The organism is Streptomyces sp. NPDC051909 (assembly GCF_040681095.1).
In the GTDB taxonomy this organism is placed as follows: domain Bacteria; phylum Actinomycetota; class Actinomycetes; order Streptomycetales; family Streptomycetaceae; genus Streptomyces.
This window is the reverse complement of the sequence record NZ_JBFAYA010000012.1, coordinates 166209-221887: the sequence shown is the minus strand read 5'-3', so window position 1 is coordinate 221887 and position 55679 is coordinate 166209. Positions and strand designations below refer to the sequence as shown.

The following is a 55679-nucleotide window of genomic DNA, read 5'->3' as shown; positions in this document are numbered from 1 at the left end:
TGCGTCGCGCTCCGAGCCGCCCTTATTTTTGCGAGTGCAATTCTGATTACCGGAGATCTCAGATCTACCTCAAATGGCAGACAGGATTTCCCGGTGCACTGTTAGCGTTCGGCGACATTTTCGCTTGGCATCGAGAGGTCAGGTGTGAGAGTGAGACGGATACGTGGTTCCGCTGCTGCTCTGGCAGTTGCGGTCACGATGGGCGTACTGCCTGCGGCGCAAGCCGTGGCGGCGGATCCGGAAGAGATAAATCCTCTTCCGGGACTGCATCAGCCCGAACCTGTTGCGGTGAAGAATTCACCCATCGGCGGCACGAAGAAGAAGGCCGACGCCGCGTCGGCTCATTCCTGGAAGGGCGCCCCCGAGGTCGTCTGGCCGGGCGCCGGCTCCGCCGAGGTGAGCCTGCCCCCGGCACGCCGCGCGACGGCCGCCCGGCAGGCCGCCCCCGAAGCCGTCAAGGCGGGCGGCCTCCCGGTCAGGATCGCGCTGACGGACGCCGGGACGACCGGCCCCGCACCGACCGCCACCAAGGTCGAGGTCAGGGTGTCGGAGCGGCAGGCGGCCCGTCGGGCGGGCGTCGACGGGCTGCTGCTGTCGGTGGGCCGGTCCGACAAGGCGACGAAGCCGGCCCGGACCCGGGTCCAGGTCGACTACAACTCCTTCAAGGGCGCCTACGGCGGTGACTGGGCGGCACGCCTGCGTCTGGTGCAGCTGCCGGCCTGTGCGCTGACCACGCCCGAGAAGGACGCGTGCCGGATCCAGAAGCCGCTGGCCACCACGAACGATGTGCGGGCGGGCACCCTGTCCGCGCCGCTCGCCCTGTCGGGCGCGACGGTGCTGGCGGCGACGGCGGGCTCCGAGAGCTCCTCCGGCGACTACAAGGCCACCAGCCTCCAGTCCTCCGGAACGTGGAGCGCGGGCGAGTCGACCGGGGCCTTCGCCTGGTCCCAGCCGATCGACGTGCCCCAGGTCCCGGGCGGCATACAGCCGGCGATCTCCCTCGACTACAACTCCCAGTCGGTGGACGGCCGGACCGCGGCCTCCAACAACCAGCCGTCGTGGATCGGCGACGGCTGGAACTGGGAGCCCGGCTTCATCGAGCGGCGTTACAAGTCGTGCAACGACGACAAGACCGATGCGACCAACACCACGCGCGTCGGCGACATGTGCTGGTTCAACGACAACGCCACCCTGTCGCTGGGCGGCAAGTCGACCGAGCTCGTCTACGAGGCGGGCAAGGGCTGGCACCCGGCGGTCGACTCCGGCGAGAAGGTCGAGAAGCTGACCGGCGCCACCAATGGCGACGGCGGCACGGACGGTGTCGACGGCAAGGGTGAGCACTGGAAGGTCACCACCACCGACGGTACCCAGTACTACTTCGGTCTGAACCGGCTGCCCGGATGGAGCGACCACGGCACCGCGGCCGACGACCCGGTCACCAACTCCGCCTGGACCATGCCGGTGTTCGGCAACCAGTCCGGCGAGCCCTGCTACAACGCGAGCTTCGCCGCCGGCTGGTGCCAGCAGGCCTGGCGGTGGCAGCTCGACTACGTGGTCGACCCGCACGGCAACGCCATGGCGTACTACTGGAACACGGAGAAGAACAACTACGGCCGCAACGTCTCCGAGACCACCGGTGACTCCACCGCCACCCCGTACGTCCGAGGCGGCTGGCTGGACCACATCGACTACGGTCTGCGCTCCGGTGCGGTGTACACCGGCAAGGCCATGGGGCAGGTGGACTTCGGTGTGACCGATCGCTGCCTGACCACGTGCGGCACCTTCGACGAGACCAACGCCGGGAACTGGCCCGACGTCCCCTTCGACGCCTACTGCAAGGACGGGGTGGAGTGCAAGGACAACTACTCGCCCACCTTCTGGTCCCGCAAGCGGCTGACGTCCATCACCACGAAGGTCCTCACCGGCGGTGTCTTCAAGGACGTCGACACCTGGACCCTCGCGCAGGACTTCCCGGCCTCCGGTGACGGCATCTCCACCCCGATGTGGCTGAAGTCGATCCAGCGCACCGGCAAGGCGGGCGGGAGCGTGGCGCTCCCGCCCGTGACGTTCGCCGGCGAGCAGAAGGCCAATCGCGTCGACAAGACCGGTGACGGCCTCGCGCCGTTCATCCGACTGCGGCTCTACCAGATCACCACCGAGACCGGCGGCACCATCGGCGTCACCTACTCCCAGCCGGACTGCACGGTCACCACGCTCCCGGCCGCGGACGCGACCAACACCACCCGCTGCTACCCGGTGAAGTGGGCGTACGAGGGCTACGACGCCAAGCTCGACTGGTTCAACTCCTATGTGGCCACCCAGGTCGTCGAGGGCGACAACCTCGTCGAGTCCCCGGACAAGGTGACCACCTACTCCTATCCGGGCGGTGCCGCCTGGACCAAGAGCACCGACGAGATCACCGAGGCCGACGACCGCACCTACTCCGTGTCCCGCGGCTACGGGCGGGTCCAGACCCGCACGGGTGCCGGCTCAGACCCGCGGACCCTCACCGAGAGCCGCTACTTCCGCGGTCTCGACGGCAAGAGCGTCACCGACTCGGCCGGCGTCGGGGTCACGGACCGCGAGCAGTTCGCCGGCCTGAAGCGGGAGGCCGTCACGTACGTCGGCGACGACACCTCCAAGCCGGTCACCGCCACCTCCTACACGCCGTGGCGCTCCGCGCTCGTCGCGTCCCGGACCCGCACCGGTCTGCCGGCGCTCGAGTCGTACAGGACGGGCACGGAGAAGGAGCAGACCCGCACCACGGTCACCGGCGGCACCCGCACCACCGAGATCGCCCGCACCTTCGACTCCTACGGCATGGTCGCCACCGAGTCGTCCACCGGCGACACCACGAAGACCGGCGACGAGAAGTGCGTCACCACCAGCTACGTCCGTAACACCACGGCCCACATCCTCGACAAGGTCAGCCGCGTCGAGACCGTCGCCGTGCCCTGCGGCGGCACCGTCTCGCGGCCCGCCGACGTCATCGACGACGTCCGCACCTCCTACGACGGCGGCGCGTTCGGCGCGGCACCGGCCAAGGGCGACGTCACCAAGACCGACCGCATCAACGGCGCCGGCTCCGGCTACGACGTCGTGTCCAGCACCCCGGTCGCGGACTTCGACCTCTACGGTCGCGGTCTGTCGGCGGCGGACGCCTACGGCAAGGTCACCACGACCAGGTACACCCCGGCCACCGGCGAGGTGCCGACGTCCGTTCTCGTCACCAACCCGCGGGGGCACGCGGCGACCACCACGATGGACCCGCTGCGCGGTCTGCCGACCCAGGTGAGCGACGCCAACGGCAAGATCACCACGACCGCGTACGACGCGCTCGGCCGGAAGACCAGGGTCTGGCTGCCGACCCGCTCGGCCGTCACCTACCCCGACTCCCCGAACCTCGTCTTCGAGTACCAGGTGCGCAACGACGGCCCGATCGTCGTCACCACCAAGTCCCTGAGCCACGACTCGAAGTACAAGACCTCCTACTCCTTCTACGACGGCCTGCTGCGGGACCGGCAGACCCAGCAGACCTCGCCCGACCAGTCCGGCCGTCTCGTCACCGAGAACTTCTACGACACCCGCGGCCAGGTCTGGCGGGCCTCCGGCACGTACTACGCCACCGGTGCGGCCGAGCCCGTCCTGGTCACCGGACGGGAGCTGGAGTATCCGGCGTCCACCGACACCGAGTACGACGGCGCCGGCCGCGTCACGGCCGTCGTCGCCCGGCGCTTCGGCGACGAGACCCGGCGCACCACCACCACGTACACCGGCGACACGACCACCGTCGTCCCGCCGAAGGGCGGCATCGCCACCACGGCGGTCGTCGACGCGCTCGGCCGCACCGTCGAACTGCGGCAGTACAAGGACGCCGCACGTACGCAGTACCAGTCGACGCTCTACCGCTTCGACCGGAAGGGGCGCGCCGACCGGCTCACCGACCCGTCCGGTGCCGCGTGGTCGTACGGCTACGACGTCCGCGGCCGTCAGACGCTGATCGACGACCCCGACAAGGGAACGGTCAGGACCGGTTACGACGTGGGCGACCGCCCCGTCGACGTCACCGACGCGCGCCTGATCACCCTGCACACCGACTACGACGAGCTCGGTCGCAAGACCGCCGTGAAGAAGGGCACCACGCTCCTGTCGTCCTGGGAGTACGACACGGTGGCCAAGGGCCAGCTGTCGAAGTCGACCCGCTGGGTGGACGGCCAGGCCTACGAGTCGGCGGTCACCGCCTACAACAGCCTCTACAAGCCCGTGCTCACCCAGCTGACCGTCCCGGCCCGGGAGGGCGCGCTGGCGGGCACGTACAAGTGGACGACCTCCTACAACCTCAACACCGGGCAGGTGATGTGGACCCAGCAGCCGGCCATGGGCGGGCTGCCGGCGGAGAAGGTCGCCAACACGTACACCCCGGTGGCGGGTCTGCTCGCCACGGTGGGTGCCGGGACGGACGCGCTCCTTTCCGCGAGCACGTACGACCACTACGGCCGGGCCGTCCGGCAGGACTTCGGCTCCTTCGGCCAGAAGGTGATGGTCTCCAACGTCTACGACGACCACACCGGGGCACTGACCGAGACGTACACCGACCGGGACGCGGCTCCGCAGCGCGTCGAGGACACCCGCTACGGCTACGACCCGTCCGGCAACGTCACCTCCGTCGCCACCGCGTTCGGCCAGGACGCGGCCCGGACCACGGACACCCAGTGCTTCGCGCTGGACGCCCTGGCCCGGATCACCGAGGCCTGGACCAACACCGGTGCGGCGTGCGCCTCCGCGCCTTCGGCCTCCGTGGTCGGCGGCCAGGACGCGTACTGGACGTCGTACGCGTACGACGCGCTGGGCAACCGCACGGCGGAGACCCGGCACACCACGTCCTCCGGGCCGAGCGCGGACACGCTGCGCACCTACGCGGCGCCGGCGGCGGGCACCCACATGCTGCCGAAGGTCACCCAGACCGGCACCGAACCGCACGAGGAGAACTTCACCTACGACGCCGCGGGCAACACCGAGACCCGCACGATCGGCGGCGCCGCCCAGCAGACCCTGCACTGGGACGAGCAGGGGCACCTCGGCTCCGTGACCGAGGGCACGACGGAGACCGCGTCCTACATCTATGACACCGAGGGCCAGCGGGTCGTCGCGAAGGACACCGGCGGCACCACGCTGTACCTCCCCGGAGGCAACGAACTCCACCTCAGCAAGGCGGGGGTGCTCACCGGAACCCGATACTACGGCGCCGGTGACAGGACCATCGCGGTGCGGACGGGCGGCAAGCTGACGTTCACGCTCTCCGACCACCACGGCACGGGCACGACGCAGATCACCGCGGACGCGGTCCAGACGGTCACCCGTCGCAAGTCCACGATCTTCGGCGCCCCGCGCGGCACCCAGCCGGCCGGCTGGACCGGCGACAAGGGCTTCGTCGGCGGTACGAACGACACCGCGACCGGCCTGGTCCACCTCGGCGCCCGCGAGTACGACGCGGCGCTCGGCCGCTTCGTCTCGGTGGACCCGCTGTTCGTCACGGACGACCCGCGCCAGCACAACGCGTACGTCTACAGCAACAACAACCCGGTGACGCTGTCGGACCCGGCGGGCACGGAGATCGGCTCACCTCCGAACTCGTGCCTGTACGACCTGAAGTACTGCTCGAAGAAGGAGCAGGAAGCGGTCGGCTACAACCCGAAGACCGGGAAGGTGACGCCGTCGAGCGGCGGTGGCGGTGGCGGCGGCGGTGGCGGCAGCAACGCCGCGCCCCACTACTGCGACGGCTGTGTCCCCCTGAAGCCGGCGAAGCCGGTGGAACTCCCCAAGGGGGTCGTGGTGCCGGACGGAGGAGCCGATGTGGTCGAGAGCTACACGGTGCACGGCGGGACGATGAGCTGGACGGACTACTCGACGGGTGCGAACGTCAGGACCGTGAGCACGGGGTACCGGGAGATCTTCACCTATTCCTACGCCGACATGGTGTCGGCCACCCAGGAGTTCTCCGACTCGTGGGACTTCGAGCTCTCCGTGAACGCCGAGACCACGGTCACGGCGGGCTTCCTCGGTACCGGTGCCGAGGCCAAGGTCGGTGTCGGCGCCAAGGTCGCCAAGGGCTTCAAGTGGGGTGACACCGATTCCAAGGCGGGAACCACGACGATCGCCCAGGCGAAGCAGGTGGACTGGAAGGCCGGCCAGCACGTGGGGCTCGTGCCCGCCGGCTATCTGCAGCAGTACACCACCGTGTACTACCACAAGGGAGGCAGGATCAGCACGAAGAACTGGACGGCGTTCGAGGTGCACTCCTACGAACCCCATGTGTTCAAGAGCGACCCGCCGAACATGGTGAACCTCCGGACCTTGGCATGCTCGTCGCCGGCATGTTGAGCACCAGGACCGCCCTGCTGGCGGGGCTCGCGCTCGTGGGTGTGCTGCTCGTGGGCTGCGAGCCGTCCGCCGACTCGCCCCGCGCGACGGTCTCCTCGCCGAGTACCTCGCCGAGTGTCTCGCCGAGCAATTCACCCGGCGTCTCACCCGATGGCGGACCGACGGCGGGACCGGACGATGAGTACGGCTGGCAGTCGTACGTCGGTGGCCTGCCAGGGCCCGAGCACGGGACCGTCACCCGTGCCGGGGTGAGCCTGGCCCGGCAGGCGGCCGGCTACCGCTTCTATCTGTGGGAGACCTCCAAGAACGAGGTCTGCACCGCTCAGGTGGAGGAATCGGTCCGCCAGGCGCGCGAGGTGGTCTGCGGTGATGCCGAAGAGGCGGCCCCCGCGAAGGGCTCGCGGCTCGCGCGGCTCGCGGGGCCGGGCACCGGTTTCGCCGAGTGGTACGTCATGATCGCGGCGGACCCCGGCGCGAAAGTGGCCGGGATCGCGCACGAGGGCAAGGCGTTGTCCTGGAGGTACGTCAGGACGCTGGGGCCCGGTACGACCGGACGGGACGTCTATTACGTCACGCTGCCGGAGGAGACCTACGGATGGCTCGACGTCGCTCTGACGTCGGCCGACGGGCGGCCCGTGAAGGACCGGCTCCGACTCTGACCTGCCGCGCGACGGCGGGGGCGCTCTCTTCACGCCCCCGCCGTTCGCGTTTCAGCCGTTCGTCAGAGGTCAGGGCGGTGTCCCACCAGGCCCTGGCGTCCGCGATGTTGCCGGGTACCGGCCGGGTGGGCGGGGGGCTCGATCACCGGGAGCGGCCGCAGCCGCTGGATGACCCGGCACACCGTCGCGGTGTCACCCCGGTTCTCCTCCGCATCCCCGTCGATGAGAACGGCGCGGCGCCGCCAGAGACAGTCGGCAAGACGACCTAAGCGTCAGGCGGCGTCGGAGTACTGGCCGAACAGACCGCGACAGCCGCTCAGGGCGTCTTGCCCGCAGGCGGGTGAGCCCGCAGAATCCCGAAGTTCTTCCCATGGACCCGAGGGGCCCACTATGTTGAACATGTTCAGTTGAACACGTTCAGATAACAGGGGGGCAGATCATGACAGACCTGGACCAGGGACGCGCCGCACCCGTCGTCCATCGACTGCAACGAGGGCTGGCCGCCGCCGCCGCGGCCATCGCCCTACCCGTCACGGCCTGGGGCGTCCAGATGCCGGGCTCCCGAGGGTTCTTCGTCGTGACGTGCCTCGTCGCGGTGGTTCCGCTGCTGCTTCTGCGTGAGCCGAAAGGCTTCGTCACCGCATGCGTGACCGTGGGGGTCCTGCTCCTCGGATGGGGGGTGCTGGGGGTCTTCTTCGGGATGTTCCTGTTCTGGCCCTCGGCTCTGCTCCTGCTGTTCGCCGCGCTCGCCGACCCGCGCCGACGCCCCGTCACCGCCAAGGTCGTCGGCGGCGTCGGCGCCGCGGTGACGGCAGCGGCTCTCGTGGGCTGCGTCGCCTTCGCCTGGCACTTCTACGTCGGTCCCGCGCTGGCCGAGCCCCACACCTTTCGCGCCGAGACCGATTCCGAATGGTTCAGAAGCAGCGACCTCGGAGACATCAAGGACCGGCTGAAGCCGTTCGGAGCCACAGACGCGACAGGAACGGGGTCCGACGAGGGCTCGTACCTCGACGTCCGCTTCCCCGACCAGCTCTCCGGGCCCGAGCGCGACGCCCTGAAGAAGGAGATCGCCCAGCTCCCCGGCATCGTCAGGGTCGACCTCTGTCCGGTGTCCGAGTGCGGCTGAGGCAGCCCGCGCGGCGCGCTCGCGGCGCCCGGGGAAACGGTGCGCTACGCCCGGGAGGAGCCCAAGGCGATGTCCGCGTCCGCGCCGCCCCAGCCGGCCGCGGTGTGCCAGGTGACGTCGACACGGAAGATGTCGCGAATCGTGTCCACGGACCAGTCCTCGGCGGGCGGTTCGGAGTGGACGAGGTAGAGACGGTCGGCCGGTTCGGACAGGGTGTGGTTGATCTCGATCTGAGGTGGCGCGCGTCCGCCCCGGCTCCGCCCCACCGGCGGCGTTGCGCCCGGCCGGCGGACGACCGGCCGTCTAGTCTCGGCCTGTGGGAGAGCCCGAACAGCGCGCCGAGGGTGTGGGACCGTTCACCACCCGACTCACCTGGCACCCGCCCGGCGGCGGAACCGCCGTCTGGGAATCCCGGCCCGCCCGGCGCCGCGGCCTCATCGCCGTCCACCCGCCCGGCGCGGCCGCCCCTCGTCACGCCACTGCCGACGACACCGGCCTCGCCCGGCTGCGCAGGCTCAACGCGATCGCCGCCACCGCCTTCGTCCTCGGCGGAGCACTCTTCGCGGCCGGCGCCGCCGTCGCCCAGTTCGGCTCCGGCGACGCGACCACCTGCGCCTCGATCTACTTCGCCGGCGGTCTGTTCTTCAACACCGGCGGCTATGTGTCACTGCTCCAGGTCGTCAACGCCCCGCGCCACATGCCCGGAGGCCAAGGCGCCCTGGTCACCCACCCGTGGCGGTGGTGGAGCTACGAGCCGACGCGGGTCGACTGGCTCAGCGCGTTCGTCCTGTTCGCCGGCACCCTGGTGTTCGCCGTCGACCTGCTCGACTCCTTCCTGCAAGGTCTGACCGTCCACCAGATCAACCGGCTGATCTGGGCTCCCGACGTGATCGGCTGCGTGCTCTTCCTGATCTCCGGCCACCTCGCGTTCGCCGAGATCTGCCACGGCCGGCCGTGCGTCCGCCGGCGCGACCTCGGCTGGTGGATCGTCGCCGTGAACCAGCTGGGCTCGGTCCTGTTCATGCTCTCGGCACTCGCCGCCTACACCCGCCCCGACACCGGCAGCCTGGTCAACGCCGACATCGCCGACTGGGGCACTCTCACCGGCGCCCTCTGCTTCTCCGTCGGCGGCGTCCTCCAGTACGCCGAACGCCCCTGAGCCGGCCTGAACCGTCCAGAGATCACAGACAGGTGTCCATGTATTCTGGACACCTGTCTGTCATCGATTCTTGAGGAGTGGAACACCCATGGAGACGACTGCGCACGTGCTGGTCGCACTGGTGGCCGCGCTGCACGCGTACATCCTGGTTCTGGAGATGTTCCTGTGGGAGAAGAAGCCGGGGCGCAGCCTCTCCGGCTTCGACGCGGACATGGCCCGGGCCACCGCCGGGCTCGCCGCGAACCAGGGGCTCTACAACGGGTTCCTGGCTGCCGGACTGGTCTGGGGTCTCATCGCGGAGGATCCGACCGGGTTCCGGGTCCAGGTCTTCTTCCTCGCCTGCGTGCTCGTCGCCGGGCTGTACGGCGGCTTCACCGCCAACCGGCGCATCTTCGTCGCCCAGGCGCTGCCCGGGGCCCTGGCGCTGGCCGCCGTCCTGCTCGCCGGGTGACCGACGTGCCGGCCGATCCCCGTACGGAGCGGACCCGGGCCAAGCTGCGCCAGGCGCTCCTCGACGAATGCTCCCGACGCCCGCTCGCGGAGGTCAGCGTCGCCGCGCTGGTGCGCCGGGCCGGAGTCGGCCGCGCGACGTTCTACCTCCATTACGCGGACCTGGAGGCGCTCGCCGTCGACGCCTGCGCCGACATCGTCCGCGAGGCGGTGGACGCCCTCCACGCGTGGCGCGGCTCGCCCGACCCCACGACCCCGCCGCCGGCCCTGCCGGACTTCTTCGAGCGCCTCGCCCCGCACGCCGGGCTCTACCGGGAGCTGCTCAGCCCGGGCGGCAGCGGCCCCCTCGGCCGCGTGCTGCACCAGGATCTGCGGGCCCGCAGCCGCACCGAGCGCGCCCTGGCCGGAGCACCGGAACCCGACCTGGTCGCCTCCGCCGTGGCCGCGACCTTCGCCGGGGTGCTCGCCGACTGGCTGCACGGTCTGATCGAAGCCACCCCGAGCGAGATCGCCCGGCGAGTCTGGCGCCTGCTCGTCAACCTGCACCGCACCCCCCTGCCCTGACGGACCGTCTGCCGCCGCGGCACGAAGGAACTCGTACGAATCTGACCCTTGATTCGATCTTTCACCAGGTCTACTTCGCCGTAATGTTGCAGATTCTGTCACATGATGTCTCTGATGGAATGTTTGTCCAGTCGACTGGTAAATATTTCCACGCCGGTGTCACACCCCAGACGCCTGTACGAGATTTCTCGTCCCGAGACTGCGACAGGCCTGGAAAGGGTGGGTTCTGCTGGACACGAGCAACTGCCCGCACCGTGCCCGGCACCGACTGCTCTACCTCGCCCTGGCTCAGTGCAGGGCGGCCCGTTCCACCCTCGTCCTGCGGGTTCACGGCCGGCCCGGCGGAGTGTTCCACCTGAGGCAGGGGCATGTGTTCGCGGTCGAGACGCCGGGGGCCCCGAGGGCGGAAGCACTGCTGCTGCGCTCCGGACGGGTCAGCGCGGCGGACTGGGCGACGCTGTCGCCGACCGGGATGCTCGTGCCGACGGCGGAGCTCGTGGCGAGGGGCCACATCGGGGCGGCCGAACTGCAGGTGGTCACGTTGATGGCCCTCCGCGACGCGGTCTTCGCCGTCGTCGCGGGCGAGACCGCCGAGTGCGTCGCCCTCCCCGAGAGCGCGCCGACGGCCCCCGCCGTCGGCGGGGACGACCCGCTCAAGCTCCTGGACGACGCCGCCCGGAAGGTCGACGGACTCGCCGCGCTGCCGCAGGCCGTTCTCCCCGATCGCGAGCGGGTCGTCGCCGGCCCCGGTGTCGTGGGGGCGGCCGAGCACCTGACCCGGCATCGCAGGGAGATCCTCTTCCACGCCAACGGCAGGCGTACCGCACGGGACATCGCCTTCGTGGTGGGCCGCGGCGTCTACCAGGTCACGGTCGAGGTCTCCCGGATGCTCGCCGAGGGGCTGCTGAAGCGGGCCGGCCGGAGCGAGGTGCTCGGCACGGCGAGACCGTCGTCGGTCCCGGCGCTCGAACCACGACGTGCGGCACATGGTCCGGGCAGGGTGGGCGAGGTGGCGAGTCTGCCGTGCCGCGATCCCGGGGCCAGCGGTTTCACGATGAAGTCCCGTCTCGGATGAGTCCGCGGCGGGTTGCAGGGGCTCCGGATGCGGAGCCGTACCCGAGCGGTGAACACGGGGGCCGTCGGCCCATGAGTGCTCGGGGAAGCGACGAACATGTGCGAAGGGAAGCCGAATGGACCATGACGCATTGACCGGGGAGATGAGAGGGCTCCGGGATCAGATCCCCGGAATCACCGACACGGCCCTGGCGGCCGTCGACGGAATCCTCATCGCCTCCGACACGGAAGACGGCATAGAACCCAACGGCCTCGCCGCCCTGGCCGCGGCCAGCCTCGGCCTCGCACGCCGGACCACCGGCGCGACCGGCCGCGGGTCGCTGCGCAGGACCGTGGCGTACGGCACCACCGGCTGCGCGGCGGTCTACGCCGTGGCCGATACGGCGCTGATGGTCGTCCTCGGTGACGAGGGGATGGACCTGGAGCGGCTCCACCTCGAATCGCAGCCGGTCCTGAAGCGTGTCGAGGCCATCCTGTCCGGAAGGAAGTGACGACGTGGTGACGAATCCGGTGCAGCAGGGATTCTCGGACGCGATCCAGGGGCTGGTGAAGGAGCTACGGGCCGAGGCCCCCGACTGCGTGGCGGCCGGGGTGGTCGACATGGGGACGGGCATGCTCCTCTCCTACGAGACCATCGACAGCCACCCCCCGGAGGTCCTGGACCTGCTCGCGGGGGCCACCCTGGACCTGTTCCAGGGGCGCACGGTGGTCCTGATCGAGGACGTGTTCAAAGAGCGTCGTGGTGTCGCCAACGAGCAGCACTACTTCCAGGAGATCCTCGTCAACAGCGCCAATCTGACGCATCTGTTCATCCGCATGACCGAGAGTCAGGACGTCGTCGCGGTCGTCGTCTGCCGCAAGTCGGTGAACGTGGGCATGCTCTTCGCGCAGGCCCGGCGCGTGGTCAAGGCATACGGGCTCTGACCCTCTGCGGGGTCCACCGCCCCGTGCCGTGCGCGCTGTCGGACTCGGCCGGCGGCGCGCACGGCCTGGCGTACGTCCCGCGCCCCGCTTGACGGCCAGGAGTGCGAGAGGCCTGCCGTGGGCCCGAACCCTCGGTTCACGGCGGCGTGGACGGGGTACCGCTTCCCTCGCCCGCGCCACGCACCATACTGGTCGGGACCCGATCACCCACCGAACGGTTCCATGGCCAAGAACAGCACTTCACCGACCGCCGTCCCCGCCACCGCGTGGCTCGGGCGTGGGCGTCACCTCGGGCCCGAGCCCGAGCGGGACGTCCGGCGCAACCTGATCGCCCTCAAGGCAGCCGGGGTGATCGACGACTTCCTGGACCTCGATCCCGTCGAGGCGGCCCGCTCCACGGATCTGTTTCCCCGGGACGAGGCCGCCGACCCCGGCCCGTCCGCCCGCCGCCTGTTCGAGGCGCGCTGGAGGGTGGGCGACGGGGTCACCGTACGCGCGCAACTGACCACGTACGAGCCCGAGTCCCGTCGTACGGACTCCGAGGGAGTCGGCTGGGTCCTCGCCGCCGAGGCGGAGCGGGCGTGGGAGGAGGGCTGGCCCGCACCCTCCACCGTGTTCTGGCCGGACAGCGACCAGGTCGCATGGGATCACCACACGGTGCCGGGTGTGCGTCTGCGGGCGGTGAACCATCTGCCCAAGGACGACGACGAGGTGCGCCGTCTGCTGCGGACCTGTGCCCGGCAGAGCTGGTACATCCATGTCGTCGTGCACGAGGCGATGACGCCGGACGTGCTGGGGCGGCAGCCGGTCACGGCGTTCCTGCCGCCGAGCCTGCGTCACCGGGTGGTCGAGCACCGGGCCGCGCCGGAGCAGGCGCTGATCGCCGACTTCGCGCTGAAGCGGGAGCTGGGTGTGGGGATTCCGCGTGGCGGCGCCGTGGTCCTGCCTCCGGCCGCGCAGGTCGCCGGCTACGACCCCGAGCACTTCACCGTGCGCAACATCTTCCTCGACGGGACGGAACCGACCGAGTTCCTCGACAGGATCAAACGGTTCGCCTCGCTGCCGCAGCCGCTGCCGGCCGACGCCGAACCGGTCCTGACGCGGCTGCGCCAGGGCTGGCACCTGCTCACCCCGGACGAGGAACTGGTCCACGCCCGGGCCATGGTCACCAGGTACGCGAAGGCACTCGAGGCCATGACGGCGTCCTGCGACCTCTACCGGGAGGCCGCCGAATCGGCGCTGGCCGCGCTCGCCGAAGCGACCAAGGGCAACGGCACGCCCCAGACGCCCGCGGCGCCGTCCGCGGCGGCGGCCAAGCAGAACACGTCGCCGCTGAGGGCCCTCACGAAGTCCTTCACCCGTTTCCGCGGTCCGAACGGACAAGGGCCGGACGCGCAGGCGCCGTAGCGTGCGCATGGCCGGCGGCGCTACGCCGGGACGCTCTTCAGCGCTTCGGCCAGCAGGGCGACCAGCTCGTCGATGACCGGAGGGCGGGTGCCGGGTCTGCTCACCGCGAGGACCTCGCGGCGGAGCGGTGCGGACCCGGGTGGCAGGGCGACACGCTGGACCGTGGGCCGGTCTCCCTCTTCGCCGAGGAGGGTGACCGGGATCAGGCCCACGGCCAGTCCGGCTCTGATCATGGCGAGCATGCTGTGCAGGTCCTCGGTCTCCAGGGTGACCTCCGGGGCGATCCCCAGTTCTCCGGCCCAGCGTCGCAGCAGTCGCCGGTCGGGATGGTGCGGCTGGCCCGAGGTCCATCCCCTCTCCAGGCAGTCCGCCAGTGCCAGCGGGCGACCGCCCGGCTGTGGGCCCGCGACGAGGACCAGCGGCTCGTACCCCAGGGAGGTGGTCACCCACTCGGGAGAGGTGACCGGCGGGTCCTCGGGCAGATACCGGTAGGCGATGAGCAGATCGAGATCACCCGAGGTGACCCTGGGCAGGCCTTCCCGGGTCTCCACGATGACCAGGCGGATACGGGCGGCGCCGCGGTCCCCGGCCTGGAGTGCGGACAGGACCCCGGGCAGCAGATGGCTCACCGCGCTGGGGTAGGCGCCGACCCGCAGTTCGGCGATCTCGCGGTTCGCGATGCCGTCGGCGGTGTCCCTGAAGCGAGCGGTCGCCTCGAAGAGCGTCCGTGCCGCCTGCGCGAGGGAGCGGCCGGCGGCGGTCAGGATCAGCCGGCTGCCCGGGCGGCGGACGAGCAGCTCGATGCCCATGTCGCGCTCCAGCGCGGCGATGTGCTGGGACACCGCCGAGGGCACGTAGCCGAGGGCCGTCGCCGCCTCGGCCATGGAGCCGTGGTTCACCACGGCCAGGAACGTGGACAGGAGCTTCAGATCGGGCTGGGACTTCATGAATCGTGAACTCTCGCTTCTTGATCCATCGCTTTATGTGTCGGGGCGCCGGTGCCAGAGTCTAGGGAGCCCGCCCGGGCGAGCGTGCCCCCGCCCGCACGGCCCACGCCGCCCGATCCCCCGCGTCGCCCCGGCGGTGTCCGCAGGAGCCCGCGCTCCCTCCTCGCATCCGAAAGCTGAGGCCATGGCCATCGACCTGCCCGCTCTGCGGGCCCACTTCCCGTCCCTCGACACCGGCCTCGCCTTCTTCGACGGCCCGGGCGGGACCCAGACACCTCGCCCCGTCGCCGACGCCATCGCCGCGACGCTCACCGGCCCGCTGTCCAACCGGGGTGTCCTCAGCCCGTCCGAGCTCAACGCGGAGCGCGCCGTGGCGGACTTCCGCTCCGCCTGTGCCGACCTGCTCGCCGTGCCCGCGAACGGCGTCGTCCACGGGCGCAGCGCCACCCAGCTGACCTACGACTTCTCCCGCCACCTGGCGAAGGACTGGAAGGCCGGCGACGAGATCGTCCTGAGCCGCCTGGATCACGACTGCAACGTCCGTCCCTGGATCCAGGCGGCCGAGCGCGCCGGGGTGACGGTCCGCTGGATCGAGATGGACGGCGCGACGACGGAGCTCGACCTCGATTCCTTCGAGCGGGCGCTGTCGCCCCGGACGCGGCTGGTCGCGGTGACCGCGGCCTCGAACGTCCTGGGCACCAAGCCGCCCGTCCGCCGGATCGCCGATCTGGCGCACGAGGCCGGTGCGCTGGTGTACGTGGACGGAGTGCACTACGCCGCGCACCACCTGGTGGACGTACCCGCCCTCGGCGCCGACCTGTTCGTCTGCTCGCCGTACAAGTTCCTCGGACCGCACTGCGGTGTGCTGGCCGGCCGGCCCGAGCTGCTCGAAACGCTCCGCCCGGACAAGCTCCTGCCGTCTCCCGACACCGTGCCGGAGCGCTTCGAGTTCGGCACGCTGCCCTACGAGATCCTGGCGGGAGCGACCGCGGCCGTCGACTTCCTCGCCGCGCTCGACCCGGGCGCGGCGGTCACGCGCAGAGAGCGGCTGGCGCGTTCACTGGGTTCCCTGCACCGGCACGAGCAGACGCTGCGCGCCAGGCTGGAGGAGGGCCTGCACGCCCTGGGCGACGCTCTCACCCTGCACTCGAAGGCGGCCGACCGCACGCCGACCCTCCTGATGACCCTCGAAGGCCGCGACGCCCGCGACGCCCAGCAGCACCTGGCCGCACACGACGTCCTGGCCCCGGCCGGATCGTTCTACGCGTACGAACCCTTCACCGCGCTGAAACTGGCGGACCCCGCGCTCCGGGTCGGCCTCGCACCGTACAACACCGACGGCGACGTGGACCGGCTCCTCGACGGGCTCTCCTCCTTTCTCCGGCCCGGCCACTAGCCGCCCAGGGAGCCGTGCGCAACTCAGATCCATTACATATCTTATGGATGGAGAGGAGCGAAGGGATGATCCGTGATGGATGCTGGGGTTGTTCCCGGTGCCGCCCCACGAGGCCGGCGCCGTCTCTTCCCTCCACACGACACAAGGCCAGGCACACTCATGTCGAAGATTCTGATGGTCGTCTCCGCCGCCACCACCCTGAAGCTGGCGGACGGATCCACCCACCCCACCGGCTACTGGGCCGAGGAGGTCGCCGCCTCGCACAAGGTCCTCAAGGCCGCCGGCGCCGAGGTGGACATCGCCACACCGGCCGGCGCCCGGCCGACCGTCGACGCGCTCAGCCTCAGTGAGCAGGGGGGCGTCTCCGAGAGCGACGCCGAGGAGTTCCGCGCCTACCTCGCCGGGATCGAGGGGCAGCTCGCCGCGCCGCTCACGCTCTCCGAGGTGCGCGCGAGCGACTACGACGCGATCTACATTCCCGGCGGCCACGCCCCGATGACAGACCTCGCGCACGACGCCGACCTCGGCAGGCTGCTGAACGAGGCCGACGCGCAGGGCAAGGCCGTGGCCGCCCTGTGCCACGGTGTCGCCGGGCTGCTGAGCGCGACCCGGGAGGACGGCGGCTTCACCTTCGCCGGCAGGTCGCTCACGTCCTTCACCGACGAGGAGGAGCGCCAGGGCGGTCTGGGCGAGAACAGCCCGTACTTCGTGGAGAGCCGACTGCGCGACAGGGGTGCCGTCATCCGGACCGGCGCTCCCTGGAGCAACACCGTCGTGGTGGACGGCAATCTGATCACCGGTCAGAACCCGCAGTCCAGCACCGGCACGGCCGAGCGCGTCCTGAAGGCGCTCGCCACCGTCTGAACCCGGCCTGTGCAACCGAGGAAAGGAGGGGCCGCGTGACGAGCCTGGATCTGCTGGCCACGTTCCTGGAGATCTACCGGGCGGGGTCCCTCTCGGGCGCCGCCGAGCGCCTGGGGATCTCCCAGCCCGCCGTCACCGGCCAGCTCGCCCGGCTGGAGGAGCAGATCGGGGAGCCGCTCTTCCTCCGCTCCCGCAAGGGCGTCTCCCCCACGCCCCGGGCCGCCGCCCTCGCGGCCCGGGTGAGCATGCATCTGGACGGGCTCGCCGACGTCCTCGGCTCGGCGCAGGCCGAGCCGACGCTGAGCGGCACGGTACGGATCGGTGGCGCGGCCGAGGCGATGACGGTCCGGGTCCTGCCCGCGCTCGCTCCCCTCACAGGGCGCGGCCTGTCCCTGCACGTCACGCTCGGGCTCGCCGACGACCTGCTCGCCGCTCTTGTGGACAGGCGACTCGACCTGGTCGTGTCGGCCGTCCGGCCGACGCACCGGGAGGTCCTGGCCGTGCCCCTGGTGGACGAGGAGTTCCTCCTCGTGGGTGCGCCGGCCGCCGCGCACACCGTGAGCGCCGAACGGCTCCGTACCAGCCCCGCGGACGCCCTCGCGGCCCTCCCCCTCGTCGCGTACGCGCAGGACCTCCCGATCGTGCGCCGCTACTGGCGCAGCGAGTTCGGGCACCGGCCGGTCAACCCGGTCGCCCTCGTCGTCCCCGACCTCCGGGCCGTCCTCGCCGCCATCGAGGCCGGGGCAGGCATCTCCGTCCTGCCGCGCTATCTCGCCGAACCGGCCCTGAGCGCCGGCCGCGTCGTCCAGCTCCACGAGCCCGAGGTTCCGCCCCTCAACACCCTCTACGCGGCGACGCGCCGCGGCGCCCCCGACAACCCGGCCCTCGTCGTCGTCCGCGACCGCCTGATCGAGGCGGCCGGACGCTGGGGCGGCCTGTGAGCAACGCAGACCCACACCGCACGCGGAAGCTCGCCGCCGTGGCGGGTCAGTCGGCAGGCGTGGCCACGAAGACCCGTTCGAGCAGGGCGTACAGGGTGTCCCGGTCCTGCTCGCCGAGCCTGGCCAGGCCGTCGTGCGTGATGTGCATCTTGGCGCGGATCGCGTCGGTGACCCGCTCGCCCTCGGCGGTGAGGATGACGTTCTTGACGCGCCGGTCGGAGGCGTCCGCCTCGCGGCGCACGAGGCCGCGCTTCTCCAGGCGGTCGATGATCCCGGTCATGTTGGAGGCGTCGCAGGTCATGGTCTCGGCCAGGGCGCGCATCGCGGCGGGTCCCCGGCGCAGCACGGTCAGGGCCTTGCCCTGGCTCGCCGTGAGGTTCTCGCTCGCCGCCGCGACGGTGAAGTCGCCGTAGTAGACGCCGAGCGACACCGAGAGCAGCTCCATGAGCCGGGCCGTGTCGGCGCGGGGCGCTTGCGTGCGAGGAGCTTCTGTCATGGAAGCCAGTCTAGCCGGAGAAACTTGACTACCTCAAATATCGATGTCTACCTTCATCCCGTTGCATGAAGTTCTCAAGCATCAAGGTTGTCAAGCAGTAGCCCTGAGGAGCGTCCCTGTGACCGTCACCGCGTCCCCCGCCTCCCGCGCGGCCGAGATCCTTTCCCGGCCCGTCGCACTGAACGGCCTGACCGTCCCCAACCGCATCGTGATGGCGCCGATGACGCGCATGTTCTCCCCCGGCGGTGTTCCCGGTGAGGACGTGCGGTCGTACTACGCCCGCCGCGCCGCCGCGGGCGTGGGCCTGATCGTCACCGAGGGGACCTACGTCGGCCATGACTCGGCCGGCCAGAGCGACCGGGTGCCGCGGTTCCACGGCGAGGAGCAGCTCGCGGGATGGGCGAAGGTCGCCGCGGCCGTGCACGAGGCGGGCGGCACGATCGTGCCGCAGCTGTGGCACATCGGCATGGTGCGCCGGCAGGGCCAGGCACCGTATGCCGAGGCCCCGGCCGTGGGCCCCTCCGGTATCCGCGTCGACGGCACCGAGGGCACCGGCAAGGCGATGACCCAGAGCGACCTGGACGACGTCATCGGCGCCTTCGCCGACGCCGCCGCGGCCGCCGAGCGCATCGGCTTCGACGGCGTCGAACTGCACGGCGCCCACGGTTACCTCGTCGACCAGTTCCTGTGGGAGCGGACGAACCGCCGTACCGACGCCTACGGCGGCGACGCCGTGGCCCGTACGAAGTTCGGAGCCGAGATCGTGGCGGCGGTCCGCGCGGCCGTCTCGCCCGAATTCCCGGTGATCTTCCGCTACTCGCAGTGGAAGCAGGAGGCCTACGACGCGCGGCTCGCGGAGACCCCGCAGGAGCTGGAGGCCATCCTGGCCCCGCTCGCCGCGGCCGGCGTCGACGCCTTCCACGCCTCCACCCGCCGCTACTGGCTCCCGGAGTTCGACGACTCGGACCTGAACCTGGCCGGCTGGACCAAGAAGCTCACCGGCAGGCCCACCATCACCGTCGGTTCGGTCGGCCTCGACGGCGACTTCATCCGCGCCTTCGCGGGCGAGGGCGCCGCGCTCGGCAGCCTCGACAACCTCCTCGACCGCATGGAGCGCGACGAGTTCGACCTGGTCGCCGTCGGCCGCGCCCTGCTCCAGGACCCGGAGTGGGCGGCCAAGGTCCTGGCGGGCCGGAGCGACGAGCTCAAGCCGTACGACGCGGCCGCCCTGAAGACGCTGAGCTGAACCCCGTGAGCCGGGGCGGGTCCCCGCCCCGGCTCCGTCAGGCGATCAGGCGCTCCGCCAGCAGGAGGGCGCCGATGGCGATCATCATCGCACCGGAGACCCGAGAGACCGTCCGGGCGGCCGAGGGCCGGGTCGCGAGCACGGTGCGTGCCAGAAGGCCGACCCCGAGGTAGACGACGGCGCACACGGTCAGGTGCACGGTGCTCAGCAGCCCGGTCTGCGCGGTGACCGGCCAGCCCGTGGCGGGGTCGATGAACTGCGGGAACAGGGAGAAGTACAGGAGCAGCGCCTTGGGGTTCAGGCCGCTGGTCCCGGCGCCCTTGAGCACGGTCCGCACAACAGAGGCCCCCGCCGCCCCCTGAGCCCCTTCCGGCGAGGCCGACGGCGTGGCGGGCTGCCGGAACACGCCCCAGCCCAGCCACAGCAGGTAGCCGGCGCCGGCCACGGTCAGCGCCGTGAGCACGTTCGGCGAGTTCGCCACGATCACCGCCAGGCCCGCGACCGCCATCAGCGCGTACGCCGTGTGCCCGACGATCAGTCCGGCGACGGCCGGGACGACCGAGCGGTCCCGGAGGCCGGCGGAGATCGCGTAGGCCCAGTCGGCACCCGGGGTGAACACCAGCAGCAGGTCCACTGCCAAAAAGGCCGCCAGTGTCGTCGTGTCCACGATGGTTCCCTCGGTTCCTTCTCATACTTCTTGCTCTGCATGGGAAGGCTAGGGCGGATATGCCCGAAAGTGTTTCCGTTCTTACCCCATGATCGCGTGATTCGGGGGAGAATCTTCTCCATGGATGCCCTTGATCGGAAGATTCTTACCGAGCTGCAGCTCGACGGCCGTCTCACGGTCACCGAACTGGCCGCCCGCGTGCAGCTCAGCGTCTCCCCCTGCCACCGTCGTCTGCGCGACCTCGAACGCGCGGGCGCCATCCGCGGCTACCGCGCCGTCGTGGACCCGAGCGCCGTCGGTCTGAACTTCGAGACGCTCGTCTTCGTGACCCTGCGCTGGGAGGACCCCGACACCGTCACCGCCTTCGAGGAGGCCGTCGCCGCGATCCCCCACGTCCTGCAGGCCCAGCGGCTCTTCGGCGAACCCGACTACCTCCTGCGGGTCGCCACCGCCGACCTCCCCGCCTTCCAGCAGCTGTACGACCGGCAGCTCGCCCGGCTGCCCGGTGTCCAGCGCCTGACGTCCACGCTCGTCATGAAGAACGCCGTCGACGACCGCCCCCTGCCCGACAGCGACCGGGCTGTCGGATCCCACGTCTAGGCTGACCCCGAGAGTCGATCAAGGAGCGGGGCAGTGCGGATAGAGCGTCACCAGGTGGGCGGGGCCGTCGTGTCGGCGGCACGCGAGGACTTCACGAACCGCATCGGGGGCCAGGTGCGGTCCATGTCGCGGGGCGGCCGGATGACCACATACGAATGGCAGTCGATCGCCGACGAGTTCCTCGACTACCTGGGCGCCCTGTCGGTCGAGACGCCCGACCTCGACACGCCGGAGGCCCGGGCCGCCCTCAAGGACGCCTCGGAGGCCGCGGCCGGCGCCGTCGCCTACGCGGCGTACCACCCGCACTGCAGCTTCCAGATCTTCCTGGACTACGTGAACTTCGGCATGAGCTACGACCCGGGTGAGGACGCCCCGGCGGAGAGCGTCACGCCCGGGGAGTGGATCGACGCGCTGTGTCTGTCGGTCCTCAGGGACAAGGCCAAGTGGCACGGCGAGGCGTTCCACTTCGCCCGGGAGAAGTTCGCCGAGCGGGCCCAGGGAACGCCCCTCGGGGAGCTCGCCACCGGGCTGACGGCCGTGGTCATGGACGACACCGGCGACGAGGAGGAGTACCCGCCGAGCGCGCGGGCCAAGCTCGCCGCGGTGGACGCGGCCCTGGACCGTGTCCGTACCCGCGCCGGGGAGACCGGCGAGCCCCTCCTGGACGATCCGCACAGCGCGTCGCTGCGCACGCTGCGCGCCCTGGCCGCCGAGGACCAGGCCGCGTTCGACGCCGCGCTGGCCGACCTCCTGGTCGGGTACAGCGCTCTCCACGGGCCCTCGGCCGCCCCGCGCAGCCTTCTCCCGCTCGTCCCGATCGCCCTCGCCGCGCTCGCGTACCGGACCCTGGGCTGGGTGCCCGCCGTCCGTACCGACTACCTCCCGTACGCGCTGGTCACCGGCTTCGAGTCCCGGGGCCCCCGGGTGGCGGGGTTCGGCAGGGACCGGCGGCCGGACGCGGTCGCCGCGCTCGCCGAGGGCCCGCTGGTGGTGGAGCGGCCGGCCTGCGAGTGGACGGTGGATCCGCAGACCGAGGTCATGTACGAGCAGCACGTCCGGGAGGCGGTCACCGCCGCCGAGGGAAGGCCGCTCGCCGTCCGGCGGCTGAGCGGTGTCATGGGCGATCAGGAGCGCCTGTTCAAGTGGCGTGCGGGGACGCCTGACGGCATCACGGACGTCGATCTCGCGCACCTCCGGCTGGCCTCCCGGATGGCGGCGGCCGTGTTCCGTGTCGCCCTCGCGGAGCCGGGCACCGAGGCGGAGGTGACCATCGACGGCCGGAGGCTGCGCTACCCGGCGAAGCGGGGCGAGGCGGCCGGCGCCGGGAACTGGCACACGGCGACCGCCCTCGCCCTCATCACCGGCGTACGCGAGGACCTCGCCCCGCTGGTCCTCACCGGGCCCGCCTTCGCCCGCCCCGACGGCTCCGCCTTCACCGCGTACCGCGAGGCCCTCCACGCCTATCTGACGGGCCGGGATCCCGAGGCGGCCGCGCAGCGGGCGCTGCAGCAGGCCGAGAAGGCCAAGGACTGGGGCTTCGCGATGCCTCCGGCGGTGCTGCTGTCGCAGCTCGTGGAGGGCGACGAGGAGAGCTTCAACCTGGCCCTGGCCGACGCGCTCGAAGCCCACCGCGACTACTACCGGGTCGCCGACCGCGCCGACGATCCGGATGCGGCCGTCGACCTCGACATCCTCGCCCTGGCCTGCCACGCCCGCCGCCGCGGCTGGGCGATCCGGGTCGAGTCCCCCTACCTGCCGGAGGCCGTCCTGCGGGCCGCCGAACCCTTCTGAGCCGCCGGGCTTCGCGTGTCAGCGGGCCGCCGCCAGTCCCAGGGCGATGTCCAGGATCATGTCCTCCTGGCCGCCGACCAGGCGGCGGCGTCCTGGAGGCGGAAGAGGTCGCAGCCGTGCTCGAAGCCCGACAGGTCGGCGACGGCGACGAAGGCCTCGATGGGGCAGTTGCCCGCGCCCGCGCCCTGGCCGGCGAGGGAGGCGTCGACGCGGCGGACGCCGTTCTCGACCGCGACCACCGAGTCGGCGACGGGGAACGAGAGGCTCTCGTGGGCGTGGATGCCGATCTCGGTCTCCGGGTCGAGGACGTCGCGGTAGGCGCACCCGGGCGGCGGCGTCGTTCATCGTCAGCCGGCCGCCGGAGTCGGTGACGTACACGCACTGGGCGCCGTACGACTCCATCAGCCTCGCCTGCTCGGCGAGCTGCTCGGGCTCGGCCCTGTGGGAGAGCATCAGGAAGCCGGAGACGTCCATGCCGAGCTCGCGGGCGGCGGCGATGTGCTGCGCGGAGACGTCGGTCTCGGTGCAGTGGGTGGCCACCCGCACGGAGCGGACGCCGAGGTCGTAGGCGTGCTTCAGCTCGTGGACGGTGCCCACGCCCGGCAGCAGCAGGGTGGTGAGGCGGGCGCGCTCGAGGCCCGAGGCGGCGGCCTCGTCCAGGGCCACGACGATCCGCTTGACGTCGTCCGGGGGTGATGCGGTGCCGTACGGCGTGCATGCCGTCCCGGAGCGTGACGTCCTGGACGAAGATGGGAATGCTCGGGGTCGGGGTGCTCACTTCAAACCTCCTTCGCGGCGGCGATCTGCTCGGCCATGCGCACCGCGGCCGGGGTCATGATGTCGAGGGTTCCGGCGTACGCCGGGAGGTACATGCCGGCGCCCTCGCCCCTGAGGAAGACCGAGACCTGGTGGGTCGGCCGGGTGGCCGCGCCCTCCGCGAGCAGGGTCTCGACCGGCTGGTCGGCCGGGATCTCGGTGATCTGGACGCCCTGGACCATCCGGTAGCCGGGGACGTACGCCGAGGCCTCGGCGACCATCTTCCGTGCCGACTCGGTGATCTGCGCCTTCGCGGTCTCGCCGTCCGCGCCCTCGGGCAGGGTGGCCAGGGCGAAGACGGTGACGCGCATCATCAGGGGCGGCTCGGCGGGGTTGAGGATGATGATCGCCTTGCCCCGCTCGGCGCCGCCGACCTTCACGATCGCCGAGGACGTCGTCTCGGTGAACTCGTCGATGTTGGCCCGGGTGCCGGGGCAGGCGGACTTGGCGGCGATCGAGGCGACGATCTCGGCGTGCGCGAGGGTCACGAGGTCGTCCACGTCGCCAAGATCGGCGGGCACCGCCAGGCCAGGACGCCGTCCCGCGCGGGCGGGCGGATGCCGTTGCACTGCACGGCCATCGGCAAGGTGCTGCTCGCCCACGCCGGCGAGGACGAGCGGACGGCCGTCCTGACCGGCCCGCTCGAACGGCGTACGCCGCACACCGTGATCGCCCCGGGTCTGTTGCGCCGGCAGCTCGTGAAGGCGGTCGAGACCGGGGTCGCCTACGAGCGCGAGGAGTCGAGACCGGGTCTGCTCTGCGTCGCCGCGCCGGTCCTCGCGCCCGACGGCCGCACGGCGGTCGTCGCCGTCAGCGTGACCTGCCCGGTCGGGCGCTTCCGCCCCGAGTCCCACGCCAACGCCGTGCGCGCCGCGGCCACGGCCCTGGGCTCCACCCTCGCCCGCCGACGGCCCTGAGACGCCCGGTGGCCGGGTGCGGCGCCCATCGCGTCGCACCCGGCACGGCCGGATGGCGGGAGGTCAGGCCACCGGCTCCTCGATGACGGCCGAGGAGAGCGGGATCGGCGTGAACATCTCCGGCTCCTCGTCCGGCGTCAGCGCCGTCGGGCCGTACACCCAGTCGGTGAAGGAGTAGTCGTAGGTGTCGCGTGCCCGCATGATCGCGTTGCGCCGCAGCCGCGGCTCCCCGTCCAGGTGCCACAGCGCGCCCCAGACGCGGCCCGTGGTGAGGATCCGGCGGCAGTGCTCCACCCGGACGGCCTCGTAGGCGGCGAGTGCGCCGTCCCACCCCGGCTCGGCGCCCGCCGGGGCGGCCTCGGCGAGGCGCGCGTAGTGCTCGGCGAGCACCCAGCCGTCCTCGATCGCCATGATCGCGCCCTGCGCCATGTACTGGAGCGGCGGGTGCGCGGCGTCGCCGAGCAGGGCGATCCGGCCGTGCACCCAGGTCTCGATCGGCTCGCGGTCGAACATCCGCCACCAGCGGTCCCGCCACATCAGCGGAATGCCCTGGAGGACGGTGTCGCAGCTGCCTTCGAAGGCCGCGTCCAGCTCGTCGGGGGTGCCCCAGTCCTCCAGGCCGGCGATCGCCTTGGGCGACTCGAACACGGCGACCTGGTTGAACATCTCGCCGCCGCGCAGGGCGTACTGCACGAAGTGGCGCTGCGGGCCGACGTAGACGGTGACGTCGTTCGCCGCGACGCCGTTGTCCTGGACCTGCTCGATCGGGACGGCGGCGCGGTAGGCCACGTAGGAGGAGCTGACCGGCTCGTCGCCGATCAGGTCGCGGCGGGCCACCGAGTGCAGCCCGTCGGCTGCGACGACCAGCGGCGCGGACTCGACGCGCCCGTCCTTGAGGCGGACCTGGGCACCGCCCTCGGTGTTCTCGTAGGCGACGACGGTCTGGTTGTTGAGGAGTTCGACCCCGGCGCGCTCGCAGGCGCGCAGGAAGATGCCGTGCAGGTCGCTGCGGTGGATCACCATGTACGGGAAGCCGTACCGGCGCTCCAGGTCGCGCAGGTCGAGCCGGGTGAGCTCGCGGGAGTCGACCGCGTCGCGCATCACCATGTTCTCCGGGACGACGCCCAGCGACTTGGCCTCGTCGAGCAGGCCGTAGTCGGCGAGGATGCGGGTGCAGTTCGGGGCGATCTGCAGGCCGGCGCCGACCTCGCCGTACTCGGGGGCCTGTTCGAGGACGCGCACCTTCAGGCCCTTGCGGGACAGGGCGAAGGCGGTGCCGAGGCCGCCGATGCCGCCGCCGACCACCAGCACGTCGGGCCGCGTTGCGGAAGTGGGTTCAGGGTTCATGAGCTGTTCCTTGCGGGTACGGGGCGGGCCCGGGTTCAGAGCCAGGCGCCCAACGCGGGGGCGGGCGAGCCGTCGGCCGCGCGCGGGTCGGCGGCCCGTCCGGTGAGGTAGGCCGTGATGTCGTGGAGTTCGCCGGTGACCAGGACGGGGTCGCCCTCGCCCGGCAGCTCCCAGCCGGCGCCGATCGCCCCGGCCCGCAGGGTCACGGCAGGTCCGGGGGCGGCGGCGCGCTTGGCGGTGACGTCGTCGCACAGGGCGATGAGGAAGTCGCCCGGCAGGTCGGCGAAGGAGACGCCGGTCGCCAGGTCGACGGCGTGGACGCACACCTCGCGGGAGCGCATCCAGGGCAGTTCGGTGGCGGGGACGGTACGGCCCTGGGCGGTGACGACCTCGTGGCGCCACTGCTCGTCGGTGAGCTCGTCCATCCGCGCCTCCAGAGCGTCCGCCGAGCCGCGCAGCCAGGCGGTCAGCCGGCCGGCGGGCAGGGCGCGGCCCCGTTCGATGCCGGCGGCGCGCTCCTCGGGCGAGGCGTACATGGGGGTGGGTTCGCCGGTGGCGGCCCAGTGGACCAGGTTGGACAGGGCCTCGGCGTTGGCGGCGACGTGCGCGGCGACATGGGCGCGGGTCCAGCCGGGCAGGGCGCTGGGGGCGGCGTAGCCGGCGTCGTCGAGTCCGGCGACGGCCTCGAAGGTCAGCTCGGCGCCGATCAGGGCCCAGCGGCGGGCGTCGGCGAGGGTACGGATGTCGGCACCCAGGCGGGTGCCGGTGCTGTTCGTCATCCGACGACCTTGTTGACGCAGGCGCCGAGGCCGGTGATCTCGGTGGACACGGTCTGGCCGGGGAGCAGGAAGACCTTGGGGTCGCGGGCGTTGCCGACGCCGGCCGGAGTGCCGGTGGCGATCATGTCGCCCGGCTTGAGGGTGATGACGGTGGAGATGTACTTCACCAGGAAGACCGGGTCGAACAGCAGCGTCGCGGTGTCGTCCTGCTGCATGACCTTGCCGTCGACGACCGTCCTGACCTTCAGCGCGGGGCGGACGCCGCCGACCTCGTCGGGGGTGACGACGTACGGGCCGACCGGGGTGGACGCCTCCCAGATCTTGCCCTGGGTCCACTCGATGGTGCGGAACTGCCAGTCGCGCACCGAGATGTCGTTCATGACGGTGAAGCCGGCGATGGCGTCGGCGGCCCGCTGCTCGTCGGCGCGGCGCACCTGCCTGCCGATGACGACGGCGAGTTCGACCTCCCAGTCGAGGGCGTCGGTCTCGGCCGGCTTGACGATGTCGTCGCCGGCGCCGATCAGGGTCTCGGCGAACTTCGGGAAGAGGGTCGGGTAGCTCGGCAGCTCCCGGCCCATCTCCTTGATGTGGTTGGTGTAGTTGTGCCCGACGCAGACGACCTTGGAGGGGTTCGGGACGACCGGCGCGAAGTCGGCGCCCGCCACCGGGTACGTGGGGCCGGTCGCGGCGGCGGCCTCGGCCTGCCAGTCCGGCTGGGCGAAGAGTTCGCCCAGGTCGGCGTGACCGAGGTCGATGTGGACGTCGCCGTCGAGGCGGACCGCCCGGGTGCCGGCGGCGGTGCGGAGGGTGGCGAGCTTCATGGGTCAGGCGTCCTTCTGGGTGCGGTTGAGCTTGAGCGCCTCGAACACGGGCGCGTCGGAGAAACGGAAGAGGTCGAGGGCGCCGGAGTCGGAGTCGGACCCGCCGGCCTCGGACCGGGCGGAGAACGGCGCCCAGGACGGGACGACGAACAGGTCGCCGCGGCCGACGGTCCAGGACCGCTCCCCGACGGTCACCACGCCGGAGCCGTCGAAGACCTGGTAGACGGAGGATCCGGTCTCGCGCACCGGCGCGGTCTCGGCGCCGCGGGCGAGGCGGTGGAACTCGGCGCGGATGGTCGGCAGGACGTCGCCGCCGTCGTGCGGGTTGGCGTAGCGCACCGCGGCGTGGCCCGGCTCGACGGTGCCGCCGAAGCCCTCCTTCTCCAGGAGCAGCTGGTCGCGCAGCGCGGCGTCGGTGTACTCCCACTTGTAGGAGAGCAGTGGGCTGCCCGGGGCGGTGGGGGCGGCTGACAGCGGGCGCAGGCCGGGGTGGCCCCACAGGCGCTCGGAGCGCGAGCGCTCGGGGGTGATCCGCTCGGCGTCCGTGATCTCGTCGCGGCCGAACTCGAAGAACTGGGTCTCGGTGACGTACTGGAAGGGGATGTCCAGGCCGTCGATCCAGGCCATCGGCTCGGAGGTGGCGTTGTGGTGGGCGTGCCAGTTCCAGCCGGCCTGCGGGAGGAAGTCGCCGCGGTTCATCGGCACGGGGTCGCCGCCGACGACCGTCCACACGCCCGAGCCCTCGACGACGAAGCGGAAGGCGTGCTGGGTGTGGCGGTGCTCGGGGGCGTCCTCGCCGGGCATCAGGTACTGGATGGCCGCCCACAGGGTCGGGGTGGCGAAGGGCCGCCCGCCGAGGGAGGGGTTGGCCAGGGCGATGGCGCGGCGCTCTCCGCCGCGCCCGACCGGGACGAGCTCGCCGGCCCGGTCCGCCAGCTCCCGCAGCCGCTGCCAGCGCCACAGGTGCGGCGTGGCGTGCGAGTGCGGGTGGGCCGGCATCAGGTCGCCGATCTCGGTCCACAGCGGGACGAGCAGCTCGTTCTCGAAGCCCCGGTACAGCTCTTCGAGGGCGGGGGTGACCTCGGGCTGCCCCTCCGCGGCGACGGCCTGCAGCCGCACCGGGGAGTCCGAGGCGATGTCGTGGGCAAGGGGGGAATGTGTCACAGGCCTCAGCGTGCGCTGTTCTTCTGTGAAGAACCGAGAGATTCTGGAGAGCAGAACTGGCACCGCGCCGCGAGGTTCCCGGGAGAACGTCGGAGACGTCATGGACAAGCCTCTGAAGACCCCGCCGCCCTACCCCATCGCCAGCGTGGACCACGCGCTGCGGGCGGCGACCATCCTGCAGCTGGAGGGCAGCGCGAGCGTGTCGCAGATCGCCGAGCGGCTCGGCGTCGCGCGGTCGACCGCCCACCGGATCCTGGCGATGCTGGTCTACCGGGACTTCGCCGTGCAGGGCGAGGACCGCGACTACCGCGCCGGCCCGGTCCTCGAGCTCGCCTCGCACTCCCAGTCCCTGGTCTCCCGGCTGCGGACCGCGGCCCTCCCCCATCTGCAGCGGGTCGTCGACCTCCTCGACGAGACCACGAACCTGATCGTGCGCACCGGGGACACCGTGCGCTTCATCGCCAGCGTCGAGTGCGGGCAGGCCCTGCGGGTCGGCTCCCGGGAGGGCATGGTGTTCCCGGCCCATCGCACCACCGCGGGCCTGCTGCTGCTCGCCGACCTCTCCGATCAGGAGCTGGACGAGGTGTACGCCGCCGAGCGCTACCGGGAGCGCCCGGCCGACCGCCCGGATCCCGACCGGCTGCGGGCGGAGCTGCGGCGGCTGCGGCGCAACGGGTTCGCCGTCAACCGGGGGCGGTCCGAGCGCGGCCTGGTCGCGGTCGGCGTGGCGGTGCGCGACCGGGACGGCTCGGCGCTGGCCGGTCTCTCGGTGTCGCTGCCCAGCGTGCGCTACGACCCGCACCGGCTGCGGTCCCTGGTCGCCACCCTGGAGGCGGCGGCGCACGCCCTGGAGCGGGACCTCGGCGACACGCGCCCCTGACATGGCCGCCTGACACGGGTCCCCGACACGCCCTGCTCTGGATCAGCCGCTCGTCAGTTGTCGACGACGAAGTCGGTGACGAGCCGGTTGAACTCGTCGGCGTGCTCCAGCTGGAAGATCCGCATCGTCCAGTCGTTGACCGTCACGGCCCGGGCCCGGGGGTGGATGTCCCGGTCCCGTTCGAAGGCCACGGCGGAGATGCCGTATCGGGCGAGGGTGAGTGCGGCGATCACACCGGTCGGGCCGTAGCCGACGATGGCGACATCCAGGTCGTGGTGCTGGGTCATGCGCTGGCTCCGTGGGTCAGGCTCGAACGCGTACAGCGAGGGAGAAAGAAGCGCGTGGGGGAGGTCTGATCGAGCCGCCCGCGCCGGAGACACGAACCAACCGCCGCGGCCGCCGGTCACGGCAGGAGATCCTTGACGCGGCGGCCCGCGTGAAGTCCGTACGCGGCTACGCCGGGACGTCGATGTCGGCGCTCCGCAAGGAGACCGGCCTGGCGAAGAGCGCCCTCTACCACCACTTCGACTCCAAGGCCGGACTGCTCTCGGCCGTCATGGAACAGGGCGCGCACGCCTTCTTCGACGCCATGCGCGAAGCCCAGCGCAACCCTCCCGAGGGCGGCACCCCGCACGAACGGCTCCGCTGGTATCTGCGCCGGACCGGCGAAGTCATGGAGAACGGCGAGGAGTTCCTGCGTCTGCTGCTCGTGCTCGTGATGAGCCGCGAGGCGGCGGAGGCGCCCGAGGCCCGGCAGACCGTGATCGCGGTCCGCGAGGTGGGGCGCGCCCACATGGAGCACATGATCCGCTCGTCCTTCGAGGGCGCGGGCGCCGAGACCGCCGAGCGGGTCGCGCAGGCCCTCGCCCCCTTCGGCATGGCCGGCTACGAAGGCGCGTTCGTGGCCCTGCAGTCGGAGGGCGGCGGCAGGCCCGTCTCGGCGTGGATGGACCAGCTCGCGGACTCCCTCGCGGCGCTCGGCGAGGCGATCGTCGCGGCCGGCCGACGAGACGGCGACGGGCGCGGGAGAAGTCCGGCCCTAGGGCCTGTCCGGCGGATCAGGGTCGGACAGGCCCTAGTCCTGCGGGGTCCGCACGGCCTCGCGGGAGCGTCCGAGTCTGTTGCGGAGGGTGAATCTGCGGCGGCGTTCGCGGCTTTCGCGGGTGTGCCGGTCGAGCTCCTCCATCAGCCGGCGGCCCCGGTGTTCGGGGTCGAGTTCGTCGAGGACGCGGTCCACTTCGGCGAGCATCGCTCCGTACAGCTGCCAACGGCCCGGCTCCCGCAGCGCGAGGGCGAGGAGCAGGCCGGCCGCGCGGCCCCGGCAGGCGCGGGCGGCCCGCAGTTCGCCGGCGAGCCGGGACTCGGCCGCCTCGGCCGCCTCGCTGCCGGAGGACGTGACGAGGACGGCGAAGCTGACGAAGGCATCGGCGGTGTGCTGTGCCGTCTCCTGGAGGGCGAGGGCGGCCGGTCCGGGCAGCAGCTCCCGGCCCTCCCGCTCCTTGGCCAGGTCGGTGAGCGTACGGGCGAGGACCCGCAGCACCACGGCGCAGATCTCCAGGGTGTCGAGCCCGGTGCGCAGCACGATCCGGTGGAGCAGCCCCTCCTTGACGCGCGGGTTGAACCGCAGGCTGTCCTCGGCCGTGCGCAGCGCGCCGTCCACGTCGGCCACGTCGTTGTCGAGCCGACGCGCCTCGTGGAGGCGGGCCGCCGCCCGCTCGACCGGGGGCGCGCCGCCGAACTCCTCCGCCACGTCGATCAGCAGCCGGCGCATCCGGCGGGCCAGGTCCTCGATGGAGTCGCCGGCGGTGTCCACCCACACGGGCGGGGCGAGGACCAGGTTGAACAGCAGTCCGACGACCGCGCCGATCAAGGTCTCCAGGACCCGGTCCCAGGCGGTGTCGGCGACCTGGGTGACGCCGAGCACGAGCATCGCGCTGATGGCGACCTCGGGCACGAACTCCTCGACCCGCACCAGCCGCCCCACGACGAGCGAGGCCAGGATGATCAGGGCGAGGCTCCACCAGGAGAGCCCGACGAGCGCGCTGAAGGCGATGGCGATGAGCACGCCGACGACCACGGAGTTCACCCGGCGCAGGCTCGTGGTGAGCGTGGAGTAGACGGTGACCTGCACGACGAGCAGCGCCGTCAGCGGTGCGGTGAGCGGCGCCGGCTCGCTGCTGAGCCAGAGCGCGACGACGTACGACAGGGTCGCGGCCGCCGTGGACCGCACGGTCTGCACCATGAACGGGTCGCGCCGCAGCTGCTCCAGGCGGGCCGCGAGCTCACCGCGCCGGGCGCTCCACCGGCCCTGTCGCGTCACGTCTTCCCTCGTCAAGGGCTCCCTCGTCTCGCTCCCGGTTCCGGGTCCTGGCCGCACGGCCGGCCGCACGACCGCCCGCCCGGCCGGCCGTGCCGTCCTGCCCGACCGTGCCATCCCGTCGGGTCTCGGGCACGCTCGGCACGCCGGGCGCGCGCACGGGATGGCCCGGCGCGTAGCGTGGAGGGTTGGAGGTTCCAGGCGGCCGACCGGGCCGCGGGAGACATCCGGGTGGTCGATGCCCATGCCCCGTTCAGCTCACCCTCGCAAGCTCGTCGCGGTTCTCGCGGCCGGCGTCGCGGTCGTCGTCGCGGCGCTGCTCGCCCTGCTGACGGGCGGCTCCCCGGCCCACACCGAGGCCGCCTCGGACAAGCGGCAGGCCCCGCCCTCCCCGCGCCCGTCCGCGCCACCCTCGCCCACGCGGGCGTCCGCACCCACGACCACCCCCGCGCCCGCACCCACCCCCGCCTCCCACCCGCGGGTCGCCGAGCTGGACATACCGTCGATCGGGGTCGCCGGCCTGCGGGTCGTGCCGTACGAGGGGACGACCGACGACCGGGCCGGCACCCGGATACAGGACCGCGGCATGGCGGCGAGCCCGTACGGGAAGCGGGGCGGCACGGGCCCGGGCGACATCGGCAACTACCTGGTGACGGCGCACCGGCTCTCGGCCGGCGGGCCGCTGGGCGAGCTGCCCTCCGTCGAGAAGGGCGACCGGGTCCTGGTGACGGCGGGCGGCCAGGTCTACGAGTACCGGATCACCGAGACCCGGTCGACCTCCTTCCGCTCCGCCCGCTCCCTCGCGGAGCAGCGGGCCGCCGTGCCGGGCTCGCCCGGCGAGCATCCCACCGAGGCGATGATCACCCTCTCCACGTGCGCGACCCCGGAGGACAACGCGGCGGGCAACTTCTGGCGGGACGCGCAGGGCAACCCGGAGCACCGCATCGACAAGGTCGGCGTCCTCGTCTCGGTCCGGCCGGCGGCGGACGGCCCGTCCTGACCTCCTGACCTCGCCAGTGCCGCCGCCCGCTGCCTTCGTCGGACGTCACTCCGTGCGCAGCGCCCGGGCCGTGTCCGTACGGGCCGCCCAGCCGGCCGGGAGCAGGGCACCGGCCGTCGCGATCAGCACCCCGGCGAGGACCAGGCCGGTGAGCAGCGGCGTGCCGTAGACGTCGAGGTCGACGGGCGGAATGGTGCTGCCGACGGCGCTGCCCATCGCGGGCATGACCGCCCGGTGCAGGGCGACGCCGAGCGGTACGCCCACGGCGCCGGCCAGCAGGCCGACGACGCCGACCGAGGTGAGCACCCGGGCGACGGTCTGCGCCGGCGTCATCCCGAGGGACTTGAGAATGCCCAGGTCACGCACCCGGTCGCGGGTGTCGAGGACCACGGTGTTCAGGACGCCGAGGGCGGCGACGGCGATCAGCATGACCGTGAGCAGGGTGATCAGGGCCTGCATGGCCGTGATCACGCTGGAGTGGGCCTTCTCCGCGGGTGCCGCCTGGGCGCCGAGCGGACGGAGCCGGGCGTCGAGCCGCTCGGCGTAGCTCTGGGCGTCGGCGCCGGCGGGCAGCAGCACATGGAACTCGGAGGGCAGGAAGCGGAGCTGGAGGTCGGCGACGGAGGCGGCCCGGGCGCGGATGGTCAGGCCCTTGCCGCCCAGGTCGAAGACCTCGCCCACCAGGGTCAGACGGGCCGTGCGGCCCTGTTCCGACAGGGTGACGGTCTGCCCGAGGGACAGCCCGGTGGCCTGCAGGAAGCGGGTGGGCACGACCGCCTCGCCCGGTGCGGAGAACCAGCGGCCGGAGACCATGGTGTGCCCTCCCTCCGAGGAGTCCCCGTCGTAGCCCACGAACAGCGCGCCGCCCTTGAGCCCGGCGACGCCGACGTGGGCGGGGGCCGTCCGGTAGAAGGCGGCGCTGCTCGGGAAGGAGCGGATCGCCTCGGTGACCGCGGCCGGGTCCGCGGGCTCGGCGTTCGTCGGCATGGGCTCCGTACCGCTCCGGCCGAGGCTGAGGACGGTCACGTCGGCCGCCGAGTCCGGGTCGCCGTCCGTCTTGACCGCGACGAGCGTCGAGCCGAGTCCCACGGCGAAGGTCACGGCGAGCGCGCCGAGGGCGACGGCCGCGCCCGTCGCCGCGGAGCGGCCGGGGCGGGCGGCGATCCCCGCCAGGCCGAGGACCACGGCGCGCGGGAGCGGAAGCCTGCCGAGCCGTCGGCCGATCCGTCGCCCGGCCCGGCGGGCCAGTCCGTCCCCGCCGCCGGGCAGGCCGGGCCCGCCCGCGCGGAGGGCGTCGGCCGTCCGCAGCCGCGCGGCTCGGAGGGCGGGTCCGTACGCGGCGACGGCGACGACCAGCAGGACACCGGCGAGTCCGGCGAGGTCGACCCAGGCGGGGATCAGGACCTGCGCCGTCCCGTACGTCGTCGCCAGCTCGGCCATCACGGGCACGGCCGCCGCGTTGGCCACCGCGACGCCGAGCACGGCGCCGGCCGCCGCCGGGACCAGGGCCTGGGCGACGTAGGCCCGGCCGATCTGGAGCGGGGTGAAGCCGACCGCCTTGAGGACGCCGATCCGCCGGGTCGCGGCGCCCACCACGCCGCTGACGACGATGCCGATGACCAGGACGGACAGGGCGAGGCCGAGCACGGCGAAGGCGGTGACGAAGGGGATGAACGCGGCCGTGTTCTCCTGTGCCGTCTGGCGCACGTCGAGATACGACTGGCTGCCGGCCACGCCCGCCGGACCTGCCGTGCCGCGCCGGCCGAGGGCGGCGACGACGGCGGTCCGGCCGGCCTCGATGTCCGCGGCCGTCGCCGACCGGTCGAGTCGGTAGAGCATCTGCAGGTCCGGCCGGCCGGCGCGGTCCCCGGTGAGGGCGGCGACCTGGGCGGGCGCCACCCAGGCGTCGGCGCTCTCGCCGACGGACTCGGCGATGCCGACCACGGTGAGGGGGATGCCGGCGGAGTCGACGGCGTCAGGGCCGGGGTGCGCGGGACGGCCCGCCGTCAGGACCGCTCCCGGGCGCATGTACGGCAGTCGGGAGCCCTGCTCCACGACGATCTCGCCCGGCGCCGTGGCCCAGCGGCCCTCGACGAGGCTCACCCGGTCCACCGGGGCATCGGCCGTGGACCGGCCGGCCACGGTGAGCGGCGGCGGCTCGAAGCCGGGCGGCGCGCCCTCCCCGTGCAGCCGTACGGCGGCGACGGCGAAGGGGCCGGCGGCCCGCGTGACGCCCGCCGCGCGCGCCGTGGCCGCGGCCTCCTCGGCCGTGACGGCCGTGCCGTCGAACTGCACGGTGAGGTGGGCTCCGTCCTGGCGGGCGAAGGCGCGGTCGAAGGGCTGCTGCGAGACGACCAGGAGGCCGGCCGCGAGGACCGCGGCCGCCACCGAGAGCAGGGTGGTGAGCACCGTCACCGTCGTCTGCACCCGTCGCCGCGCGACCCCGGCGCGCACCACCCGCCCCAGGGCCGTCGCCCCCCGCCCGCCGGTGTCACGGCTCATCGGGCCACCGCCGATTCGTCGCGGGCGATCCGCCCGTCCATCAGCTCGACGGTGCGGGTGGCGCAGGCCTCGGCGAGGGCCAGGTCGTGGGTGACCAGGACGACGGTCTGTCCGTCGGCGTTCAGCTCGCGCAGCAGTGCGCGCACGTCCGCGCCGGAGGCGGAGTCCAGGGCGCCGGTCGGCTCGTCGGCGAGGAGCAGCGGCGGCCGGTTCATCAGCGCCCGGGCGACGGCGACGCGCTGCCGTTCGCCGCCGGAGAGGGTGCCCGGGTGGGCCGAGGCGTGCCGGGCGACGCCCAGGTAGCGGAGGAGTTCGGTGGCGCGGTCGGCGGCCTCGGCGCGGGGTACGCCGGCCAGTTGGGCGGGCAGCAGCACGTTGTCGCGGACGGTGAGGTCGTCGAGGAGGTGGAAGAACTGGTGCACCATCCCGATGCGGGAGCGCCGGTAGCGGGCGGAGGCGGTCTCGCTCATGGTGTCCACGCGCAGGCCGTCGACGGTCACGGTGCCCGTGCTGGGCCGGTCGAGCCCGGCGATCAGGTTGAGCAGGGTCGACTTGCCGCTGCCCGAGGGGCCGAGGACGGCGAGCGCGTCGCCGGTCGCGACCTGGAGCGTGAGCTCGCTCAGGACGGCGCGGTCGGCGTCGTAGGTCCTGCTCACGTCGCGCATGTCGACGAGAGGTGGTGCGGGCGGCCCGGGCATCGCCGGGCTGTCGGTCAGGTCGGTCATGTGTCGTCCTCCGGGAGGTCGGGGTGGGGTCGTGCCGGGTCCCGGAGGCGCGTCGGCATCCTCTCGCCGCCGTCTCCGGACGGTCCGGAACGCTAGGCGCGGGCCCGTCGCGGGCGCGTCGGCCGTGGTGACGAAGATCCGTACCGTGCCGGGCGGACGCGGGCGGACGTCATCCCCGGGATGTACGCGCGGGGATGACGGCGCTGCGCCTCGGGGCCGATCTCCGGCGCCGGTCCGGTTGGCAGACTGGGCGGATGCGTTGGAGAGAGGCAGTCACGGGTCGGTCCCGCTGGTCGTGGGCGGCGGACGCGCTGCTCGCCGTGGGCCTGGCCGTCGGCACGGTGGCCGGGGACCTGAACCGCTCGTACGTGGATCTCCGCCCCGACGGGGGCGACGGCGACGCGGCCCTGGTTCCGGTGCCGGTCCCTCCCCCGCTGCCGGAGGTGCCGACTCCGCCGCCGGCCGGGCACGTGCCCCTGCCGCGTCCGGTGCCCGCCGTCGAGCACGTGCTGCCGCCCGCCGAGCCGTGGGAGCTGGCGGTGGCGGTGCTGACCGCGCTGCCGCTGCTGCTGCGACGTCGCTTCCCGCTCGCGGTGTACTGGGCGGTGACGGCGGCGACCGTGGTGCTGCACGCGTGGGGGGACGCGGCGCCTGACGCGACCTCGTTCGCCTTCGCGTCGAGTCTCGTCGCGGCGTACAGCGCGGTCGTGCACAGTCCGCACCGGAAGGCGGCGGCCCTGTCCGTGCTCGCCGGCGCGGTGCTCTATCCGACGCTGCACATGGTCCCCGAGGTGTCCCCTGGCTTCGTCCCGCTCCTTGTGCTGCTGCCGGTCGGGCTGGCCTCCCAGGCCGTGCACACCTGGCGGCGGCGGGCCCGGACGCTGCACGAGCGGCAGGAGGAGGCGCTGCGGCAGGCGGTGGCCGAGGAGCGGGCGCGGATCGCGCGCGAGCTGCACGACGTGGTCACCCACAACGTCAGCATGATGACGATCCAGGCCGGTGCGGCACGGAAGGTCCTCGACACGGCTCCCGACCAGGCTCGGGAGGCGATGCACGCGGTGGAGACGGCGGGACGGACGGCGATGTCCGAACTGCGGCACGTGATGGGGCTGCTGACCATGGCGGCGGCCGACGGGTCGTCAGCCGCCGTACCCGGGGAGGAACTCGGCGATCTGGACCTGGCGCCGCAGCCGGGGCTCGACCGGGTCGGCGAGCTGGTCGAGCGGGTGCGGGCGACCGGGGTGCCGGTGGAACTGACGGTGCGGGGCGCCGCCGTGGAGCTGCCGGGCGGGGTGGGGCTCGCGGCGTACCGGGTGGTGCAGGAGGCGTTGACGAACGCGGTGCGGCACGCGGAGGGCGCGCGGGTCGCGGTCGTCGTGACGTACGCCCCAGAGGAACTGTGCGTGGAGGTCACCGACTCCGGCGGCCGGGCCCGTACGGGGGCGGGCGGGGGCACGGGCGAGGGAGGCGGCCGGGGGCTGATCGGTCTGCGGGAGCGGCTCTCTGTGTACGGGGGTACGCTGCGGGCGGGCCGGCGCCCCGGCGGCGGCTACCGGGTCCGGGCGGTGATCCCGCTGCGGGCCGTGGGCGGGGCGGACGGCGGCCGGGAGTCCGCGAGGGAGGACGTGTGAGCGAGGCACCCCGGGTGGTGATCGTCGACGACCAGGCGCTGGTGCGCACGGGGTTCCGGATGATCCTGGCGGCCGACGGCATCGACGTGGTCGCGGAGGCGGCCGACGGCGACGAGGCCGTGGCCGCGGTCCGCCGCACCCGCCCGGACGTGGTCCTGATGGACATCCGGATGCCGGGCACGGACGGTCTGGAGGCCACCCGCCGCATCCTGGCGGACGCCGACGGCGGCGCGGCGCCCCGGATCCTCGTCCTCACCACGTACGACCTCGACCGCTATGTGTACGCGGCGCTGCGCGCGGGGGCGAGCGGCTTCCTCCTGAAGGACGTGACGCCGGAGCATCTGGCGGCGGCCGTGCGGCTGGTCCGCGAGGGCGACGCGATGCTCGCCCCGGCGATCACGCGCCGCCTCGTGGAGCGCTTCGCCGCCCCGGCCGGGGACCCGGCGACGGCCCCGGGACACCGTGACCTGGCGGTGCTGACCCCGCGTGAGCTGGAGGTCCTGGAGGCACTGGCCCGCGGCCGCAGCAACGCCGAGCTCGCCGCGCGCTTCCAGCTGAGCGAGGCGACGGTGAAGACCCATGTCGCCCGCATCCTGTCCAAACTGCGGCTGCGTGACCGCGCCCAGGCGGTGATCGTCGCGTACGAGACGGGCCTGATCGCTCCGGGCTCGGCGCGCTGAGGCGCGTCCGGGCCGAGGGCAGAGCGCGCCCGGCTCAGCGCGAGCTCTGCCCGGCCGGGGCGGCCGGGCGATGGCCGCCGAGGGAGGTGGTCAGCGCGTCCGCGGTCGCCGCGTCCGCGTCCGCGACGTCCGCCGGGTACTCCGGCAGCAGGTCGTCCCAGACGGGCAGCCACGAACCGTACAGCTGGGCCTGGCCCTCGGGGCGGGCGAAGAACCAGATGTGGAGGTGGGCGCCGCCGTCGCCGATGCGGTAGACGTGGGCTCGCGAGATGTGCGGCAGGGCCTGCATGTGGCGGACGAGGTGCGCGGACAGGACGCCGAGTTCGGCCGCCAGGTCCCGGGCAGATCCCCTCGTCCCGGGCGCGGCACGACCCGGGGTCCGCCGGGTCCTCGCCGTGCCGCGCCGGCTCGGGCAGGACCGGAGGGCGCGCAGCGGTACGACGCCGACTGCCTACACGCACCAGGGTGGCCCGGCTCCCCCACCGGCACCCGTGGTGTGGATCTTGTACGGATGTGTGGCAGGTCCTGCGCCAAGTGCCCCCGGGCGGCCCTCTGCAACCGCTCCGGCATCCGGGCCCGCGCGCTCTCCGGCGGCCGCGAAGTCGCTCAAATCGGCCGTAACTTCCCTCACATCCGGTGATTTTGACGACTTATCAGGCATCCTTGCGTCTCGCTCGGGCGTTCTGGAACCCTCCGTTCGACCTGTCTGACACACCATCGACGGAGGCAACCTCACATGCCCTCAAGGCGCATACGCCGAGCCTGGCTCACGGCGGCCGCCGCGCTCTCGCTCGCGTTCACCGGCCTGGTGGCTCCGGCCGCCCAGGCCGAGGACGTGCCGCGGGACGTATCCGATCCCACGGTCCAGGAGCCCCTGGCGGCCGAGGCCGCGTCCTCGCCGTTCGCGGCCACCGCCTGGACCTCGCCCGGCGGCACGGCCTCGCCCGGTGACTTCACCCTCTCGCCCGGCGCGCTGAACGCCGAGACCACCTCGCGGGTCACCCGGCTCGACTCGGTGCTGCCCAAGTCGGGTGTGCAGAACCTGCTGGCCGGTGCCAACCGCACGGTGACCCCGTGGTGCTCCCGTGATCCGTTCGGGACCGCCGCGGACCCCGACATCAAGTACTGCCTGCAGAACGACGACTCGGTCTCGCAGGAGTGGGTGCCCCAGGGATTCACGGGGGTCTCCGACGCCAAGGACAACGAGCTGTGGGGCGAGGCCGGGAACATCCAGCTCTTCGCCTCGTACGACGGCTGGGACCCGGGCCGGCAGACCGATCCGGACCCGACGACCGGTGACTGCACCACCGCCGAGCTGGAGGCGAACGACGCCTGCAACCAGAAGGGCGTCCGGATCACCTTCGTACAGAGCCGGGTCAACCCGGCCACCGGCAGCCCCGAGATCAAGTACCGGCACGTGCTGCTCGGCTGGACCTACATCAACTCGGCCGACCACGTCTCCTTCGACGGGCTGCACGCCTCCGAGTACCCGATCCAGAAGGGCGTCCACGCCGGCGGCATCGTCTGGTACGGCAACTACCTCTATGTCGCCGACACCCGCAACGGCCTGCGCGTCTTCGACATGCGCTACATCATGGACCTCGACCCGGACGGCGACGCGAGCACGCACGACGCGATGGGTGCCGACACCGACGGCGTGCAGACCACCGCCGACGTCGAGGACAAGACGAAGGTCGGCCGGCACGACAACGTCTGGTACAGCTTCGGCTACCGCTATGTGATGCCGCAGGTCGCCGCGTGGAAGTTCAAGGCGACGCAGAGCAATCCCGCGGGTTCCTACGCCTGCGTCTCGACCGGCGCGCCGAAGGCCTCGTACATCTCGCTGGACCGCAGCACCGTCCCGGACCGCCTGCTCATGGGCGAGTACTGCCGTCCGGAGAGCGGCTACCCGTCCACCGGCCGCATCGCCTCGTACCCCGTCGCGGACCTGGAGGGGCGCTCCGCCGACGTGGCCGCCGAGGGCTGGGCCAACTACCTGCCGCTGACGAACGGCGGCGCGCAGGGCGCGGCGGCCTACAACGGCACGCTGTACGTGAACGAGTCGAAGGGCACGGACGAGCCGGGCAACCTCTGGCGCTACACCTGGAGCAACGGCCAGCTGGTCGCCAAGGGCCAGGCCGTGAAGACCGCCCGGGGCGCCGAGGACCTCTACATCGAGCGCGGCACGGGCCGCCTGTGGTCCCTCTCCGAACACCGCCCGGGGTCGGCGGCCGACTGCACCGCGAACCGGGACGCCGCCGATCCGGTGGGCACGGACTACTGCCAGCGGGTGCTGTACGGGCACAAGCTGAGCTGGCTCGACGGCCGGTCGTAACGCGCGCCGGACGTCATCCCTGCCGCTCGGCGGAGGGCCGGTCAGCCGGCCGTGCCTCCGCCGAGCACGCGTACGGCGTCCACGATCAGGTCCCAGAACCCGTCGGTGTCGACCTCCATGCCGACCTCGGTGTCGGCGGGCCGGCCCGTCACCCCGTGCAGGTCCACCACCGTCGCGCCCCGGGTGTGCGTGCCGTCGAGCTCCACCGCCACCGCCGCCCGTGCCGTGCTCACCAGCGCCGGGTCGATCAGATGGGCGACGGTGAGCGGATCGTGCAGCGGGGGCGCGTCGAAGCCGTACACCTCGCGGTAGGTGGACGCGAAGTAGGTGAGCAGGTCGACGCAGAGTCCGCTCAGCGGGGTGCCGAGCGCGGCGATCTGGGCGACGACCTCGGCGGTGGCCTGTACCTGGTGGGTCGCGTTGAGGCCGAACATCGTCACCGGCAGACCGCTGCGGAAGACGATGTCCGCCGCCTCCGGATCGCACAGGATGTTGAACTCGGCGGCGGGCGTGGTGTTTCCGCGCTCCGTGGAGCCGCCCATGAGCACGATCCGCTCGATCCGTCCGGCGAGCGCGGGATGGGCGAGCAGCAGGACGGCGATGTTGGTGAGCGGCCCGGTCGGTACGAGCGTCACCGGCGTCGGGTGCGCGAGCAGGGTGTCCCGGACGAGGGTGAGGGCGTCGCGCGGGTCCAGCGGCACGTCCGGCTCGCCCTCGCCGAAGCCGGGCCCGTCGAGGCCGGAGTCCCCGTGGATGTTCTCGGCGATCCGGCGCGGCCCGTGGAGTGGGCGGTCGCGCCCCGCGGCGATCGGCACGCCCCGGATCCCGGCCACCGAGCAGACCCGGCGGGCGTTGAGGGTGGTCTTCTCCAGCGTCTGGTTGCCCGCGACGGTGGTGATCGCGAGCAGGTCGATCGCGGGGTTCGCGGCGGCGAGCAGGATGTTGAAGGCGTCGTCGTGACCGGGATCGCAGTCGAGAATCACGGGAACCGGCATGCCTTCACCGTGCCACACCCGGGTAGGAAGGCGCAGCATCGCGCGAACGCGCGGATCGCACGGACGGGGAGATCAGGACATGGGGTCGATCGTCGCCGCTCTTCCGGCGGAGTTCTGGACCGTCCGGTACGACGGCTCGCGTTTTCCGGGGTCCGCGGCCGTGACCGCGCTGCCGGGGCTCGCGGCGGGCGCCAACTGCCAGTTGTTCGCCTACGAGGTGCTCAGGCACTTCGGCCTGGCCCCGCCCGACCTGCGCTCCTCCGAACTCTGGTCCGACACGGAGTCGACGGTCCATGTGCCCGTCGCCCGGCCGCTCGACCTGGTCCTGTTCAACTCCACCGCCCGCGCGTTCGGCGCTCATGTCGGAGTGCACGTCGGGGACGACGCGGTGCTTCACCTGTGCGCGGAGGTCCGACACCCGGCGGTGTGGGGGCCGGCGGAGTTCGCGGTACGGGACCGCTACCGGGTCCGGCTCGGCGCCAAGCGGGTGCGTCCGTTCGACGGGGCCGCCTCGTAGTCCTGGAGGGTGCGCCCGGCCACCCACCCCTGGGCCTCGGCCCGGGACACGTCCAGGACCACGGAGTGCGCCAGTTGGTCGAGGGCGTAGCGGGTGAGCGGCGGCTCGGCGTGCGGGCGCAGCCGGGCCAGGTTCTGGGCGGCGGTCGCCGCGGCCCGGGCGACTGGCAGGGGGAGGTGGCCGATGCGGGCCCGGGTGCGGTGGGCGCGCAGGACCGTCCGGATCGCCTCGTCGCGGTCGTACGGGACCGGGTCGGCGATGTTGTACGCGCCCCGGGGCCAGTCGGCGGCCGTCAGACAGGCGTCGGCGAGGTTCTCGACGGCCGTGAGACTGAGCCGGACGCTGGGCCCGGGCAGCATCAGCAGGCCGCGGCGCACGCGGGAGAGCAGCCGGGGCACCAGGTGCGGGTCCCCGGGGCCGTACACCGCCCGTGGCCGCAGCACCACGGCGCCCGCCGCGAGCGCCAGCGCCTCGCCCTCCGCCTTCGTACGGCCGTAGGCGTTGAGGTGGCCGCGCACCGGATGGTCCTCGGTGATCCGGGAGCGTCCGGGTCCGGGGGCGTAGACGCTGGCGCTGCTCACCCACACCACCGGCCGGCCGTCGGCGGCCCGGAGCAGCCGTGCCGTGCCGTCGACGTTGACGGCTCGCATGGCGGCCTCGGCCGGGGAGCCGGGCACGGGGTCGCCGACGGCCGCCGCGCAGTGCACGACGAGGTCGGCGCCGGACAGGTCGGGGACCTCGCGTGCGGCGTCCCAGGGGATGTGCCGGCCGACGGGGCCGGGGCGCCGTCCGACGCACAGGACGTCGGTGCCGCGGGCGGCGGCCGTGGTGGCGACGTGGGAGCCGCAGAAGCCGCTCGCGCCGGTGACGGCGATCGTGGTCATCGGTTCTCCGTGGGTGGTCGGGTGGCCCGGACGGTGAGGGAGCGCCAGCCGGGCAGCGCCGCGGCCCGGTCGACGCGGGCGCGGACGACCGCGGGGCGGTGGGGGGCGAGCGCGGCGAGGGTGTCGTCGAGCTGTGCCCGGGCCAGGCGTGCGCCGAGGCAGGCGTGGCCGCCGGCGCCGAAGACGAGCCGGGCCACGGCGGGCGGTGCGGGGTGCCGGGCGTCCGGCGGTTCGGCGTGGGCCCGTGCGGCGTGCCGTGCCACGAGGATCAGGCGGTCTCCCGCCCGTACGGGACAGCCGTCCAGGTCGGCGTCGGCGGCCGCCACACGGGGCAGCAGCGGGGAGGGGGCGACCACGCGCAGCAGTTCGCCCACCAGCGCCGGACGCAGGCGCTCGTCGGCCGCCTGGTCCCAGAGTCCGGCGTCGGCGCACCAGGCGGCGGCACGGGGAAGGGCGGCGACGGTGGTGTTGACGGCGGCGACGGCGAGCATGGCCCGCAGGGCGGTGTCCGTCTCCTCGCCGGGCTCGCCGGACGGCACGAGCAGCGTCTGAAGCCGTGCCGTCGCCGTGGCGGCCGCGCGTGCGGTGCCGGGCGGCCTGGGGCCGGGCAGATGGTCGCGTACGGCGGCGGCCGCGGCCCGGGCGGCCGCTTCGGCGACGGCTTCCGCGTCCGCCTGCGGGGCACCGGTCGTGCCGAGGAGCGCGCAGACGGTGGCCCCGGCCAGTTCCCGGGCCAGCGGTACGAGGTCGACCTCGCGGCCCTCGGCGAGCGGGGCGAGACGGCGGGCCAGGACCTCCTGCCACACCGGGCGCAGCCGCTCCACCCCGGCGGCGCCGAGGCCGTCGGCGACGGCCCGCCGGGTGGCGCGGTGTCCGGTCCCGTCCTGGTCGAACAGCGTGCCGCCGGTGGACAGTTCGCGGGCGGCGCCGCCGGTGGTGCCGGCGGCGGTGCGGTCCAGCGGGACACGGGTGAGGGCCTGACGGTACGGCTCGGTGCCGTGCACCAGGACCGCGCCGCCGATGCGGGTGACCGGGCGGCGGCGGGTGGCGGCGAGGAGGGCGAACAGCACGGGGTGGGAGCGGGTGTAGACGCGGCGGTCACGGCGCCGGGCGGCGCGGAGGGCCGCGGGTGCCACGGCCTGTGGCGGCGGCGTACTGCCGGGCGCGGTCATCCTCGGGTCCGTTCGGTTCGTGGGGTCTGTTCGGTTCGTCGGTTCTGTTCAGTCAGGCGCCGGGCGGCGAGACGCGCGGTCGCGGCGCGGTCCGGCTTCAGGGAGCGGCCGGACAGCGGGATGTCGGCGAGCAGCACGGCGTCCGGGCGGGCGGTGCCCATGCGCTCCAGCGGTCCGCGCAGGGCCGTCCGCAGCGCGGCACGGTCGGCTTCGGGCGTCGGCTGGACGACGGCGACCAGGCGTTCGTCGCCGTCACCGGCCGGTACGCCGACGAGCAGGGCCAGTTCGACGCCCGGCACGTGGAGCCCCGGCTCGTACAGACCGGGGTAGATGTTCTCCGCGTGCCGCAGGATCATGTCCTTGCGGCGGCCCTCCAGGACGATCCGGCCGTGGTCGAGGCGTGCCTGGTCGCCGGTGGCGACCCAGGGGTCCGGGTCCTCGCCCAGGTAGCGGTGCCGGGCGGCGGGACCGGACAGGAGCAGCTCGCCGGAGGCGTCGGTCCTGGCCGTCACCCCGGGGAGGGGCGTGCCGACCAGGTCGCCGTCGCCGGTGAAGGCGGCCTTGTCGGCCTGTTCGACGGCCGCGGCGGGAAACAGTTCGGTCAGTGCGTAGACGCCCCAGGCCTCGTCGGCGCCCGCGCGCTTGACGCGGCTGAGGAGGTCGGCGCTCGCCGGGGCCGAGCCGGTCCACACCCGGCCGGTGAACCGGCCGCCCGCGGCGAGGAGTCGCCGGATCTGCGGCGGCGTCAGATAGGTGGCCTGTGGGGCGAGTCGGCTGAGCTGGCGGCGCAGTACGGGTGCGGAGCGGGCGGGCAGCGCGACCGGTGCTCCGCTCGCGAGGGACGGCAGCAGGACGAAGAAGGTGCCGCCGAGGACGGGCCGCCCGGCTCGGGGCCGTACCAGCTCGGCCACCGTGGTCATGCCGGCGGCGAGCGAGGAGCGGGTGTGGACCACGGCGCGGGGCCGTGAGGTGGTGCCGGAGGTGAACACGATGACGGCGTCGCCGTCCTCGTCCACCGCGGGCGGCAGCGGCCCGGTCCGCAGGCCGGTCTCCAGGGCGGGGGCGCAGCCGGGCAGCCGCGGCCCGAGGGTGGCCACCCGGCCGCCGAGGTCCGTGAGGTCCGGCAGGGCGAGGCGGGCCCGGCGGGCGAGCGGGCGGGCCCAGCCGGCGACGGCCTGGGCGGCGGCGTCGGCCAGGACGAGGTCGGGGCGGGCGAGCGCGAGCCGGGCGCGCAGCACGTCCGGCCCGGCGCCGGGGTCGAGCACCGCGGCCCGGGCGCCGAGCCGGTGGACCGCCAGCATCACGGCCAGGGCCCGGGGCCCGGGACGGACGGCGACCCCGACCGTGCTGCCGCGTCCGATGCCCCGTGCGTGGAGGGCGGCGGTGCAGTGGTCGGCGAGGTCGGCCAGGTCCCCGGAGGTGGCCTTGGTGCGTACGGCTCCGGTCCGGGTGGTGCCGAGGACGGCCGGCCGGTCGGGGTGGCGGCGCAGGGTGTGCGCGAGGGTGTCGAGCATCAGCGCGGGTCCTCCCCGTGGTGGCCGGGGCCCTTGTCGAGGTACCAGCGGGCGGTGCCGACGAGGCCGTAGGCGCGCAGTCGGCGGGTGGAGTTCTCCACGACCATGTCGCGGGCGTGGACGATGGCGGTGGTGTGGCGGCGTACCCGGTTGAGGAAGAGCCGGTCGGTGGGCGAGGGACGGCGGGGCATGCCGCCGACGGCCTCGTACAGGGCGGCGGTGACGGCCATGTTGTTGCCGGCGTGCATCCGGTACGGGGCGAGGTAGCCGTGGCGGCGGTGGTGGGCTGGGCGTATGCGGCCGAAGAACGCGGCGACGCGGACCAGTGCGCGGAAGGCGGCCCGTCCGAGCGGCCCGTGCTCGTCGCGGCGGGCGTCGATGCGCCCGCACACCAGTCCCGCGCCGTGCCGCAGGGCCGCGCGGGCACCGGCGGTCCAGCCGGGGTGCGGCAGGCAGTCGGCGTCGGTGCGGGCGAGGAGTGTCGCGCCACGCTCGATCGCGTACCGGAAGCCGGTGTCGACGGCGCAGCCCACGCCCTTCTCCGGTTCGCGCAGGACGTGGACCGGGAAGGGCGCCCGGCGGGCGAACTCGTGGGCGACCTCGGCGGTGTCGTCACTGGAGGCGTTGTCCACGACGACGAGGGTGAAGTCGCGGTCGTGCTGGTCGGCGAGCGCGTCCAGCGTGCCGCCGATGCGCGTGGCCTCCTGGTGCGCGGGCACCACCACCCACAGGGTGCTCATGCCTTCTCCCAGACCATCGTCATGATGCTCACGCCGCCGCCCAGGCCGACGAACAGGACCCGGTCGCCCGGGCGCAGGCGCTCGTGGACGCGGTCGAGCTGTACGCCGAGCGTGGCACTGGCCATGTTGCCGAGTTCGGGGACCGTGACGACGAGCCGGTCCCGGGGGACGCCGGTGAGCTCCACGAACCGCTCCAGGTACGGCATGGTGACCTGGTGCACGAAGACGTACCGGAAGTCCTCCCACGCGAGGCCCGTACGGTGCCGCATCCGGTCGAGCACGGAGGTGCCGACCTTCTCGAACACCTCGCGCAGTTCACCGCCGTCGCCCTGGAAGTACGTGTGCTCGTCGCCGCGCGGGTGGCGCGAGCCGCCGCCGAAGATGCCGCCGACCGACCAGTGCTCGGAGTGCGTCTCGGTGTCCACGTCGAGGATGCCGCCCCGGTCCACCGCCTCCAGGACGACCGCGGCTCCCGCGTCGCCGAAGGTGTAGCCCGCGAACCCGTCACGGAGCTGCTCGGGGCCGGACGGGGCGTGGCGCACCGCGCGGCTCGGGGTCTCCCCCGTGACGACCAGGGCCCGGCGGGCGCGGCCGGCGAGGATCATCGCCCGGGCGGTGTCGATGCCGTTGACGAAGCTGTTGCACGCGTTGGTGACGTCCAGCGCGTGGGCCCGGGAGCCGAGTTCGGCCTGGACGATGTGCGCGGTCGCGGGCTCGACCATGTCCCGGGTGGCCGAGGCGAACACCAGCAGGTCCACGTCGTACGGGGCGAGCCCGGCCCGCTCCAGCGCGGCACGCCCTGCCCGCACGGCGAGCGTCGAGGCGTACTCGCCCTCCCCGACCGCCCGGCGCGAGGCGATCCCGGTGACCCGTTCGAGCATCCGCGCCGGCAGCGAGAGTCCGGACGCGGCGGTGATCCGCTCCTGAAGCCGGCACGACGTCACCTCCCGTTCGGGGAGCGCGGATGCCACCGCGGTGATACCCACCCGGCGCGCTGTCGGGGCGGGAGCAGCATGGTCTGTGTCCATGCGCTTGACGCTACGAGCGGGCCGGGGCGGCCCGCCTGAGTGCTGATACTCAACCGTCGGTAGGTGATCGGCTCATACGACCGGCTCGGCGCGGGGCGGAAGGGGCGGGGCCTCCTTGGATTCGACGCGTCCCACCGCGTCGGGGCCGGACGTCAGCTCCTCGCACGTGGCCTGCCACGCGGTCCGGCGCGTGGGGACGCCGGCGTGCAGCCGGGTGTGGAGGTAGGCGGCGGTGAGGCGGGCGAGGGCGGCGACTCGCCTGGGGTTCTCGTCGGTGGTCTCGGCGGCGTCGTATCCGGCGATCCCGCCGAGTCCGTGTTCCGCGTCGAACAGCGTGAGGAGGGTCTTGGGGCCGGGGGCGAGGGTGTAGGGGTCGGCGTGCCAGGCGGGCCCCATGTCCGTGAAGTGCCGGGGGTCGTCCCTGTCGCCGGCGACGACCAGCGTGGGCGCGGTCATGGTGGAGAAGTCGACGGCGCCGATGATCGGCCACTGCTCGGCCATGGGCCCGTTGAACACCTCGCCGCCCCGGCCGGGCGCGGCGAGCAGCACGCCCGCCCGGATCCGGGGCTCGACGAGGTGCACCGCCTTCCCGGTGCCGGGGTCGTGGAGCCCGGCGCCGAGGAGGAGGGCGGCGGTGAAGCCGCCGAGGGAGTGTCCGACGAGAGCGACCTTGCCGGGGTCGAGCCGTCCCGCGAGCTGCGGCACGGTCCGCTCGACGACGTCGAGCCGGTCGAGGATGTGGGTCATGTCCTCGGCCCGGGAGCGCCAGAAGTCGGGCGCGCCGGGGGCCTCCCCCACCAGGTGGGTCAGCGTCCGGGAGGTGAGGTGGGTGGGCTGGATGACGACGAATCCGTGGGCGGCCCAGAAGTCGGCGAGCGGTGCGTAGCCGTGGAGCGAGGAGAGGTGGTGCGAGGGCCCGTGGCCGTGGGACAGAAGGATGACGGGGAGGCCGGTGCCGGTGGCGGGTGCGGAGACACGCACCTCCAGGTCCACGGGACGTCCGGGCACGGAGAGGACGACCGGGCTGAAGGACAGGATCGGGACGGGCGCGCCCAGAGGGTCGGCGCCGGGGGAAGCGGTGCTGGTGCTGGTGCTGATGCTCATGGTGTGGGTTCCCTTTCGGTGGCACCTGGCGTCCGTCCGTTTCGGCTAACCTGAAACGGAACACTGCTCCATTTACTATCCGGAGCGGCGCTCCGTTTTGTCAACCGGTCTGGAAGGACTCCGTGATGACCGCCGAGAGCCCCGCAGGGCAGTCTCCGCCCCGAGGCAAGCGGGCCGACGCCCAGCGCAACCGCCAGACGGTGCTCGACGCCGCCGCCGAGGTGTTCGTCACCGCCGGCGTCGACGCCCCGATCCGCCAGATCGCCGCACAGGCGGGCGTCGGCATGGCCACGATCTACCGCCATTTCCCGACGCGGGCCGACCTCGTCACCGCCGTCTACCGCCACCAGATCGAGGCCTGCGCGGAAGCCGGCCCGGTCCTGCTGGCCGGTGCCGACTCACCGTTCGACGCGCTGCGCCAGTGGATCGACCTCTTCGTCGACTTCCTGGTCACCAAGCACGGCCTCGCCGACGCCCTGCAGTCCGACAGCGACCGCTTCGCCGCGCTGCACGCGTACTTCCTCGACCGCCTCCTGCCCGTCTGCGCCCAACTGCTGGACGCGGCGGTGGAGTCCGGCGAGATCAGGCCCGGCACGCAGCCGTACGAGCTGATGCGCGGCATCGGCAACCTCTGCATCGGCCGCGACAACGACCCCCGGTACGACCCGCGACGCCTGATCGCACTCCTTCTGCGAGGCCTGGCGCGACCTCGCACGTCTTGAGAACGACGAGCCGCCGCCGGGTACCGTCGAACTCCCGCAGCACCACTCTCGGTTCTTCGCCCGCGTACCCTGACCCGAACTGCGGGAACGCGACGGGGTACGGGGGTACAGGTTCGTGGGAATGCGTGCGGGCACGGGCGACGCCGCGAACGGCGAGTCTGCCCTGATCTCCGCGGTCCGCGCCGGAGACCCGGCCGAAGTGAGCCTCCTTCTTCACCGGGACAGCCGGCCCGATTCTCTGGAGGCCGCGTTCTCCCTGGCCGTCCGCGCGTACGACGGACATGTCGCCCAGCTGCTGCTCCGGTTCGGCGCGGATCCCGGCCAGTGCGGCCCTGACGCGTTGCCGCCACTCGGCGAGGCGGTCGCCTTCGGGTCGCCCGCCCTGGTCGAGGCCCTCCTGGACCACCGGATCCGGGACCGGGACGCCACGTCCGAGCTGCGCGACGCGCGGGACCTCGCACTGCGCCGGCACGAGACGGGGGCGGAAGCCGAACTCCGGCGTCGTACGGGCTCCGGCCGGGCTGCCCCGAAGAGGAGACCTGCCTCGGCACGGCCTGGCGCTACGAGTGGCGCCGCGACGGCCGCTGACCCGTCGCGCCGGTGAGGGCGAGGGTGACGAGTCGTTCGGCGAGGCCCTCGTCGAGGGGAGCGCCGCTGATGAGGGCGCGGGTGAAGAGGGCGCCGCTGATGGCCTCGATGACGAGGCCGGGGTCGGTGTCCGGCGCGAGTTCGCCGCGGTCGACGCCCCGGCGGACCATGACGGCGCCGCGTTCGAGGCGTTCGGTCCAGTAGGTCAGACGGCGATCCGGCAGGGTGTCGTCGCGCTCGGTGCTCAGCCGGAGCAGCGCCTCGCCCTGGGCCGTCGCGAGCAGGCGCGCCAGGGTGCCGAAGTAGACGGCGAGGTCGTCGTGGACGTCGCCGGTGTCCGGTACGGGCATCGCCGCGTCGAGCTCTTCGGTCAGCGCTTCCAGGATCAGGTTCTCCCGGCTCCCCCATCGCCGGTACACGGAGGTCTCGTGGACGCCGGCGGCGCGGGCGACCGCGCCGACGGTGGTGCCGGCGAGTCCGTGCTCCGTCAGGACGTCCACGGTGGCGGCGAGGACCGCGGAGCGCATCCGGGCGCCCCGGCGGCGCAGCGGCGGCGTGGCCCGGTCGGGCGAGGAGGGGTCGGACGTGGACATGCCTCATCGTAACGCAAGCACACTTGCTTTAGCCGAACGGCGGGCGTACGTTTCATTGCAAGGTGACTTGCGTTAAGTGGAGCGAGGCCCTGGTCAAGGAGGTCACGTCATGGAGCAGATGCTCGCCGCCCGGCTGCACGTCCCCAGCCGCACCCTGCGGATCGAGGAGGTGGCGAAGCCCGTACCGGGTCCCGGACAGGTCCTGGTGAAGGTGGAGGCCGCGGGCGTGTGCCTGTCGGACGTCCATCTGATCGACGGCACCCTCACGCCGCTGCTGCTGCGCGGCGACACGGTCACCCTGGGGCACGAGGTGTCCGGCACCATCGCGGAGACGGGGCCGGGGGTCACCCGCTGGACCGCGGGTCAGCGGGTCGTGCTGTACGCCGGCGAGGTCCGCGACGGTGTCACGTACACCCGTGGCGTGGACTACGACGGCGGCTGGGCCGAGTACGCGCTCTCCGCCGAGAACGCGCTCACGGAACTGCCCGCCGCCATCCCCTTCGACCAGGGCGCGATCATCCCCGACGCGGTCTCCACGCCGTGGGGCGCGATCACCGTCACGGGTGCGGTGAGGCCGGCCGAGGCCGTCGGCGTCTGGGGCGTCGGCGGTCTCGGCGTCCATGCCGTCCAGTTGCTGAGGGCCGTCGGCGCGTGCCCGGTCATCGCGGTCGACCCCAACCCCGTCGCGCGCGAACGCGCCCTCGCCCAGGGCGCGGACCTGGCGCTCGATCCCGCCGACCCGGCACTGCGGGAGCGGATCGCCGCGGCGACCGGTGCGGCCGGGATCGACGCCGCCTTCGACTTCGCCGGCGTACCGGCCGTCCGCGAGCAGGCGCTGTCGGTGCTCGCACCCAAGGGCAGGCTGGTCCTCGTGGGCCTCACCGACAAGCCGCTCACCGTCACCGACGGCACCCGCTTCAGCTACCTCCAGCAGCAGATCCTCGGCCACTACGGCTCCGACATGCCGGTCGCCCTGCCGCAGCTGCTCTCCCTGCTCCGGGGCGGACGCCTCGACTTCTCCGGCTCGATCAGCGGTGAACTCCCGCTGGCGAAGGCCGCGGAGGCGGTGGAACGTCTGGAGAACAAGACCGGCGACCCGATCCGGCTCATCCTGCGCCCCTGACCGGGCGCCGTGGTGCGCCCGGGCGAATGCGGGCTGCGATCATGAGCCGCATGCTGTCACTGACGATGACCGATGCCTCAGCCGAGTCGCTCGGCACCGCGGCAGGCGGAGCCGCCCTTACGCCACCGGGCGGCCTGGCCCCCGACCTGCGCGAAATCCTCGCGCAGGAAGTCGTCCTCAAGGGCGAGGCACTCGCCTGGGCCGGTTCCCCCCGCAACCTCGACGACGCCGCTCTCTCGCGCTTCGGAGACCTCACCGGTTGGGAGTGCTTCGACACCTCCTTCCACCTGGAGGACAACGTCCCCGTGCGGGTTCACATCCGCGAGGACGGCGCCCCGGAGATCTCCGAGGACGATCAACGGACCCTTCTCCTGCACGGGATCGCCTGCGCCATGGAGTTCCGCCACGTCCTGCGCAGGGCGAACCACCTCGGTCCGGTGCGCTGCATCATCGGCGCCAACGAGACCAACGCGACGTTCCGGTTCCACCGGATCCGCCCGGGCGAATCGTGGACCGACCCGGACCTCGACCGCTACCGCACGGACAAGATCGTGGTGGTCGACATCAAGCCGGCGGCCAGCTGAACCCTCACGGGCACCAGTTGCGTCGACCCGGTCTTGCCGCTCCGGACTCGAGCGCACTCCCGGGCCGGGCGCAGCCTCACGGGTCCTCGCGGTACGGCGGTGACCGTCGGCTCCAGACGGCGTCGGAACGACTGATGAGCCGGCGCAGTGGGCGGGCGCTACGAGGAGGCAGGGCCCGGACGACCGTGTCGAGGAGGGCGCGGGCCTCCAGCGGGTCACCGCAGCAGTACCAGTGGGCGTTGCCCCACTCGTGGTCACGCCACAGTTCACGCGTGGGACGGTGGACGTAGTCCTGCCACAGACGAAGCGCCGCGCTCACGTCTCCCGGCTGGAGATGGTTCCGGGTGCGCTCGAGGCGGTCGATCTCGGCGAGCACGTGCGGAGACAGCCCGTCGATGACCCGTGGCGTCTCGGCCGCCGGGAGCCGGTGGGCATCAGGCCGCGTACGTCGCCGCCCGCTACCCGGCATGCCCCCTTGGGTTCGTCGTCATACCGCACATGGTGCCATGACGTCCCGCCGCCGAGCACGTACAACCAGGAGCGCCGGCGGCTCAGTAGCGGTGGCCGGGCCAGTGCGGGTCGTCCCAGCGGTCGGGTCCGGTCACGCCGAGGAGCCGTATCCGGTGGAGCAGGTCCTCGGGGGCGCCATGGGCCCGGAGCCGGGGCGGCGCGTGGCGGACCAGCCAGGCGGTCAACTCGGCGCACATCTCCTCCCCCTGCTCCCAGGCGTACCAGGGGAGTTGATCGACGAGGAGGTCGTACTCCCAGTGGGCCGCCGCCTCGGCCAGGTGCCGATCGGCCACGGGGTCGTCCAGCGCCTCCCAGGTGCCGAGCCACGGGCTCAGGGTGCCCGTGGCCTCGGTGTTCAGGACGAGCAGCTCATGCACGGGCATGGCGGGATCCGGATCGACGAGCGCACAGGCCCACCACGCCCGCAGGAACTCCTCGACCGCGGCGGCCTGTTCGGCGGGCCACTGCTGCCAGTGGCCCCGGGCGAAGGAACGCCCGATGTCCTCTCCGTCGAAGTAGGGCTCGACGAGACCGCCGACCAGGGCCGAGGCGAACTGCGGCAGGATCCGGCGCAGTACGGACGCGTGGTCCGTCCAGTCGACAGCCCGCCAGGTACGGCTCAGCAGGTCGGGGTCCAGTTCCGCGTCGGCCACCTTGAGCTGGGCGAGGTCCTCCGCACTGCCCCAGTGGCATGCGCAGTTGGTCTCGTCCGGGTGGGCCGTCATTCCGCGGAAGGTGACCGCCAGGCCGTCGAGGGCGGCGTCAAGGCGTCGTCGTGCGCGGCGTTGATCGATGCGTGTCATGGGTGTGGGGCGTTCCCTCGGGACTCCGGGGGCCTGCGCCCGACCGAAGATCACCACCTTACCGGGGGCGCGCCGAGGATGCGGTCGGGAACCTCTTCGATCGTCTCGCGGTTCCGGGCGAGGCGGCGCCATTCGCTGAGGGTTGTGGCGTAGGCGCCGCGGAAGCGGCGGGTGAAGTGGCTGGGGCTGGTGAAGCCGCAGCGGGCGGCGACGACGGCGATCGGGAGGGTGGTGTGGCGCGCGGAGGCGAGGAGGCGGCGGGCGCAGGCGAGGGCGCGTGTGCGGCGGCGCCGGGGTCGTGCACCCACGACCGGCTCGTGCGCGAACTGGCCGTCGGCGCCGGGGCCGCGGTCGTGTTCCCCGAGTACGACCTCTCCCCCGAGCACCGCTACCCGGTGGCCATCGAGCAGAACTGGACGGTGGCCCGCTGGGTCGTGGAGGAGGGCGCGGCGTACGGCCTGGACGCGTCGCGGATCGCGGTCGCGGGCGGTGCGCGCCGTTGAGGCGCGCCTACCGGGCCGGGATCGTGACGCCCGCCGCCGCGAACGGGGCCGTCAGGACGCCGTAGGGGGTCCCCGTCGGTTTCGTCCGCTCGCAGACGGCACGGGCCGCTCGGTGCGTGACCCGAACGGCCCAGGGGCGGCGCGCGCGCCCGTACGGCCCGGAGCATGGGAAGGACCGGCGGCACCACGGCCCGCAGCGCGCGGTCCCCATCACCCACGGAAAGGGTCCGGCCATGACCTCGCGGAAACCGTTCGACGACCCCGCCCTCCCACCCCGCACGCCGGAGGGGGGCCGCTACGGCGAGGACGTGTTCCGGCCCGGGCAGCCCGGCGAGGGCGAGCGGATCGATCTCGGGGCGCTGGCATACGACGAGCTCACCCTGAACCGGCTGCGCGCCCTCGGCGCCGGGCCGGGGTGGCGCTGCCTGGACGTCGGCGCCGGTACGGGCACGGTCTCGCGGCGCCTGTTGCGCGAGGCGGAGGTGGCGGGCGTGCTGGCGGTCGACCGCGATGTGCGGTTCCTCGCCGAACGGCCCGTCCCCGGCCTCGATGTGCTCCAGGCCGACATCACCGCGCCGGACTTCGCGCCGGGTCGCTTCGATCTGGTCCACGCGCGGTTCGTGCTCATGCATCTGCCGGAGCCCGAGCGGATGGTGTCGACGCTGGCCGGGCTGGTCGCGCCGGGCGGGGTACTGGTCCTCAGCGACGCGGTCGACCTGACCAGCGACCGTACGCGTGCCAGGGACACGACTCCGGGCGGCGGGGCGACGGCCGACACGCCGTACGCCGCGGCGATGCGCGCGATGTGGCAGGGGCTGCGCACCTCCATCGGCACGGACGTCTCCTGGGTGCCCTCGTATCCGCAACTGCTGCGCGCGGCCGGTCTGACGGCGGTCGGCGCGGAGATGTACGTACCGCCGTTGCTGCGGGGAAGTCCGATCAGCCGCTTCTGGGCGGACACGTGGGAGCGGAGCCGGGCGTCGATGGTGGCCACCGGGCTGATCGACGGCGCGGGAATCGACGCGGCGATCCGCTACCTGGACTCGGACGCGTGCGCGGCGCTGTCCGCCGGGATGCTCACCGTCTGGGGCCGCCGGCCGGGGACGGCCGGGACGTCGGCGCGCTGATGCCTCCGCGAAGTGCGGATCCAGTCCGAGAACTGGCTTTCGACTGCAGATGTTCACCGGTTCCGGCAGCACCGCCAGGTGACGTTGTTCGACTTCCGGCAGTTTCACTCACGGGCGTGACGACGGGTCATGGAGCTCGTTACGATCACGGCCCTGGTGCGCTGACCTGGGCCTTGGAACGACGAAAGGCTCCACTGCGGCCATGGCCCGCTCTTCACACGACCACTCCCCGGCCCGCTTCGGCGGAGCGACGCCGCCGTTGGACGAGGCGTCACCGGCAGCGCATCCGAAGGTGCTGCGGGATGAACTCATCGCGGCAGTGGAGTGGGTCTGCCAGTATCTGAGCCGCCTTCCAGAGGCCCCGGTGAGCCGTCCCATGTCTGCGCGCCGGCGCGCCCGGCTGCGCGACGCCTCGCTCGGCAGTACCGGCGGTGAGCTGGGGCAGATCCTGGACTTCGTGCGCGAGGAGATCGCACCGTTCCCCACCGGGAACGGACACCCCGCGTTCTTCGCCTGGATCAACTCCCCGCCCGCCCCCGCCGGCCTGATCGCCGAGCTCCTCGCAG

Annotated in this window: 53 protein-coding genes and 3 pseudogenes (1 of these 56 only partly in view); 30 read left to right on the top strand and 26 right to left on the bottom strand. The window is 72.9% G+C overall.

Translation table 11 applies throughout. From position 1 onward, the window contains the following. Positions 1–288 precede the first annotated feature (288 nt). The 3 genes from AB0M18_RS21130 to AB0M18_RS21120 all read left to right on the top strand — a co-directional run bounded on the left by AB0M18_RS21130 (position 289) and on the right by AB0M18_RS21120 (position 8166). Entirely contained in the window at positions 289–6381 is a 6093-nt protein-coding gene (locus tag AB0M18_RS21130; RefSeq protein WP_365760156.1) for an RHS repeat-associated core domain-containing protein, read from the top strand. Continuing rightward, the gene (locus AB0M18_RS21125; RefSeq protein WP_365760154.1) at positions 6375–7040 is read left to right on the top strand and encodes a hypothetical protein; all 666 of its coding nucleotides are present in this window, start codon (positions 6375–6377) and stop codon (positions 7038–7040) included. Before AB0M18_RS21130 ends, AB0M18_RS21125 begins: the two co-directional genes overlap by 7 nt. A 439-nt stretch (positions 7041–7479) precedes the next feature. After that, on the top strand, positions 7480–8166 hold the full coding sequence (locus AB0M18_RS21120; RefSeq protein ID WP_365760152.1) for a hypothetical protein: 687 nt from the start codon (positions 7480–7482) through the stop codon (positions 8164–8166). A gap of 44 nt (positions 8167–8210) precedes the next feature. Here AB0M18_RS21120 and AB0M18_RS21115 read toward each other — a convergent pair whose 3' ends face one another. Next, on the bottom strand, positions 8211–8432 hold the full coding sequence (locus AB0M18_RS21115) for a hypothetical protein (protein WP_365760150.1): 222 nt from the start codon (positions 8430–8432) through the stop codon (positions 8211–8213). A gap of 50 nt (positions 8433–8482) precedes the next feature. Here AB0M18_RS21115 and AB0M18_RS21110 point away from each other — a divergent pair, with 50 nt between their 5' ends. The 7 genes from AB0M18_RS21110 (at position 8483) to AB0M18_RS21080 (ending at position 13744) form a co-directional block, all read left to right on the top strand. Continuing rightward, the gene (locus AB0M18_RS21110; RefSeq protein WP_365760148.1) at positions 8483–9325 is read left to right on the top strand and encodes a hypothetical protein; all 843 of its coding nucleotides are present in this window, start codon (positions 8483–8485) and stop codon (positions 9323–9325) included. Between the two features lie 88 nt (positions 9326–9413). After that, positions 9414–9776 carry a DUF1304 domain-containing protein gene (locus AB0M18_RS21105; RefSeq protein WP_365760146.1) on the top strand — a complete coding sequence of 121 codons (363 nt, stop codon included), beginning with the start codon at positions 9414–9416 and terminating at the stop codon, positions 9774–9776. After that, positions 9773–10339: a TetR/AcrR family transcriptional regulator gene (locus AB0M18_RS21100; protein WP_365760144.1), complete on the top strand. Its 567-nt coding sequence runs from the start codon at positions 9773–9775 to the stop codon at positions 10337–10339. The genes AB0M18_RS21105 and AB0M18_RS21100 overlap by 4 nt, the downstream gene beginning before the upstream one ends. Positions 10340–10709: 370 nt before the next feature. Then, positions 10710–11414: a MarR family transcriptional regulator gene (locus tag AB0M18_RS21095; RefSeq protein ID WP_365760142.1), complete on the top strand. Its 705-nt coding sequence runs from the start codon at positions 10710–10712 to the stop codon at positions 11412–11414. A gap of 142 nt (positions 11415–11556) precedes the next feature. Beyond that, positions 11557–11904 (top strand): roadblock/LC7 domain-containing protein, encoded by a 348-nt coding sequence (locus AB0M18_RS21090; RefSeq protein ID WP_365760140.1) that lies wholly within the window; start codon positions 11557–11559, stop codon positions 11902–11904. A 19-nt stretch (positions 11905–11923) separates the two neighbouring features. Then, the gene (locus AB0M18_RS21085; protein WP_365760201.1) at positions 11924–12337 is read left to right on the top strand and encodes a hypothetical protein; all 414 of its coding nucleotides are present in this window, start codon (positions 11924–11926) and stop codon (positions 12335–12337) included. A gap of 222 nt (positions 12338–12559) precedes the next feature. Continuing rightward, positions 12560–13744 (top strand): hypothetical protein, encoded by a 1185-nt coding sequence (locus AB0M18_RS21080; RefSeq protein ID WP_365760138.1) that lies wholly within the window; start codon positions 12560–12562, stop codon positions 13742–13744. A 20-nt stretch (positions 13745–13764) separates the two neighbouring features. Here AB0M18_RS21080 and AB0M18_RS21075 read toward each other — a convergent pair whose 3' ends face one another. Beyond that, entirely contained in the window at positions 13765–14691 is a 927-nt protein-coding gene (locus AB0M18_RS21075; RefSeq protein WP_365760136.1) for a LysR family transcriptional regulator, read from the bottom strand. Between the two features lie 184 nt (positions 14692–14875). Here AB0M18_RS21075 and AB0M18_RS21070 point away from each other — a divergent pair, with 184 nt between their 5' ends. The 3 genes from AB0M18_RS21070 to AB0M18_RS21060 all read left to right on the top strand — a co-directional run bounded on the left by AB0M18_RS21070 (position 14876) and on the right by AB0M18_RS21060 (position 17892). Next, positions 14876–16087 carry a cysteine desulfurase-like protein gene (locus AB0M18_RS21070; protein ID WP_365760134.1) on the top strand — a complete coding sequence of 404 codons (1212 nt, stop codon included), beginning with the start codon at positions 14876–14878 and terminating at the stop codon, positions 16085–16087. Between the two features lie 159 nt (positions 16088–16246). After that, positions 16247–16951: a type 1 glutamine amidotransferase domain-containing protein gene (locus AB0M18_RS21065; RefSeq protein ID WP_365760132.1), complete on the top strand. Its 705-nt coding sequence runs from the start codon at positions 16247–16249 to the stop codon at positions 16949–16951. A 35-nt stretch (positions 16952–16986) separates the two neighbouring features. After that, positions 16987–17892: a LysR family transcriptional regulator gene (locus AB0M18_RS21060; protein WP_365760130.1), complete on the top strand. Its 906-nt coding sequence runs from the start codon at positions 16987–16989 to the stop codon at positions 17890–17892. Positions 17893–17938: 46 nt separating this feature from the next. On the opposite strand, the gene AB0M18_RS21055 is transcribed toward AB0M18_RS21060, so the two are convergent. Beyond that, a complete protein-coding gene (locus tag AB0M18_RS21055; protein ID WP_365760199.1) occupies positions 17939–18337 on the bottom strand; it encodes a MarR family transcriptional regulator in 399 nt (132 codons plus the stop codon). 169 nt (positions 18338–18506) lie between these two features. On the opposite strand from AB0M18_RS21055, the gene AB0M18_RS21050 reads away from it, so the two are divergent. Continuing rightward, on the top strand, positions 18507–19634 hold the full coding sequence (locus AB0M18_RS21050; protein ID WP_365760128.1) for an NADH:flavin oxidoreductase: 1128 nt from the start codon (positions 18507–18509) through the stop codon (positions 19632–19634). A 37-nt stretch (positions 19635–19671) separates the two neighbouring features. On the opposite strand, the gene AB0M18_RS21045 is transcribed toward AB0M18_RS21050, so the two are convergent. Beyond that, positions 19672–20301 (bottom strand): LysE family translocator, encoded by a 630-nt coding sequence (locus tag AB0M18_RS21045; protein ID WP_365760126.1) that lies wholly within the window; start codon positions 20299–20301, stop codon positions 19672–19674. A 120-nt stretch (positions 20302–20421) separates the two neighbouring features. Between AB0M18_RS21045 and AB0M18_RS21040 the strand changes: the two genes are divergently transcribed. Both AB0M18_RS21040 and AB0M18_RS21035 read left to right on the top strand, forming a co-directional pair. Beyond that, on the top strand, positions 20422–20901 hold the full coding sequence (locus AB0M18_RS21040; protein ID WP_365760124.1) for an Lrp/AsnC family transcriptional regulator: 480 nt from the start codon (positions 20422–20424) through the stop codon (positions 20899–20901). 54 nt (positions 20902–20955) lie between these two features. After that, the gene (locus AB0M18_RS21035) at positions 20956–22692 is read left to right on the top strand and encodes an Imm49 family immunity protein (protein ID WP_365760196.1); all 1737 of its coding nucleotides are present in this window, start codon (positions 20956–20958) and stop codon (positions 22690–22692) included. An 18-nt stretch (positions 22693–22710) separates the two neighbouring features. Here AB0M18_RS21035 and dmpG read toward each other — a convergent pair. Together dmpG and AB0M18_RS21025 are read right to left on the bottom strand one after the other, a co-directional pair. Beyond that, positions 22711–23410: pseudogene (dmpG, locus tag AB0M18_RS21030) on the bottom strand (4-hydroxy-2-oxovalerate aldolase). Between the two features lie 61 nt (positions 23411–23471). Next, positions 23472–23984 (bottom strand): annotated as a pseudogene (locus tag AB0M18_RS21025) (acetaldehyde dehydrogenase (acetylating)); the annotation flags it as partial. Here AB0M18_RS21025 and AB0M18_RS21020 point away from each other — a divergent pair. Then, positions 23982–24425, top strand: coding sequence for an IclR family transcriptional regulator C-terminal domain-containing protein (locus AB0M18_RS21020; RefSeq protein ID WP_365760122.1), 444 nt, complete (start codon positions 23982–23984; stop codon positions 24423–24425). The pseudogene AB0M18_RS21025 and the gene AB0M18_RS21020 overlap by 3 nt on opposite strands. Positions 24426–24488: 63 nt before the next feature. Here the strand turns inward: AB0M18_RS21020 and AB0M18_RS21015 are convergent, their stop codons facing one another. The 4 genes from AB0M18_RS21015 to AB0M18_RS21000 are packed head-to-tail and all read right to left on the bottom strand — an operon-like array spanning position 24489 to position 28536. Next, positions 24489–25772 carry an FAD-dependent oxidoreductase gene (locus AB0M18_RS21015; RefSeq protein WP_365760120.1) on the bottom strand — a complete coding sequence of 428 codons (1284 nt, stop codon included), beginning with the start codon at positions 25770–25772 and terminating at the stop codon, positions 24489–24491. Positions 25773–25807: 35 nt separating this feature from the next. Beyond that, positions 25808–26551, bottom strand: a complete 744-nt coding sequence (locus tag AB0M18_RS21010) for a maleylpyruvate isomerase family mycothiol-dependent enzyme (protein ID WP_365760118.1) — start codon at positions 26549–26551, stop codon at positions 25808–25810. Then, on the bottom strand, positions 26548–27372 hold the full coding sequence (locus AB0M18_RS21005; protein WP_365760116.1) for a fumarylacetoacetate hydrolase family protein: 825 nt from the start codon (positions 27370–27372) through the stop codon (positions 26548–26550). Before AB0M18_RS21005 ends, AB0M18_RS21010 begins: the two co-directional genes overlap by 4 nt. Before the next feature lie 3 nt (positions 27373–27375). Next, positions 27376–28536 carry a cupin domain-containing protein gene (locus AB0M18_RS21000; protein ID WP_365760114.1) on the bottom strand — a complete coding sequence of 387 codons (1161 nt, stop codon included), beginning with the start codon at positions 28534–28536 and terminating at the stop codon, positions 27376–27378. A 100-nt stretch (positions 28537–28636) separates the two neighbouring features. Between AB0M18_RS21000 and AB0M18_RS20995 the strand changes: the two genes are divergently transcribed. Beyond that, on the top strand, positions 28637–29416 hold the full coding sequence (locus tag AB0M18_RS20995) for an IclR family transcriptional regulator (RefSeq protein WP_365760112.1): 780 nt from the start codon (positions 28637–28639) through the stop codon (positions 29414–29416). 53 nt (positions 29417–29469) lie between these two features. Here the strand turns inward: AB0M18_RS20995 and AB0M18_RS20990 are convergent, their stop codons facing one another. Continuing rightward, a complete protein-coding gene (locus AB0M18_RS20990) occupies positions 29470–29703 on the bottom strand; it encodes an FAD-dependent monooxygenase (protein ID WP_365760110.1) in 234 nt (77 codons plus the stop codon). A gap of 788 nt (positions 29704–30491) precedes the next feature. Next, positions 30492–31658, bottom strand: coding sequence for an aromatic acid exporter family protein (locus AB0M18_RS20985; protein WP_365760194.1), 1167 nt, complete (start codon positions 31656–31658; stop codon positions 30492–30494). Positions 31659–31977: 319 nt separating this feature from the next. Between AB0M18_RS20985 and AB0M18_RS20980 the strand changes: the two genes are divergently transcribed. Further along, positions 31978–32733, top strand: coding sequence for a class E sortase (locus tag AB0M18_RS20980; RefSeq protein WP_365760108.1), 756 nt, complete (start codon positions 31978–31980; stop codon positions 32731–32733). A 45-nt stretch (positions 32734–32778) separates the two neighbouring features. On the opposite strand, the gene AB0M18_RS20975 is transcribed toward AB0M18_RS20980, so the two are convergent. Next, on the bottom strand, positions 32779–35235 hold the full coding sequence (locus AB0M18_RS20975) for an ABC transporter permease (RefSeq protein ID WP_365760106.1): 2457 nt from the start codon (positions 35233–35235) through the stop codon (positions 32779–32781). Continuing rightward, positions 35232–35960, bottom strand: coding sequence for an ABC transporter ATP-binding protein (locus AB0M18_RS20970; protein ID WP_365760104.1), 729 nt, complete (start codon positions 35958–35960; stop codon positions 35232–35234). Before AB0M18_RS20970 ends, AB0M18_RS20975 begins: the two co-directional genes overlap by 4 nt. Before the next feature lie 254 nt (positions 35961–36214). Here AB0M18_RS20970 and AB0M18_RS20965 point away from each other — a divergent pair, with 254 nt between their 5' ends. Together AB0M18_RS20965 and AB0M18_RS20960 are read left to right on the top strand one after the other, a co-directional pair. Then, complete coding sequence (locus AB0M18_RS20965) at positions 36215–37591, top strand: histidine kinase (RefSeq protein ID WP_365760102.1); 1377 nt, start codon at positions 36215–36217, stop codon at positions 37589–37591. Beyond that, positions 37588–38271, top strand: coding sequence for a response regulator transcription factor (locus AB0M18_RS20960; RefSeq protein ID WP_365760100.1), 684 nt, complete (start codon positions 37588–37590; stop codon positions 38269–38271). The genes AB0M18_RS20965 and AB0M18_RS20960 overlap by 4 nt, the downstream gene beginning before the upstream one ends. 34 nt (positions 38272–38305) lie before the next feature. On the opposite strand, the gene AB0M18_RS20955 is transcribed toward AB0M18_RS20960, so the two are convergent. Beyond that, positions 38306–38560, bottom strand: coding sequence for a hypothetical protein (locus tag AB0M18_RS20955; RefSeq protein ID WP_365760098.1), 255 nt, complete (start codon positions 38558–38560; stop codon positions 38306–38308). A 447-nt stretch (positions 38561–39007) separates the two neighbouring features. On the opposite strand from AB0M18_RS20955, the gene AB0M18_RS20950 reads away from it, so the two are divergent. Then, entirely contained in the window at positions 39008–40606 is a 1599-nt protein-coding gene (locus tag AB0M18_RS20950) for a hypothetical protein (protein ID WP_365760096.1), read from the top strand. 41 nt (positions 40607–40647) lie between these two features. Here AB0M18_RS20950 and AB0M18_RS20945 read toward each other — a convergent pair whose 3' ends face one another. Continuing rightward, on the bottom strand, positions 40648–41601 hold the full coding sequence (locus AB0M18_RS20945; protein WP_365760094.1) for a nucleoside hydrolase: 954 nt from the start codon (positions 41599–41601) through the stop codon (positions 40648–40650). 79 nt (positions 41602–41680) lie between these two features. On the opposite strand from AB0M18_RS20945, the gene AB0M18_RS20940 reads away from it, so the two are divergent. Next, complete coding sequence (locus tag AB0M18_RS20940) at positions 41681–42118, top strand: hydrolase (protein WP_365760092.1); 438 nt, start codon at positions 41681–41683, stop codon at positions 42116–42118. Here AB0M18_RS20940 and AB0M18_RS20935 read toward each other — a convergent pair. From AB0M18_RS20935 to AB0M18_RS20910, 6 genes are all read right to left on the bottom strand, one after another. Continuing rightward, positions 42061–43002, bottom strand: coding sequence for an NAD(P)-dependent oxidoreductase (locus AB0M18_RS20935; protein WP_365760090.1), 942 nt, complete (start codon positions 43000–43002; stop codon positions 42061–42063). The two genes, AB0M18_RS20940 and AB0M18_RS20935, sit on opposite strands and share 58 nt — an antisense overlap. After that, positions 42999–44138, bottom strand: a complete 1140-nt coding sequence (locus AB0M18_RS20930; protein ID WP_365760088.1) for a cytochrome P450 — start codon at positions 44136–44138, stop codon at positions 42999–43001. The genes AB0M18_RS20935 and AB0M18_RS20930 overlap by 4 nt, the downstream gene beginning before the upstream one ends. A 32-nt stretch (positions 44139–44170) precedes the next feature. Then, positions 44171–45688, bottom strand: coding sequence for a class I adenylate-forming enzyme family protein (locus tag AB0M18_RS20925; RefSeq protein ID WP_365760086.1), 1518 nt, complete (start codon positions 45686–45688; stop codon positions 44171–44173). Continuing rightward, positions 45688–46428 (bottom strand): glycosyltransferase family 2 protein, encoded by a 741-nt coding sequence (locus AB0M18_RS20920; protein ID WP_365760084.1) that lies wholly within the window; start codon positions 46426–46428, stop codon positions 45688–45690. The genes AB0M18_RS20925 and AB0M18_RS20920 overlap by 1 nt, the downstream gene beginning before the upstream one ends. Beyond that, positions 46425–47456, bottom strand: a complete 1032-nt coding sequence (locus tag AB0M18_RS20915; RefSeq protein WP_365760082.1) for a ketoacyl-ACP synthase III — start codon at positions 47454–47456, stop codon at positions 46425–46427. Before AB0M18_RS20915 ends, AB0M18_RS20920 begins: the two co-directional genes overlap by 4 nt. Before the next feature lie 72 nt (positions 47457–47528). Next, on the bottom strand, positions 47529–48560 hold the full coding sequence (locus AB0M18_RS20910; protein WP_365760080.1) for a chlorophyllase: 1032 nt from the start codon (positions 48558–48560) through the stop codon (positions 47529–47531). Between the two features lie 125 nt (positions 48561–48685). Between AB0M18_RS20910 and AB0M18_RS20905 the strand changes: the two genes are divergently transcribed. Both AB0M18_RS20905 and AB0M18_RS20900 read left to right on the top strand, forming a co-directional pair. Continuing rightward, positions 48686–49282: a TetR/AcrR family transcriptional regulator gene (locus tag AB0M18_RS20905; protein WP_365760078.1), complete on the top strand. Its 597-nt coding sequence runs from the start codon at positions 48686–48688 to the stop codon at positions 49280–49282. A gap of 121 nt (positions 49283–49403) precedes the next feature. Further along, complete coding sequence (locus AB0M18_RS20900) at positions 49404–49886, top strand: hypothetical protein (protein WP_365760076.1); 483 nt, start codon at positions 49404–49406, stop codon at positions 49884–49886. Here AB0M18_RS20900 and AB0M18_RS20895 read toward each other — a convergent pair. Next, the gene (locus AB0M18_RS20895; protein WP_365760075.1) at positions 49843–50463 is read right to left on the bottom strand and encodes a TetR/AcrR family transcriptional regulator; all 621 of its coding nucleotides are present in this window, start codon (positions 50461–50463) and stop codon (positions 49843–49845) included. The genes AB0M18_RS20900 and AB0M18_RS20895 overlap by 44 nt on opposite strands. Positions 50464–50572: 109 nt before the next feature. Here AB0M18_RS20895 and AB0M18_RS20890 point away from each other — a divergent pair, with 109 nt between their 5' ends. Together AB0M18_RS20890 and AB0M18_RS20885 are read left to right on the top strand one after the other, a co-directional pair. After that, the gene (locus AB0M18_RS20890; RefSeq protein ID WP_365760073.1) at positions 50573–51586 is read left to right on the top strand and encodes a zinc-binding dehydrogenase; all 1014 of its coding nucleotides are present in this window, start codon (positions 50573–50575) and stop codon (positions 51584–51586) included. A gap of 65 nt (positions 51587–51651) precedes the next feature. Beyond that, positions 51652–52170, top strand: coding sequence for a hypothetical protein (locus AB0M18_RS20885; RefSeq protein ID WP_365760071.1), 519 nt, complete (start codon positions 51652–51654; stop codon positions 52168–52170). Between the two features lie 76 nt (positions 52171–52246). Here AB0M18_RS20885 and AB0M18_RS20880 read toward each other — a convergent pair whose 3' ends face one another. The 3 genes from AB0M18_RS20880 to AB0M18_RS20870 form a co-directional block, all read right to left on the bottom strand. Continuing rightward, a complete protein-coding gene (locus AB0M18_RS20880) occupies positions 52247–52489 on the bottom strand; it encodes a hypothetical protein (protein ID WP_365760069.1) in 243 nt (80 codons plus the stop codon). 232 nt (positions 52490–52721) lie between these two features. Further along, positions 52722–53483, bottom strand: a complete 762-nt coding sequence (locus tag AB0M18_RS20875; protein ID WP_365760067.1) for a hypothetical protein — start codon at positions 53481–53483, stop codon at positions 52722–52724. Between the two features lie 50 nt (positions 53484–53533). Then, complete coding sequence (locus AB0M18_RS20870; protein ID WP_365760065.1) at positions 53534–53791, bottom strand: AraC family transcriptional regulator; 258 nt, start codon at positions 53789–53791, stop codon at positions 53534–53536. Here AB0M18_RS20870 and AB0M18_RS20865 point away from each other — a divergent pair. From AB0M18_RS20865 to AB0M18_RS20855, 3 genes and pseudogenes are all read left to right on the top strand, one after another. Then, positions 53786–53971: pseudogene (locus AB0M18_RS20865) on the top strand (alpha/beta hydrolase fold domain-containing protein); the annotation flags it as partial. The gene AB0M18_RS20870 and the pseudogene AB0M18_RS20865 overlap by 6 nt on opposite strands. A gap of 248 nt (positions 53972–54219) precedes the next feature. After that, on the top strand, positions 54220–55113 hold the full coding sequence (locus AB0M18_RS20860) for a class I SAM-dependent methyltransferase (RefSeq protein ID WP_365760063.1): 894 nt from the start codon (positions 54220–54222) through the stop codon (positions 55111–55113). 376 nt (positions 55114–55489) lie between these two features. Then, on the top strand, positions 55490–55679 hold the beginning of the coding sequence (locus AB0M18_RS20855; RefSeq protein WP_365760061.1) for an aminotransferase class V-fold PLP-dependent enzyme. It continues 1160 nt past the right edge of the window; only the first 190 of its 1350 coding nucleotides appear in the window; its start codon is at positions 55490–55492; its stop codon lies beyond the right edge, outside the window.

Bases quoted from the DNA above. Each gene is read 5' to 3' on its own strand.
- AB0M18_RS20955 (WP_365760098.1), bottom strand. From the start codon at position 38,560: ATGCAGGCCCTGCCGCACATCTCGCGAGCCCACGTCTACCGCATCGGC.
- AB0M18_RS21065 (WP_365760132.1), top strand. From the start codon at position 16,247: ATGTCGAAGATTCTGATGGTCGTCTCCGCCGCCACCACCCTGAAGCTG.
- AB0M18_RS20950 (WP_365760096.1), top strand. From the start codon at position 39,008: ATGCCCTCAAGGCGCATACGCCGAGCCTGGCTCACGGCGGCCGCCGCG.
- AB0M18_RS20985 (WP_365760194.1), bottom strand. From the start codon at position 31,658: ATGGTGCAGACCGTGCGGTCCACGGCGGCCGCGACCCTGTCGTACGTC.
- AB0M18_RS20900 (WP_365760076.1), top strand. From the start codon at position 49,404: ATGCGTGCGGGCACGGGCGACGCCGCGAACGGCGAGTCTGCCCTGATC.
- AB0M18_RS20940 (WP_365760092.1), top strand. From the start codon at position 41,681: ATGGGGTCGATCGTCGCCGCTCTTCCGGCGGAGTTCTGGACCGTCCGG.
- AB0M18_RS20975 (WP_365760106.1), bottom strand. From the start codon at position 35,235: ATGAGCCGTGACACCGGCGGGCGGGGGGCGACGGCCCTGGGGCGGGTG.
- AB0M18_RS21090 (WP_365760140.1), top strand. From the start codon at position 11,557: ATGAGAGGGCTCCGGGATCAGATCCCCGGAATCACCGACACGGCCCTG.
- AB0M18_RS20905 (WP_365760078.1), top strand. From the start codon at position 48,686: ATGACCGCCGAGAGCCCCGCAGGGCAGTCTCCGCCCCGAGGCAAGCGG.
- AB0M18_RS20875 (WP_365760067.1), bottom strand. From the start codon at position 53,483: ATGACACGCATCGATCAACGCCGCGCACGACGACGCCTTGACGCCGCC.
- AB0M18_RS20885 (WP_365760071.1), top strand. From the start codon at position 51,652: ATGACCGATGCCTCAGCCGAGTCGCTCGGCACCGCGGCAGGCGGAGCC.
- AB0M18_RS21080 (WP_365760138.1), top strand. From the start codon at position 12,560: ATGGCCAAGAACAGCACTTCACCGACCGCCGTCCCCGCCACCGCGTGG.
- AB0M18_RS20925 (WP_365760086.1), bottom strand. From the start codon at position 45,688: ATGCTCGACACCCTCGCGCACACCCTGCGCCGCCACCCCGACCGGCCG.
- AB0M18_RS20990 (WP_365760110.1), bottom strand. From the start codon at position 29,703: ATGACCCAGCACCACGACCTGGATGTCGCCATCGTCGGCTACGGCCCG.
- AB0M18_RS21005 (WP_365760116.1), bottom strand. From the start codon at position 27,372: ATGAAGCTCGCCACCCTCCGCACCGCCGCCGGCACCCGGGCGGTCCGC.
- AB0M18_RS21040 (WP_365760124.1), top strand. From the start codon at position 20,422: ATGGATGCCCTTGATCGGAAGATTCTTACCGAGCTGCAGCTCGACGGC.
- AB0M18_RS20895 (WP_365760075.1), bottom strand. From the start codon at position 50,463: ATGTCCACGTCCGACCCCTCCTCGCCCGACCGGGCCACGCCGCCGCTG.
- AB0M18_RS20995 (WP_365760112.1), top strand. From the start codon at position 28,637: ATGGACAAGCCTCTGAAGACCCCGCCGCCCTACCCCATCGCCAGCGTG.
- AB0M18_RS21075 (WP_365760136.1), bottom strand. From the start codon at position 14,691: ATGAAGTCCCAGCCCGATCTGAAGCTCCTGTCCACGTTCCTGGCCGTG.
- AB0M18_RS21120 (WP_365760152.1), top strand. From the start codon at position 7,480: ATGACAGACCTGGACCAGGGACGCGCCGCACCCGTCGTCCATCGACTG.
- AB0M18_RS21125 (WP_365760154.1), top strand. From the start codon at position 6,375: ATGTTGAGCACCAGGACCGCCCTGCTGGCGGGGCTCGCGCTCGTGGGT.
- AB0M18_RS21070 (WP_365760134.1), top strand. From the start codon at position 14,876: ATGGCCATCGACCTGCCCGCTCTGCGGGCCCACTTCCCGTCCCTCGAC.
- AB0M18_RS20935 (WP_365760090.1), bottom strand. From the start codon at position 43,002: ATGACCACGATCGCCGTCACCGGCGCGAGCGGCTTCTGCGGCTCCCAC.
- AB0M18_RS20915 (WP_365760082.1), bottom strand. From the start codon at position 47,456: ATGGACACAGACCATGCTGCTCCCGCCCCGACAGCGCGCCGGGTGGGT.
- AB0M18_RS20920 (WP_365760084.1), bottom strand. From the start codon at position 46,428: ATGAGCACCCTGTGGGTGGTGGTGCCCGCGCACCAGGAGGCCACGCGC.
- AB0M18_RS21010 (WP_365760118.1), bottom strand. From the start codon at position 26,551: ATGACGAACAGCACCGGCACCCGCCTGGGTGCCGACATCCGTACCCTC.
- AB0M18_RS21055 (WP_365760199.1), bottom strand. From the start codon at position 18,337: ATGGAGCTGCTCTCGGTGTCGCTCGGCGTCTACTACGGCGACTTCACC.
- AB0M18_RS21105 (WP_365760146.1), top strand. From the start codon at position 9,414: ATGGAGACGACTGCGCACGTGCTGGTCGCACTGGTGGCCGCGCTGCAC.
- AB0M18_RS20945 (WP_365760094.1), bottom strand. From the start codon at position 41,601: ATGCCGGTTCCCGTGATTCTCGACTGCGATCCCGGTCACGACGACGCC.
- AB0M18_RS20980 (WP_365760108.1), top strand. From the start codon at position 31,978: ATGCCCCGTTCAGCTCACCCTCGCAAGCTCGTCGCGGTTCTCGCGGCC.
- AB0M18_RS20965 (WP_365760102.1), top strand. From the start codon at position 36,215: ATGCGTTGGAGAGAGGCAGTCACGGGTCGGTCCCGCTGGTCGTGGGCG.
- AB0M18_RS20890 (WP_365760073.1), top strand. From the start codon at position 50,573: ATGGAGCAGATGCTCGCCGCCCGGCTGCACGTCCCCAGCCGCACCCTG.
- AB0M18_RS20910 (WP_365760080.1), bottom strand. From the start codon at position 48,560: ATGAGCATCAGCACCAGCACCAGCACCGCTTCCCCCGGCGCCGACCCT.
- AB0M18_RS20860 (WP_365760063.1), top strand. From the start codon at position 54,220: ATGACCTCGCGGAAACCGTTCGACGACCCCGCCCTCCCACCCCGCACG.
- AB0M18_RS21015 (WP_365760120.1), bottom strand. From the start codon at position 25,772: ATGAACCCTGAACCCACTTCCGCAACGCGGCCCGACGTGCTGGTGGTC.
- AB0M18_RS20970 (WP_365760104.1), bottom strand. From the start codon at position 35,960: ATGACCGACCTGACCGACAGCCCGGCGATGCCCGGGCCGCCCGCACCA.